Annotated in this window: 78 protein-coding genes and 1 pseudogene (1 of these 79 running past the window's edge); 26 read left to right on the forward strand and 53 right to left on the reverse strand. The window is 69.1% G+C overall.

Annotation, left to right across the window (positions count from 1 at the left end; translation table 11 throughout):
- A partial coding sequence (locus AC07CM_RS37500) for an exonuclease domain-containing protein (protein WP_478880980.1) occupies positions 1–518 on the forward strand: 518 nt, incomplete at its 5' end.
- A gap of 126 nt (positions 519–644) precedes the next feature.
- Here the strand turns inward: AC07CM_RS37500 and AC07CM_RS37505 are convergent.
- Positions 645–1,898 carry a hypothetical protein gene (locus AC07CM_RS37505; protein WP_478880981.1) on the reverse strand — a complete coding sequence of 418 codons (1,254 nt, stop codon included), beginning with the start codon at positions 1,896–1,898 and terminating at the stop codon, positions 645–647.
- Between the two features lie 445 nt (positions 1,899–2,343).
- On the opposite strand from AC07CM_RS37505, the gene AC07CM_RS37510 reads away from it, so the two are divergent.
- The 13 genes from AC07CM_RS37510 to AC07CM_RS37570 all read left to right on the forward strand — a co-directional run bounded on the left by AC07CM_RS37510 (position 2,344) and on the right by AC07CM_RS37570 (position 10,217).
- The gene (locus AC07CM_RS37510) at positions 2,344–2,583 is read left to right on the forward strand and encodes a hypothetical protein (RefSeq protein WP_478880982.1); all 240 of its coding nucleotides are present in this window, start codon (positions 2,344–2,346) and stop codon (positions 2,581–2,583) included.
- A 143-nt stretch (positions 2,584–2,726) separates the two neighbouring features.
- The gene (locus AC07CM_RS37515; RefSeq protein ID WP_478880983.1) at positions 2,727–3,107 is read left to right on the forward strand and encodes a hypothetical protein; all 381 of its coding nucleotides are present in this window, start codon (positions 2,727–2,729) and stop codon (positions 3,105–3,107) included.
- 34 nt (positions 3,108–3,141) lie between these two features.
- The gene (locus AC07CM_RS37520) at positions 3,142–3,381 is read left to right on the forward strand and encodes a hypothetical protein (RefSeq protein WP_478880984.1); all 240 of its coding nucleotides are present in this window, start codon (positions 3,142–3,144) and stop codon (positions 3,379–3,381) included.
- Positions 3,382–3,458: 77 nt separating this feature from the next.
- Positions 3,459–4,724 (forward strand): hypothetical protein, encoded by a 1,266-nt coding sequence (locus tag AC07CM_RS37525; protein WP_478880985.1) that lies wholly within the window; start codon positions 3,459–3,461, stop codon positions 4,722–4,724.
- The gene (locus AC07CM_RS37530; protein WP_478880986.1) at positions 4,724–5,248 is read left to right on the forward strand and encodes a DUF4326 domain-containing protein; all 525 of its coding nucleotides are present in this window, start codon (positions 4,724–4,726) and stop codon (positions 5,246–5,248) included. The genes AC07CM_RS37525 and AC07CM_RS37530 overlap by 1 nt, the downstream gene beginning before the upstream one ends.
- Positions 5,245–5,853 carry a hypothetical protein gene (locus tag AC07CM_RS37535; protein WP_478880987.1) on the forward strand — a complete coding sequence of 203 codons (609 nt, stop codon included), beginning with the start codon at positions 5,245–5,247 and terminating at the stop codon, positions 5,851–5,853. Before AC07CM_RS37530 ends, AC07CM_RS37535 begins: the two co-directional genes overlap by 4 nt.
- Positions 5,850–6,302: an ASCH domain-containing protein gene (locus AC07CM_RS37540; RefSeq protein ID WP_478880988.1), complete on the forward strand. Its 453-nt coding sequence runs from the start codon at positions 5,850–5,852 to the stop codon at positions 6,300–6,302. Before AC07CM_RS37535 ends, AC07CM_RS37540 begins: the two co-directional genes overlap by 4 nt.
- Positions 6,299–6,895, forward strand: a complete 597-nt coding sequence (locus tag AC07CM_RS37545; protein ID WP_478880989.1) for a hypothetical protein — start codon at positions 6,299–6,301, stop codon at positions 6,893–6,895. The genes AC07CM_RS37540 and AC07CM_RS37545 overlap by 4 nt, the downstream gene beginning before the upstream one ends.
- Positions 6,892–7,206 (forward strand): hypothetical protein, encoded by a 315-nt coding sequence (locus AC07CM_RS37550; protein ID WP_478880990.1) that lies wholly within the window; start codon positions 6,892–6,894, stop codon positions 7,204–7,206. The genes AC07CM_RS37545 and AC07CM_RS37550 overlap by 4 nt, the downstream gene beginning before the upstream one ends.
- Complete coding sequence (locus AC07CM_RS37555; RefSeq protein WP_478880991.1) at positions 7,203–7,442, forward strand: hypothetical protein; 240 nt, start codon at positions 7,203–7,205, stop codon at positions 7,440–7,442. Before AC07CM_RS37550 ends, AC07CM_RS37555 begins: the two co-directional genes overlap by 4 nt.
- Entirely contained in the window at positions 7,439–7,822 is a 384-nt protein-coding gene (locus AC07CM_RS37560; RefSeq protein ID WP_478880992.1) for a hypothetical protein, read from the forward strand. Before AC07CM_RS37555 ends, AC07CM_RS37560 begins: the two co-directional genes overlap by 4 nt.
- A gap of 393 nt (positions 7,823–8,215) precedes the next feature.
- Complete coding sequence (locus AC07CM_RS37565) at positions 8,216–9,040, forward strand: MmyB family transcriptional regulator (RefSeq protein WP_478880993.1); 825 nt, start codon at positions 8,216–8,218, stop codon at positions 9,038–9,040.
- A 127-nt stretch (positions 9,041–9,167) separates the two neighbouring features.
- The gene (locus AC07CM_RS37570; RefSeq protein ID WP_478880994.1) at positions 9,168–10,217 is read left to right on the forward strand and encodes a beta-ketoacyl-[acyl-carrier-protein] synthase family protein; all 1,050 of its coding nucleotides are present in this window, start codon (positions 9,168–9,170) and stop codon (positions 10,215–10,217) included.
- A gap of 202 nt (positions 10,218–10,419) precedes the next feature.
- Here the strand turns inward: AC07CM_RS37570 and AC07CM_RS37575 are convergent, their stop codons facing one another.
- The 41 genes and pseudogenes from AC07CM_RS37575 to AC07CM_RS37775 form a co-directional block, all read right to left on the reverse strand.
- A complete protein-coding gene (locus AC07CM_RS37575) occupies positions 10,420–10,782 on the reverse strand; it encodes a hypothetical protein (protein ID WP_478880995.1) in 363 nt (120 codons plus the stop codon).
- 4 nt (positions 10,783–10,786) lie between these two features.
- Positions 10,787–11,119, reverse strand: coding sequence for a GNAT family N-acetyltransferase (locus AC07CM_RS37580; protein WP_478880996.1), 333 nt, complete (start codon positions 11,117–11,119; stop codon positions 10,787–10,789).
- Between the two features lie 84 nt (positions 11,120–11,203).
- Entirely contained in the window at positions 11,204–11,539 is a 336-nt protein-coding gene (locus tag AC07CM_RS37585) for a DUF6233 domain-containing protein (RefSeq protein ID WP_478880997.1), read from the reverse strand.
- Between the two features lie 99 nt (positions 11,540–11,638).
- Complete coding sequence (locus tag AC07CM_RS37590) at positions 11,639–12,223, reverse strand: nuclease-related domain-containing protein (protein WP_478880998.1); 585 nt, start codon at positions 12,221–12,223, stop codon at positions 11,639–11,641.
- A gap of 59 nt (positions 12,224–12,282) precedes the next feature.
- Positions 12,283–12,642 (reverse strand): hypothetical protein, encoded by a 360-nt coding sequence (locus AC07CM_RS37595; RefSeq protein WP_478880999.1) that lies wholly within the window; start codon positions 12,640–12,642, stop codon positions 12,283–12,285.
- Positions 12,639–12,905 carry a hypothetical protein gene (locus AC07CM_RS37600; RefSeq protein ID WP_478881000.1) on the reverse strand — a complete coding sequence of 89 codons (267 nt, stop codon included), beginning with the start codon at positions 12,903–12,905 and terminating at the stop codon, positions 12,639–12,641. The genes AC07CM_RS37595 and AC07CM_RS37600 overlap by 4 nt, the downstream gene beginning before the upstream one ends.
- Positions 12,906–13,008: 103 nt before the next feature.
- Positions 13,009–13,569: a GIY-YIG nuclease family protein gene (locus AC07CM_RS37605; RefSeq protein ID WP_478881001.1), complete on the reverse strand. Its 561-nt coding sequence runs from the start codon at positions 13,567–13,569 to the stop codon at positions 13,009–13,011.
- Positions 13,570–13,589: 20 nt separating this feature from the next.
- Positions 13,590–14,018, reverse strand: coding sequence for a response regulator transcription factor (locus AC07CM_RS37610; protein ID WP_478881002.1), 429 nt, complete (start codon positions 14,016–14,018; stop codon positions 13,590–13,592).
- Positions 13,928–14,500: a DUF1643 domain-containing protein gene (locus AC07CM_RS37615; RefSeq protein WP_478881003.1), complete on the reverse strand. Its 573-nt coding sequence runs from the start codon at positions 14,498–14,500 to the stop codon at positions 13,928–13,930. The genes AC07CM_RS37610 and AC07CM_RS37615 overlap by 91 nt, the downstream gene beginning before the upstream one ends.
- Positions 14,497–15,054 (reverse strand): hypothetical protein, encoded by a 558-nt coding sequence (locus tag AC07CM_RS37620; RefSeq protein ID WP_478881004.1) that lies wholly within the window; start codon positions 15,052–15,054, stop codon positions 14,497–14,499. The genes AC07CM_RS37615 and AC07CM_RS37620 overlap by 4 nt, the downstream gene beginning before the upstream one ends.
- 31 nt (positions 15,055–15,085) lie before the next feature.
- A complete protein-coding gene (locus AC07CM_RS37625; protein WP_478881005.1) occupies positions 15,086–15,565 on the reverse strand; it encodes a hypothetical protein in 480 nt (159 codons plus the stop codon).
- A 114-nt stretch (positions 15,566–15,679) separates the two neighbouring features.
- Positions 15,680–16,270 (reverse strand): DUF6197 family protein, encoded by a 591-nt coding sequence (locus AC07CM_RS37630; RefSeq protein WP_478881006.1) that lies wholly within the window; start codon positions 16,268–16,270, stop codon positions 15,680–15,682.
- 240 nt (positions 16,271–16,510) lie between these two features.
- Complete coding sequence (locus AC07CM_RS37635; RefSeq protein WP_478881007.1) at positions 16,511–16,669, reverse strand: hypothetical protein; 159 nt, start codon at positions 16,667–16,669, stop codon at positions 16,511–16,513.
- 34 nt (positions 16,670–16,703) lie between these two features.
- A complete protein-coding gene (locus AC07CM_RS37640) occupies positions 16,704–16,892 on the reverse strand; it encodes a hypothetical protein (RefSeq protein ID WP_478881008.1) in 189 nt (62 codons plus the stop codon).
- Positions 16,893–17,041: 149 nt separating this feature from the next.
- Positions 17,042–17,608, reverse strand: coding sequence for a hypothetical protein (locus AC07CM_RS37645; protein WP_478881009.1), 567 nt, complete (start codon positions 17,606–17,608; stop codon positions 17,042–17,044).
- Positions 17,609–17,781: 173 nt separating this feature from the next.
- A pseudogene (locus AC07CM_RS37650) lies at positions 17,782–18,078 on the reverse strand (WhiB family transcriptional regulator); the annotation flags it as partial.
- On the reverse strand, positions 18,075–18,680 hold the full coding sequence (locus tag AC07CM_RS37655; RefSeq protein WP_478881010.1) for a hypothetical protein: 606 nt from the start codon (positions 18,678–18,680) through the stop codon (positions 18,075–18,077). The gene AC07CM_RS37655 and the pseudogene AC07CM_RS37650, both read right to left, overlap by 4 nt.
- A gap of 214 nt (positions 18,681–18,894) precedes the next feature.
- Positions 18,895–19,899: a DUF5131 family protein gene (locus AC07CM_RS37660; protein ID WP_478881011.1), complete on the reverse strand. Its 1,005-nt coding sequence runs from the start codon at positions 19,897–19,899 to the stop codon at positions 18,895–18,897.
- On the reverse strand, positions 19,892–20,533 hold the full coding sequence (locus tag AC07CM_RS37665) for a 3'-5' exonuclease (protein WP_478881012.1): 642 nt from the start codon (positions 20,531–20,533) through the stop codon (positions 19,892–19,894). The genes AC07CM_RS37660 and AC07CM_RS37665 overlap by 8 nt, the downstream gene beginning before the upstream one ends.
- Complete coding sequence (locus tag AC07CM_RS37670; RefSeq protein ID WP_478881013.1) at positions 20,530–21,102, reverse strand: hypothetical protein; 573 nt, start codon at positions 21,100–21,102, stop codon at positions 20,530–20,532. Before AC07CM_RS37670 ends, AC07CM_RS37665 begins: the two co-directional genes overlap by 4 nt.
- Before the next feature lie 72 nt (positions 21,103–21,174).
- Entirely contained in the window at positions 21,175–21,621 is a 447-nt protein-coding gene (locus tag AC07CM_RS37675; protein ID WP_478881014.1) for a hypothetical protein, read from the reverse strand.
- Entirely contained in the window at positions 21,618–21,872 is a 255-nt protein-coding gene (locus tag AC07CM_RS37680) for a hypothetical protein (RefSeq protein ID WP_478881015.1), read from the reverse strand. Before AC07CM_RS37680 ends, AC07CM_RS37675 begins: the two co-directional genes overlap by 4 nt.
- 17 nt (positions 21,873–21,889) lie before the next feature.
- A complete protein-coding gene (locus AC07CM_RS37685; protein WP_478881016.1) occupies positions 21,890–22,546 on the reverse strand; it encodes a hypothetical protein in 657 nt (218 codons plus the stop codon).
- An 80-nt stretch (positions 22,547–22,626) separates the two neighbouring features.
- Positions 22,627–23,124, reverse strand: a complete 498-nt coding sequence (locus AC07CM_RS37690) for a hypothetical protein (RefSeq protein WP_478881017.1) — start codon at positions 23,122–23,124, stop codon at positions 22,627–22,629.
- 16 nt (positions 23,125–23,140) lie between these two features.
- Positions 23,141–23,461: a hypothetical protein gene (locus tag AC07CM_RS37695; RefSeq protein WP_478881018.1), complete on the reverse strand. Its 321-nt coding sequence runs from the start codon at positions 23,459–23,461 to the stop codon at positions 23,141–23,143.
- A 169-nt stretch (positions 23,462–23,630) separates the two neighbouring features.
- A complete protein-coding gene (locus AC07CM_RS37700; protein ID WP_478881019.1) occupies positions 23,631–23,852 on the reverse strand; it encodes a hypothetical protein in 222 nt (73 codons plus the stop codon).
- Positions 23,853–23,989: 137 nt separating this feature from the next.
- Entirely contained in the window at positions 23,990–24,544 is a 555-nt protein-coding gene (locus AC07CM_RS37705) for a hypothetical protein (protein WP_478881020.1), read from the reverse strand.
- A gap of 250 nt (positions 24,545–24,794) precedes the next feature.
- Positions 24,795–25,055 carry a hypothetical protein gene (locus AC07CM_RS37710; protein ID WP_478881021.1) on the reverse strand — a complete coding sequence of 87 codons (261 nt, stop codon included), beginning with the start codon at positions 25,053–25,055 and terminating at the stop codon, positions 24,795–24,797.
- Between the two features lie 831 nt (positions 25,056–25,886).
- Complete coding sequence (locus AC07CM_RS37715; protein ID WP_478881022.1) at positions 25,887–27,038, reverse strand: ParB/RepB/Spo0J family partition protein; 1,152 nt, start codon at positions 27,036–27,038, stop codon at positions 25,887–25,889.
- The gene (locus AC07CM_RS37720; RefSeq protein ID WP_478881023.1) at positions 27,038–27,697 is read right to left on the reverse strand and encodes a ParA family protein; all 660 of its coding nucleotides are present in this window, start codon (positions 27,695–27,697) and stop codon (positions 27,038–27,040) included. Before AC07CM_RS37720 ends, AC07CM_RS37715 begins: the two co-directional genes overlap by 1 nt.
- Positions 27,698–27,937: 240 nt before the next feature.
- Positions 27,938–28,075, reverse strand: a complete 138-nt coding sequence (locus AC07CM_RS37725; RefSeq protein ID WP_478881024.1) for a hypothetical protein — start codon at positions 28,073–28,075, stop codon at positions 27,938–27,940.
- Positions 28,075–28,272, reverse strand: a complete 198-nt coding sequence (locus AC07CM_RS37730) for a hypothetical protein (RefSeq protein ID WP_478881025.1) — start codon at positions 28,270–28,272, stop codon at positions 28,075–28,077. Before AC07CM_RS37730 ends, AC07CM_RS37725 begins: the two co-directional genes overlap by 1 nt.
- Positions 28,273–28,338: 66 nt before the next feature.
- Positions 28,339–29,322, reverse strand: coding sequence for a hypothetical protein (locus AC07CM_RS37735; RefSeq protein ID WP_478881026.1), 984 nt, complete (start codon positions 29,320–29,322; stop codon positions 28,339–28,341).
- A 101-nt stretch (positions 29,323–29,423) separates the two neighbouring features.
- Complete coding sequence (locus AC07CM_RS37740) at positions 29,424–30,524, reverse strand: hypothetical protein (protein ID WP_478881027.1); 1,101 nt, start codon at positions 30,522–30,524, stop codon at positions 29,424–29,426.
- A 477-nt stretch (positions 30,525–31,001) separates the two neighbouring features.
- Complete coding sequence (locus tag AC07CM_RS37745; protein ID WP_478881028.1) at positions 31,002–31,655, reverse strand: hypothetical protein; 654 nt, start codon at positions 31,653–31,655, stop codon at positions 31,002–31,004.
- 368 nt (positions 31,656–32,023) lie between these two features.
- Positions 32,024–32,473, reverse strand: a complete 450-nt coding sequence (locus tag AC07CM_RS37750; RefSeq protein ID WP_478881029.1) for a hypothetical protein — start codon at positions 32,471–32,473, stop codon at positions 32,024–32,026.
- Entirely contained in the window at positions 32,470–33,342 is an 873-nt protein-coding gene (locus AC07CM_RS37755; RefSeq protein ID WP_478881030.1) for a hypothetical protein, read from the reverse strand. The genes AC07CM_RS37750 and AC07CM_RS37755 overlap by 4 nt, the downstream gene beginning before the upstream one ends.
- Positions 33,339–33,623, reverse strand: coding sequence for a hypothetical protein (locus AC07CM_RS37760; protein ID WP_478881031.1), 285 nt, complete (start codon positions 33,621–33,623; stop codon positions 33,339–33,341). The genes AC07CM_RS37755 and AC07CM_RS37760 overlap by 4 nt, the downstream gene beginning before the upstream one ends.
- 47 nt (positions 33,624–33,670) lie before the next feature.
- On the reverse strand, positions 33,671–33,922 hold the full coding sequence (locus tag AC07CM_RS37765) for a hypothetical protein (RefSeq protein ID WP_478881032.1): 252 nt from the start codon (positions 33,920–33,922) through the stop codon (positions 33,671–33,673).
- 119 nt (positions 33,923–34,041) lie between these two features.
- Positions 34,042–35,232 (reverse strand): ERF family protein, encoded by a 1,191-nt coding sequence (locus AC07CM_RS37770; RefSeq protein ID WP_478881033.1) that lies wholly within the window; start codon positions 35,230–35,232, stop codon positions 34,042–34,044.
- A 90-nt stretch (positions 35,233–35,322) separates the two neighbouring features.
- On the reverse strand, positions 35,323–36,204 hold the full coding sequence (locus AC07CM_RS37775) for a hypothetical protein (RefSeq protein WP_478881034.1): 882 nt from the start codon (positions 36,202–36,204) through the stop codon (positions 35,323–35,325).
- A gap of 227 nt (positions 36,205–36,431) precedes the next feature.
- Between AC07CM_RS37775 and AC07CM_RS37780 the strand changes: the two genes are divergently transcribed.
- The 10 genes from AC07CM_RS37780 to AC07CM_RS37825 all read left to right on the forward strand — a co-directional run bounded on the left by AC07CM_RS37780 (position 36,432) and on the right by AC07CM_RS37825 (position 41,979).
- The gene (locus tag AC07CM_RS37780) at positions 36,432–36,866 is read left to right on the forward strand and encodes a WYL domain-containing protein (RefSeq protein WP_478881035.1); all 435 of its coding nucleotides are present in this window, start codon (positions 36,432–36,434) and stop codon (positions 36,864–36,866) included.
- An 8-nt stretch (positions 36,867–36,874) separates the two neighbouring features.
- Entirely contained in the window at positions 36,875–37,144 is a 270-nt protein-coding gene (locus tag AC07CM_RS37785; protein ID WP_478881036.1) for a hypothetical protein, read from the forward strand.
- Between the two features lie 7 nt (positions 37,145–37,151).
- Complete coding sequence (locus AC07CM_RS37790; protein WP_478881037.1) at positions 37,152–37,580, forward strand: hypothetical protein; 429 nt, start codon at positions 37,152–37,154, stop codon at positions 37,578–37,580.
- 128 nt (positions 37,581–37,708) lie between these two features.
- On the forward strand, positions 37,709–37,909 hold the full coding sequence (locus AC07CM_RS37795) for a DUF6011 domain-containing protein (RefSeq protein WP_478881038.1): 201 nt from the start codon (positions 37,709–37,711) through the stop codon (positions 37,907–37,909).
- Positions 37,910–37,922: 13 nt separating this feature from the next.
- Positions 37,923–38,726: a hypothetical protein gene (locus tag AC07CM_RS37800; protein WP_478881039.1), complete on the forward strand. Its 804-nt coding sequence runs from the start codon at positions 37,923–37,925 to the stop codon at positions 38,724–38,726.
- 56 nt (positions 38,727–38,782) lie between these two features.
- Entirely contained in the window at positions 38,783–39,568 is a 786-nt protein-coding gene (locus tag AC07CM_RS37805; RefSeq protein ID WP_478881040.1) for a tRNA(His) guanylyltransferase Thg1 family protein, read from the forward strand.
- A gap of 271 nt (positions 39,569–39,839) precedes the next feature.
- Positions 39,840–40,718, forward strand: a complete 879-nt coding sequence (locus AC07CM_RS37810; protein WP_478881041.1) for a hypothetical protein — start codon at positions 39,840–39,842, stop codon at positions 40,716–40,718.
- Positions 40,719–40,768: 50 nt separating this feature from the next.
- The gene (locus tag AC07CM_RS37815) at positions 40,769–41,101 is read left to right on the forward strand and encodes a hypothetical protein (RefSeq protein ID WP_478881042.1); all 333 of its coding nucleotides are present in this window, start codon (positions 40,769–40,771) and stop codon (positions 41,099–41,101) included.
- On the forward strand, positions 41,098–41,376 hold the full coding sequence (locus AC07CM_RS37820) for a hypothetical protein (protein ID WP_478881043.1): 279 nt from the start codon (positions 41,098–41,100) through the stop codon (positions 41,374–41,376). The genes AC07CM_RS37815 and AC07CM_RS37820 overlap by 4 nt, the downstream gene beginning before the upstream one ends.
- A 36-nt stretch (positions 41,377–41,412) precedes the next feature.
- Positions 41,413–41,979 (forward strand): zinc finger domain-containing protein, encoded by a 567-nt coding sequence (locus AC07CM_RS37825; RefSeq protein ID WP_478881044.1) that lies wholly within the window; start codon positions 41,413–41,415, stop codon positions 41,977–41,979.
- A gap of 4 nt (positions 41,980–41,983) precedes the next feature.
- On the opposite strand, the gene AC07CM_RS37830 is transcribed toward AC07CM_RS37825, so the two are convergent.
- Both AC07CM_RS37830 and AC07CM_RS37835 read right to left on the reverse strand, forming a co-directional pair.
- On the reverse strand, positions 41,984–43,045 hold the full coding sequence (locus AC07CM_RS37830) for a site-specific integrase (protein WP_478881045.1): 1,062 nt from the start codon (positions 43,043–43,045) through the stop codon (positions 41,984–41,986).
- The gene (locus AC07CM_RS37835) at positions 43,042–43,251 is read right to left on the reverse strand and encodes a hypothetical protein (protein WP_478881046.1); all 210 of its coding nucleotides are present in this window, start codon (positions 43,249–43,251) and stop codon (positions 43,042–43,044) included. The genes AC07CM_RS37830 and AC07CM_RS37835 overlap by 4 nt, the downstream gene beginning before the upstream one ends.
- 87 nt (positions 43,252–43,338) lie before the next feature.
- Here AC07CM_RS37835 and AC07CM_RS37840 point away from each other — a divergent pair, with 87 nt between their 5' ends.
- Positions 43,339–43,563 (forward strand): hypothetical protein, encoded by a 225-nt coding sequence (locus AC07CM_RS37840; RefSeq protein ID WP_478881047.1) that lies wholly within the window; start codon positions 43,339–43,341, stop codon positions 43,561–43,563.
- 7 nt (positions 43,564–43,570) lie between these two features.
- On the opposite strand, the gene AC07CM_RS37845 is transcribed toward AC07CM_RS37840, so the two are convergent.
- Complete coding sequence (locus tag AC07CM_RS37845) at positions 43,571–43,894, reverse strand: hypothetical protein (RefSeq protein WP_478881048.1); 324 nt, start codon at positions 43,892–43,894, stop codon at positions 43,571–43,573.
- 93 nt (positions 43,895–43,987) lie between these two features.
- Entirely contained in the window at positions 43,988–44,668 is a 681-nt protein-coding gene (locus AC07CM_RS37850) for a DUF4145 domain-containing protein (protein ID WP_478881049.1), read from the reverse strand.
- A 166-nt stretch (positions 44,669–44,834) separates the two neighbouring features.
- Between AC07CM_RS37850 and AC07CM_RS37855 the strand changes: the two genes are divergently transcribed.
- Positions 44,835–45,482 carry a hypothetical protein gene (locus AC07CM_RS37855; RefSeq protein ID WP_478881050.1) on the forward strand — a complete coding sequence of 216 codons (648 nt, stop codon included), beginning with the start codon at positions 44,835–44,837 and terminating at the stop codon, positions 45,480–45,482.
- 3 nt (positions 45,483–45,485) lie between these two features.
- Here AC07CM_RS37855 and AC07CM_RS37860 read toward each other — a convergent pair whose 3' ends face one another.
- The 7 genes from AC07CM_RS37860 to AC07CM_RS37890 form a co-directional block, all read right to left on the reverse strand.
- Positions 45,486–46,208 carry a LamG domain-containing protein gene (locus tag AC07CM_RS37860; RefSeq protein WP_478881051.1) on the reverse strand — a complete coding sequence of 241 codons (723 nt, stop codon included), beginning with the start codon at positions 46,206–46,208 and terminating at the stop codon, positions 45,486–45,488.
- A gap of 14 nt (positions 46,209–46,222) precedes the next feature.
- The gene (locus tag AC07CM_RS37865) at positions 46,223–48,358 is read right to left on the reverse strand and encodes a polysaccharide deacetylase family protein (RefSeq protein WP_478881052.1); all 2,136 of its coding nucleotides are present in this window, start codon (positions 48,356–48,358) and stop codon (positions 46,223–46,225) included.
- 677 nt (positions 48,359–49,035) lie between these two features.
- Positions 49,036–49,380, reverse strand: coding sequence for a hypothetical protein (locus tag AC07CM_RS37870; protein WP_478881053.1), 345 nt, complete (start codon positions 49,378–49,380; stop codon positions 49,036–49,038).
- Positions 49,381–49,420: 40 nt separating this feature from the next.
- Positions 49,421–49,735 carry a hypothetical protein gene (locus AC07CM_RS37875; protein WP_478881054.1) on the reverse strand — a complete coding sequence of 105 codons (315 nt, stop codon included), beginning with the start codon at positions 49,733–49,735 and terminating at the stop codon, positions 49,421–49,423.
- A gap of 14 nt (positions 49,736–49,749) precedes the next feature.
- Entirely contained in the window at positions 49,750–50,106 is a 357-nt protein-coding gene (locus AC07CM_RS37880; RefSeq protein ID WP_478881055.1) for a hypothetical protein, read from the reverse strand.
- On the reverse strand, positions 50,103–50,996 hold the full coding sequence (locus AC07CM_RS37885; RefSeq protein WP_478881056.1) for an endolysin: 894 nt from the start codon (positions 50,994–50,996) through the stop codon (positions 50,103–50,105). Before AC07CM_RS37885 ends, AC07CM_RS37880 begins: the two co-directional genes overlap by 4 nt.
- 3 nt (positions 50,997–50,999) lie before the next feature.
- Positions 51,000–51,044, reverse strand: the end of a protein-coding gene (locus AC07CM_RS37890; RefSeq protein WP_478881057.1) for a hypothetical protein. It continues 846 nt past the right edge of the window; only the last 45 of its 891 coding nucleotides appear in the window; its start codon lies beyond the right edge, outside the window — the gene reads right to left on this strand; the stop codon is at positions 51,000–51,002.

A 51,044-nucleotide genomic window follows, 5' to 3' on the forward strand; every position in this document is an offset into this window, starting at 1 on the left:
ACGTCCTGGTGGATACGCTCCTCGACCCGGGGGAGCCCATTCCCCCTGTGGCGACCGACATCCACGGCATCACCGACACCGACGTGGCCGAGGCGCCCTCGTTCGGGGACACCCTCGCGCAGCTCGAGACGGCCCTGGCCGGCAAGCGGGTCCTGATCTACAACGCGCCGTACGACGTCGCGCGGCTGCGGCACGAGTTGACCCTGCACTACCTCGAACGCTCTGCCCGGCAGGCCGCACGGGATGTGATGGATTCGGGTGTCCTGCCGTCGCTGTTGCGGGAGCGGTCCGTGGCCGAGGCGATGAAGCAGGCGGAGGCGTGGCTGGCCCGGTTCCGCTTCGAGGACGTGATGATCCCCTACAGCAATTGGATCGGGGACTGGTCGGACTACTGGGGCAACTACAGCTGGCAGCCGCTGTACGGAGGCGACCACCGGGCCATCTCGGATTGCCGTGCCGTCGTCGGCCAGCTGCGGGAGATGGCAGGCGACGCAGCCGCGAAGGCAGACGCAGCCTGATCTGCAGTTGCCGACAGCCCCTGCGGGGATAACTGGCTACGAAAGGGCCCGGTACCGACAGGGATGCGGCACCGGGCCCTTCGACAACCGTAGCGCGCAGCCCAAGGGAAGGCGCTGTTGCGGCGGCTACTCCGTGTCGTCCTGCTCCTCTTGGGCGCGCAGCGCGGCCTCGGCGGTCCGCGCCCGCTCCTCGGCGGCACGCTCCCGTTCTGCCGCCGCGCGGAGCTGATCCTTCGCCTCGTCCAGCTCGTTGCGCAGCTCGTCGACCCGGGTCTCCCGCGTCTCCAGCCGGGCGTTCGTCCGGTCGAGCTCGGCCTTCAGCCCGGCCTGGACCGTCTCGGCCGCTTCCTTCGCCGCCTGCACCATGGCCTCGGCGCTTCGCAGGGCCTGACGCCCGTTCTCCTCGGCCTCGGTGGCGCGCGCCTCGGCGGCCCCAGTCTTGCGGTCCGCCTCCTCGACCTTCGCCGCCGCGTCCGCCTGCGCCTCCTCGAGCGCCCGGGTCATCGCCGCGATGTCACGCTCGGCCTTGACCTTCGCTTCCCCCGCAGCGTTCTCCGCCGCCTGGACCTCCTCGGCCGTACGCCGGCGGATCTCGGCGATCTCGTCGGCCGCGCCCTGGCGAGCAGCGTTGACGTGCGTCTCGGCCAGGGCCCGCGCCTCCGCGACCTCGCGCCGAGCCTTGGCGCGCGCCTCCTCCGCCGACGCCTCCGCCGCCTCGGCCCTGGCGTCGGCCTCCGCGGTGATCCGCTCGACCTCGGCCTGGAAGTGGGCGCGGGCTTCCTCAAGCTCCGCCTCCATCTGCTCCGCGGCCTGGTTGGCGGCCGCCGTCTCCTGTTCAGCCGCCGCCTTGGCGTTCTGAGCAGCGATCTTGGCAGTGCGTTCCTGGTCGGCACGCGCGTCGGCCGTCGCGATCCGGGTGTTGGCGTGGCTCTCCACGGCGAGCACCTGGGCCTCGGCCGCCTCCGGGTCCGTGACCGTCTGCAGCAGCGTCACGTAGCGCTCCAGGGACGCGTCGAGCTGGGTGATCTGGCGGACGATGTCCTCGCGGACATTGACCGCGTCGGCCGCGGAGTCGGTGACGGGCTTGTCGGTCTCCGGCTCCTCCATGGCGGCCGCGCCCGCCGCGGTCCTGGCCGCCTTCCGCTTCGCCCGCCATGCGCTGCCGGCGTTGTGGTCCGGGCGGACGCAGTATTCCGGCGCCGGCCCGGGTGCCGACGGATCCTTCTTCGGCTCCCTCACGTCCCCGCACCCCGGGAACTTGCAGGTCACCTGTTCCGCGTTCTCCCCGGCCGGGGCACCGGCGGTGGGCTCGCTCATGAACGTTCGCTCTCCCTGGTCGCTGTGCAGTTCGGCGTCCGAGTTGTACCACAGAGATTCCATCTCATTTCATTGCATCACATCTCATCGCTGTGACGAGTTGAGATGTGATGGGATGGGTTCGGAGTGCACGCCGGGGCAGCGAAGGCCGCATGGAGGCCCGGTCCTGACCGTGGACTGCACGGCGCCCCCGGCCGGGACCGGGCCGGATCAAAAGTGCCAGAGGTGTGGCGCCGGGCGACTGGGGAGGCCAGGGAACAGGCGGCCGGACCGGCGGGACCCTGACGGCATGCCCCGACCGCACGCATGCCGGAACTGCCGACGCCCCCTCCACTGGACTGACGCCACGGGATGGCTCCACGGCGAACTCCCCCAGCACGCCGGGGAGGACATCACCTGCGGGAGGCCGATCCCCTCGTGTACCTACGGGGCCTGCGACCACACCACGACCGGCCCCGATGATGAATGCCCCTGCGCCTGCCACATCCCGGGCGCCGGCCCGCCTCCGATGGACTGCGCCAAGCACAAGGGCCACCGCCGGTTCGTCGGTGGCTGCGAGGACGGGCGCGTAGACCACCTGGTCCATGCCGCGCCTTCGGACTTCTGGAAGTCGTACGGGACGATGCTCCGAAACGGAACCCGGTCCTGGTATCGCATCGACCGCGAGGCGAGCGAGGGAACCGAGGTCGTCTACCGGTTCATCGGCTCCGGCCTCGAGTGTGCTCCGGGAGACCACGCGGACACCTGACTTATAACCTTGCACACATTGCCTAGTCATGCATAAAGCGGGTATGATGCGAGGGTTAAAGTCGCCACGCACGCGCGCAGGGAACACATGCGCCGATCAGCGGCAGGCTGACCCACTACGCCCCAACCGCCGGGAGCCCACCCATGGAACTCAAGCAGCCGCTCTGGCCCGACCCGGCACCCACCCTCACCAGCTGCACCTGTATGCCGCCCACCCGCCGGCCCTGCGGCCACTGCACCCACTGCGACACCTGCCTGGACTGCGGCCACTGCTCCGGAACCGGCTGCAGCTGCTCCTGCCCGACTGACGACACCCTGTTCGATCTCTCGGATCTCACCCCGGCCCAGCGTGAGCCCGTGTACTCAGTTCACTGCTTCTTCAACTGCGGCCACGTCACCCGAGCGGGAGATCCGTACACGTCCGGGGCTGCCATGGAGCAGCACTACACCGAACAGCACAGCGCCGACATTGACCGGGCCCTGGAATTCATCGACGGGAAGGCCCGCACCTCTTGCTGGCCGTGACCGGCACAACCCACCCACCGAACGGAGACCGCACGTGACCGAACGCATCCTCACCTGCCCCAAGTGCCGATACCCGGCAGACGTCGTCGTGGACGGCACCGTGCACGACGTCTGGGGCGCAGCCGTCATCGACGACGAAGGCACCGTCCGCCCCGTCGCCAACAAGGCGGAGGTCTGGGGTGGAGAGCACCTGCGTACCCGCGGCGTGTGCACGAACGACGACTGCCGCCACCAGTGGACGCTCCGCCGCCGCTTCGAGACACCGGGCCTATGACCCGCACACCACGCAAGCAGCCCGGGCGCGCCGATATCGCGCCCGGGCCTGCCCGGACCCTACCCACGGAGCACACCATGACCCAGCCCGACCGCTACCGGAACCGCACCGCCGAGGTCCAAGCCCGGCAGTGGACCGGCGACAACACCGCCGCCCTGCGCGCCCTATGCGGAGCCGACTTCGACACCATCGCCCCCGAAGACCGCGTCGATGACCCCGAGGAGACCGCCGCCGTCCGTGAGTCCGAGCACGGCACCTGGCGCGGCCTGAAGCCCGGCGACTGGGTGGTGAAGCGCGGCACCGAGCTGTTCGAGGTGAGCGCGGCCGACTTCGCCAAGCTGTACGAGCCCGCTCCGGCCGTGCCCCAAGCCAGCCTCGGCTTCCAACTCGCCACCGAGCCAATCCCCGACAACCCCGACTACGACAACACCGGCTGCCAGTGCCCGCCCGGCGACAACCAGTACCTCCTCGAGATCGAAGAAGGACAAGCCGTCCTCGTCCACGCCACCTGCGGCAAGCAGCCCCCGGCCAACTGGGGTGACTGGCACGACCTCGTCTCCATGGGGCCGATCCCCGTCACCGTGGAGTGGGAACGCGAGTGCGACGGCTCTCCCTGGCACGGGCTGACCCCGTGCGACGACGGCTCCTACATCGTGGTCACCGCGACCAGCGTGCCGGAGAACGTCCGTGCGGAGGCCCTGGAACTGTCCCACCAGCACGCCACCGAGACAAACCTGCCCGAGAGCCTGGAGCGCGACCGGGCGCAGCTCCTTGACCCGCAGCCCAAAGGGTTCGGCGTCGTCTGCGACTGCGGACACACCACCCCGCACCTCGAAACCGAGTGCGGCGGCCTGACCGAGCCGTTCATGGAAGGCCGCACCCCGGCAGAACAGGCCATCATCGACGCCCACGAGGGCCACGACCAGGCCGGCGCCCCGACCACCCACCGCGGGCTCCTCGAAGACTGCCCCGCCCCCGAATGCCAGGACCGGGTCATCGAGCAGCAGGACGACGACGAGCCCGAGCTGACCGAAGCCCAGAAGGCCTACAACGTCGCTCACTACAACCTGTTCCAGGAAGCCCTGTACGGCAACTGCAAGCACTGGCCCGCCGATGAACTCCTCACCGACGAGGGCAAGCGGCAGATGCGGGTCTACGCGGACGTCCTGTGCACCGCACAGACCCGGTTCGAAGCGGCCGCCCTGCTGAAAGCCGCCGACTTCTTCCAGGGCGTCATCGACAAGGTCCAGAAGCCCGAGGAGAACGCCCACTACTGGACCGGCGTCCAGCACACCGTCCAAGGCCTCCGAGCCCAGGCCGCCGACCTGCTGAAGGAGCTGTGATGCCGCAGCGAGTCCAGCGCACCCGCCTGCCCGGCCGGCCCGGCATCCCGGAAGGCGCCAAGTACGTCGGTCGCGGCACCCGCTGGGGCAACCCCGCCCGCATCGGCGGCTGGGCCTCCGCAGGCTCCGAGTGGCGCACCGGCGACCGCTGCGGCATCACCAAGGGCTGCCTCACCCAAGAAGAAGCCACCCTCTACTACCGGATGGGACTCCGCCACGGCGGCATAGTCGCCGAAGACCGCAACGGCGTCCGCCACGCCTACCCGCTCCCCAGCTACGAGGACATCCGCAACGAGCTGGCCGGGAAGGACCTCGCCTGCTGGTGCGACCTGCCCAAGCCCGGCGAGCCCGATCACTGTCACGCTGCCCTGCTCCTTCTCGTCGCGAACGACTACGGCGCCCCGGCTGGCGCAGGCATCTGCGACCGCTGCTGGAACTGGGAAGGCGACCCCGACAAGCACACGCGCTGCCCCGACTGCGGCCAGCCGTGGAACCGCCGCACCCCTGAGAGGACCACCCAGTGACCAGCCCGGACGATCCCGCCTGGCGGTGGGAGTTCCGCTGCGAGGACTTCGTCTACGCCCGTCTCGCCGACGCCCAGGCCGTGGCCGAAGACCTGACGCCCGGGCGTGAGCGCGACGAGGTCCTCTCCGACATCGACTCTCTGTACCTGATCGCGTCCCAGCACAACATCTGGGTCGACTTCCGCGGCCAGTCCCACGCGCGCTGCATCACCTGCAGGCCTTCCGACGGCGGCGTCCCCTGCCTCACCATGACTGGACTCGCCCGCTTGTGGCGCGACCACCCCGACTACGTGCCCGGCTGGAACCGGTGCATCGACAGGCCCGAGTCCGGCAGTGGCTTCACGTACCAGGAGTACAAGAAGCGCTCCACCATCTACACCCGCCGCAAGGCCGAGTTCGACGCCTTCTACGAGCGGTTCGACCTGGTCGCGACCGACGGCGGCGAGTACTGGAAGTGCCGGCTGTGCGGCGCCCGCGGTGAAGAGCAGCGCCTGAATCCCTACATCGGGTGGATCGACACCGGCCAGGTCTACAGCGACGGCCCCCGCCAACACCCTGCTTGCACGCCCGCCACCGCCCTCGAGAAGACGGAGACCACCACATGAGGGCTCTGACCGTGAAGCAACCATGGGCGGCCGCCATCGCCCACGGCCCGAAGCGCATTGAGAACCGCAGCAAGCCCATCCCGACAAAGCACGTGGGGACCACGATCCTCATCCACGCCGGCGCCGCCGAGGACGCCGACGCCCTGCCCGCGGACATGGTCCGCCAGTGGGCCCGCCAGTGCCGCGCGATCATCGCCGTGGCCACCCTCGCCGGCTGCCACAAGGACGAAGGCTGCTGCCGCCCCTGGGGGTTCCCCGACACGTGGCACTGGGAGCTGACCAATGTTCAGGCGCTCCCGCTCCCGGTCCGCCCGGTCCGCGGCCAGCTCGGCCTGTGGACCGTCTCCGAGGACGTCATCACCCGCGTGGAGGGGGCCTGCCACGACCTCCCCTACCAGCACGCACGCCGCATCCTGACCGCCCTCGAGGACGAGGAGCCCACCGCATGATCGGGCCCACAACCCGCTACTCCTGCCCACTGCCCAACTGCGGTTGGACACGTGACGTCCCGCCCAACGAGGGACCGATGGGCACCGAGGTAGCGCTGCGGGAACACGCCGACAGCCACAGCGTCCTCGAGTACGCGCGAGCGCTGTCCGACGCCCGCACCGAACGCGACCAGTACCAGGCTGCCTCTCGGTACTTCGCCCAGCGGATCCGGCACACCGCTTACGTCTGGATCACCACGCTGCCCGACACCATCCGCACCGCGGAAGTCGCCGACGCCCTCATGGGTATCGCCTCCTACTTCCCGGACCGGCCGGAGCTCCGCGACGACTTGTGGATGCGGATCGCCGGCGCGTACGAGGCCCGGTTCGAGAACGACGGCCACCCCGAAGACGCCCGGCACGCGGCGGACGAGGCGATGTCGGTCGTACAGCCCGTCATCAACGAACTCCGGGGCGAACGGGACCAGCTTGCGAAGAAGGTGAAGCGGCTGGATGCCATGGCGGCCGCGTGGGCGGAGCGACTGCCCGACACGATCCGCACGGCCACAGCGGTGGAGGCCATTCATCAGGTCACACGGGAAGGCGGCGCATGAACTCCTGGACCGTCGTCGCCACGGGCTTGGCCCTGCTCGCCGCCGGGTACGCCCTCGGCCGCTACCAGCCGGCCCGGAAGGCCTCCGACTGGGCGAACTGGCAGAAGTACGGCAAGCCCACCGGCCTGCGCTACGCCGCGGTGTTCACGATCCTGTCCGCCGAGAACCTCACCTGGCTCTTCCTCCACCCCGTCCAGGGCTGGCACGCCTGGCAGCACCGCAACGATCCGCCGCCGCCCCGCAGTCCGGCACCGCAGTTCGACCCGGACTGGGCCGCCAAGCGGCGCGCTGCGGCCCAGGAGGAGGGGTGAGGTGGCGGGTGTCGCGGCGGGAGATCCTGCGCCGCCTGGAAGCCCTCGAGGCCGCACAACGCCAGCCGACCCCGCCCCCGATGCCCGGCCAGGAGACGATCAGCGTGGCCACCATCGGCAGCCACACCTACGAAGGCCCCGGCCCGTGCAGGACGGAGCGCTTCGGCAGCACCTGCGGGGCGCACCGGTACGAACACCAGCTCGCTGACAACCAAGACCTTGAGGAGACGCGTTGAACAAGTTGTATGGGATCTGGACGCCCGTGAAGGCCGAAGACGGGAACGATCGGTCGTGGATGGAGTGGTGGCCGTCCCAGTCCGCCCTGTTCCGGTCGATGCGGGAACGCCTCTACATGCCGTCGACTCCCGGCGCGCTGACCGTGTCCCGGTGCACGGCCCGGTACGTGTACCGCGGGGAGAAGGACGACGCCCAGTTCTACGGCAGCAAGGCCAGTTCCGGCGTTCTGCTGTACGACGGCCCGGACGCGAAGGAGCCGTGCGAGGTGGTGGAGTTCGGGCCGCGGGGCGGTGTCCGGCGCCGGCCGTACCGGCCGGGGGTGGATGCGGTTACGCCGTCGACTCCGCCGTACATCCGCGAGAAGGTCGGCTGCCCGTAGCCGAGCTGCGGCCAAGCGGCCGGTGCCCCCGGAATGGGGTGGGAGAGCACCGGCCGCAGCCTGGCAGCGGAAGGGGACGATCTGCTGAGAGTGCGTCCGGCCTCTGATGCCGTGCTGCGATACGACACCAGAAACCGGAAGCACGCTCAGCCTTCCGTCCCTAATCCCCTCAGCAGATACCGGCCGGTAATTTCTTTTCCGGCCGGATCCGCCCAGGGGATGGGGTGTATCTATGTGATCACTGGCGATCACACTTGCAGGCCAGTGACCTCACGCCACAGAGCATGCAACACACACCAACTAGATATCTACGGCAGATCCTTTGCAGCAAAGCCGCATGTCATTAATTACGCTGACCCATAGTCAAAATGCATCCCGGGGGATAAAGCACCAATGAACCGCCACGCCCTGAAGAAGCTCCTAGCGGACCGGCGCGCCCAGATAGACCCGGCCTCCCACGGCCTACCCAAGCCCACCGGACCCGGCCGCCGCGCCCGCGGTCTCTCCCAGGCCCAGGTCGACGAGCTCCTCGGCTACACCGACCGCACCTACCACCGTCTGGAGTCCGGCAATTACGACAACCCCCCGGTTGACCTTTTGCGCGATGTCGCCCGCCTCTACAGCATGAACGAGCAGGAGTGGACCACCCTGTGCCGGTACGCGCGCGGTGAGAACCCGCCCTTCCCCCTGTACGACTCCTCCGGCGACGCGGTCCCCTCCGCCTGGCAAGACGCCGTCAACGGTGTCACGCATCCCGCCTACGTCACCGACGCATCCTGGAACGTCCTCGCCCACAACCGGGGCTTCGACGCACTGTTCGACGCCGGCCGCGCCCCCCGCAACACCATGCGGTGGATGCTGCTGGAGGGACGTGCGCAGCTGACGGACTGGGCGACCGCGTGGGCGCCGTTCGTCATGTCGCAGCTGCAGTACGCCCTCGCCGCACGCCCCGACGACCACGTCCTCAGCGGCATCGAGCAGGACGTCCTCGCCGACCGAGTCGCCCGGTCCCTGTACAAGGTCGGCGGCACCACCATCCACCCCGACGGTGACGAACGGCCGATCCGGCACGCCGTCCACGGCCCGGGCTGGGTCACCATATGTGTCGCCCAGCCCCTCACCGCACCCGGGTCCCGGTTCATGATCCTCGTTTTTCGGCCAGGTCGGCGCACGATGACGCAGCGCCCGTCGATGCTGCGGGCCCAGCTACATAACTAACTGCCCTGTCTTTTCCCGGCTTTGGAGGGCGGTGCGGAACGATGGCCGGACGGCACGGAGGAAACAAACAAGCCACTTTGCCGTAGCTTGACCTCGATCAGGTCGCGCTGTTCACAAGGGGGGACCCATGCCCGTCCACATCGCCCAACCCACAACAGTCCTCGCAGCTCACAAGGTGACCACCGCGGCGATATCCGACGACATCGCCGCCCACCACCCCGACCACCCCCGCCTCGGCGCGATCCTCCGCGTCATCGCCAACTGCGGCGTGAACACCCGCTACTTCACGCAGCCTCTGACCGCCGACACCATCTCCGGGCTGGCCAGCATCGGGGAACGCGCCCCACGCGCTTTCAACGACGGACTGGACATGGCCGAGACCGCCGCCCGCCGGACCCTCGAGCGGCACGGCCTCAGCCCGGGCGACGTCACCGGGATCATCACCACCCACGCCACCGGCTGGTCCGTGCCGAATTTGGACGTCCACCTCATCCACCGACTCGGCCTGCGCCCCACCAGCCGCCGGCTCGCCCTCACAAGCGCAGCCTGTGCAGGCGGAGTCCACGCACTCATCCGAGCCGCCGAACAGGCCCTCCTCTGTCCCGGCTCCCGCATCCTGGTCGCAGCCGCCGAAGTCCTCTCCACGGCCTACAACCACCGAGACGACCGAATCGAACACATGATCTACAAGGCCTTGTTCGGTGACAGCGGCGCAGCCACCATCGTCAGCTCAGACCCCCTCGGCCCCGGCCTCACCATCGACAGCCCCGCCGGCCTCTTCGAGTACGTCCTTCCGGGCAGCCTCACCCACTACGCCGGCCGTATCGACGCCGGCGGACTGCACTTCGATTCCACCAAGGCCGCCACCGGCGCCGCCAAGCAGGTCATGCCCGCCGTCCTCGACTGGCTGGACGGCCGCCCCGTCGACACACCGGTCATCCACCCTGGCTCCCGGCCCATCATCGCGGACACCGCGGAAGCCCTCGGCATGGACGAAAAAGACGCCCGGCACAGCCTCGACACCCTCAGCGAGGAAGGCAACCTCGGCGGCGTCTCGGTTCTGAGGGTCCTCGAGCGCACCCACGGCCAGGCACCCGCCGACGGCACCGGGGCACTGATGGTCGCCTACGGTCCCGGCTTCTCCGTCTCCGCCCTCCACGGCACCTGGACCACCTAACGAGGGCGCAGTGTCACACCCGCGTGTCACACTGCCGACAGGCGCTGCAGCGGCCATAGTTGGCGGTGCAGTCGCACACCGCCCGGTGCGGGTGGCCCCGGCCACTCGCCGATCGGCACCGGGCCCCACGCCGGCCTAGCTAGCCGGCGTCCAGCCTTCCGCCCCTGCCGCGAACCCCCGTCGCGGTGGGGGCGGTCGTGCGTCAGCGCTTGCCCAGCCACCTGCGGATGGCCATGCGGTCGACGCCGGCCTGCTGGGCGAATCCGGCCTCGGTGGCGTCCCCGCTATTGATGCGGGTAACGCCGATCTGCCGCAGCGAGACGAGCGCCTTGCGCTCGGCGACGCGGGCGGCGGAGCGCGCTGCGGAAAGTTCAGCGATGAGGTCTTCCGGGGCCTCAGTCATGAGCCGGTAGGCGGCGGTGAGGGCGGCCTCGCGGTCGTCACGGTCGTCCTCATCGGGGTACTGCTCTTCGATCTCATCGGCGGTGCGGAGGAGTTCGCCGACCTGGTCCTTGTTGAGGCCGTGGTCGTTGCCGAGCCAGGCTTCGAGTTCGTACAGCTGCATGGGGTCAGTCCTCCAAGGTGTCGCAGGCGTAGCAGTCGCAGGGGTAGGGGTCGACCGTCTCGCCGCCGACGGCCTCAGCGAAGGCGTTGCCCTCCTGGGTGCGGTGGGCGATGGGGGCATGAAAGACGTCCATCTGGTCGGTGGCGGTCTCGTAGAGTCGGCGGGCGTGGCCCTCGCCGCGGTGGGCTTCGGCGACCCAGATGTTCATGATCTCGCGACGGTCGGTGGAGACGTACAGTTCGGCGATGAGCGTGCCGTCGACGTCGCGGGTCTCCCAGATGTGGTTGCTGCTGGCGTCGCCGTAGTAGTCGCCGGTGCGGCTGGTGATCGTCAGCATGCCGGTCCCCTCCGGGAGCGACCCTCGCTCCATCTGTAGACCAGACTACAGTCAAGCCTGTAGACCTGTCTACACCTGGACGCCCTACGCCCCCAGCCCCGGCTCGGGATTGCACACCCCGCACATCTCCACCGCCAGGCTGTCGTCCTCCAGGGCGAGCAGGACCTCCTGCCGCTCGAGGTAGCCGTGCTCCTTCTTCCAGAGCCCGCACCCGCCGCGGTGCAGCACCGTCCTGCGGTCCCGGGCCGGCTCGAGCTTCCACCGCTGCTCCGCGTACGCGCGGGCGGCGGCAAGCTTGTCCCGCTCCACCTCCGCCTCCACCGTGCGGATCTTCGCCCGGGTCGCATTGAGCTGCCAGTCCAGCCACTCCTCGAGGGCACGAAGCTTGGCGAGACGTTCCACAGGCGGAAGATCGGACATGCGTTCGAGTCTATCGACAGCAAAAAAGAGCCCGCCATCTGGGCCTGAGCCACAGATGGCGGGCAATACCTCCCGGGTGTCCGCCCACCCTACGTCTCACTACAGGTACGGCGGAAGGACCCGGGCCACGTGCCCGGCGAGCGCGGCCGCCCTCGCCGGGTCCACTCCCTCCGGGGCGCCGGCCAGGGTCGGCACCAGCCAGTCCGGGCCCAGCACCCACACCGGCCCGGGCCAGTCGTCCGCGTACGCCTCCAGCTGGCCGCCCGCCACCGGGGAGCCGTGGACCACCAGCAGCGGCCACACGCTCACCCCCGGCAGCCCGAGCGCCCGACCGACCCGGTCGGCGTAGCCGGCGACGGCTTCAACCTGCCGGTGCCGGTCCTCCCGGCCGCAGCACACCCGGCCCCAGATGATCGACGTGGTCCGGGAGCGGTCCCAGCGCTTCGTATCCAGGATGACGAGCGCGGTCCCGCACGGCGGCACCAGGACGTGGTCAAGGTTGGCCCTGCCGGGTCCCGGTAATCGCCGGTCGTGGAAGATGTGCCAGCCCACCGCCTCGAGCGGGCGGAGCATCGCCGCGGTGTACTGCTCCCACTCCGCGCCGAGCGCCGTACGGGCCGCGAGAGCATCCGCATGGCGCGCCGCCGAGTTGAGGCCGAGCGCGGCCAGGAGACGACGCCACAAGCCCCGACGGGCGGCGGCACGCTGCTCCTGACCCCACCGGGCCGCAGACCCACCAGCGGTCACCCCTGGCCGTCCTTCGCCCGGTCCATGGCCTCCACCAGCTCGCCCGCGTACTGGGCGGCGACACCGTGCGGGGAGCAGAAGTCCCGCAACTCCTCGGCGTACTTCCGGGCCGCGGCCACCTCCGCCAGCAGCGGCCGAACGAGCTCGCCTGCCTGCCGGACGACGTCGGCCAGGTCGGCGTGACTGTACGGGTCGTCGTCCTCCATGAACCCTGCATCACACAGGGCCCGGCGGATGCCGTCCAGCTGGTGCTCCTTCGCGCGGCGGGCTTGGAGGGCCAGACGGAGACGCCGCTCGACGTCCAGCGGCTGACACGTGTCCAGCTCAGTCGCTTCGGTCGCTGTTTGGTCGGTCATGTGACGTTCCTCCACGTCTTGGTAGTGGGTCGGGCATGGGCACGGCGGCGAGGTCGTCGGCGCGCATCTCGTATTCGTTGCAGGCCTGCCAGTGCCGCGATCAGCAGCAGCGCGGACGAGCCGGCGAGCAGGTCGACCGCCCAGCGCGGCAGGCCTGGGGTGAGGATGTAGAGCCAGAGCAGGGCGTTGCCGGTGCCGACGGCGGCGCCGACAAGGCTTCCGGTGATCAGTCCGAGGTGCCCGAGCGGGCGGATGCTGCGCATGAGAGCCCTCCCGGGCGTTGATCGGTGCTGCCCGTCGATGGCGGGGTCACGATGAGTAGGCGCCCGCCTGTGGGCAGAGGAGACTTTCGTTACGCTGCGTGCATCAGTCGTAGGACATGCCGACGTCTGTAAAGTCGCGGTAGTGCGGAAACCGCCGACGCAGATCGGCGATGTGGTCGACGATTTCCTGCGCGTACGCGAACAGCTCAGTGCGCGGCTTCCGCAAGTTGGCGAACTGCTCGTGCCGCCGCGCCTCTTGCTCGTAGCCTCCAGGCTCTGCGACTAGAAGCCGAATACGGTCCCCGGTCCGACCGGCCAGCTCCTTGAAACGGCGACTGGCCGTCTGGGTCGTGCCGATCTTGACGAACTCGCTGTCACGCCTCCACGTGATGTAGTAGACGCACCCCATCTCCTCAGCTGTGTCCGGGGCGACAGCACTCTGAGCTGGCGTTAGAGCTTCGCGGCTGCTGATGCACACCGTTGAGGCGTCCCGTGCCTTCTGAAGCCGGAAGATCTCCGCCATGTCGATTGAGGGGCCTGGCTTGGTCCGCCGAGAGAAGTGGCTGTGGAGCGCCTTTCGGTGCTCCTCGCACACAGGGATGTCGGCAACGAACAGCGCCGCCTCTGCCGAGCAAGCTGTTGAAGCACACATGAAGCCGGGCATTGCACCCTTCCTCGAATTGGTCACGATGTCCGTCGCCGGGCGGTTAGGCCAGCAGCCCGGTTCGACTCGTACTGCCAGCGAGGCGCCCGAAGCTCCACCTCGTCCGGGCGGATCAGACCTCGCACAATGGCCATGGCCACCGCGTTCTCACGGTTCTTCGCCCCGAGCCGACGGTAAATCTCCCGCCAGTAGTCGTTCACCGTGTGCGGGGACAAGACCAGCATTTCCGCGATCTCCCGGCTGGAGTAACCGTTCGCAGCCAGGCGGAGGAGCTGAAGGTGCTGGGGATAGAGGTGGAGGCCCGGAGACGGGTCGGGCCCGCCGTGCGACGACGGCGGGCCCACCTGAACTGGTGCGGTCACGCGGCGGCCCCGTACGGCTCGAGGGCCGCGGCGCCGGGCAGGTACAGCGGATGCCGCGGCTGGCCCGTGGACGTCGTCCCCAGGCACTGCAGGGCCACGCCACGGGCCTTCAGCGCGGCCGTGACCTCCGGGCCCCGGTTCCCGGTTACTCCGGCTGCGCCCCAGGCGGCTATGACCGTGCCGGACATGCGCACGGCCTGCCGGATGAAGACGTCGTTGTGCCGGCCTACCGGGTCCGGGTGGTGGAGCAGGGCACGCGGGTCGGTGCTGCGCAACCCGAAAAGGTTCACCACCACCAGACCGCCAGCGCCCAGCTTCCGGGCAAAGCCGTTCTTCCCAGCAAGGCGCCGAATCGTCGCGTCGTCCTCGAGGGAATCAGCCGTCGACGGATTCAGCATCAGAAAGACGACCGGCTTCACCGTCGGGTCCCAGATCCGGGTCAGCAGGTACCGGTACTCGCGGGCGCTGCTGTCGAAGACGGCGGCGGCGATGCCGCCGGCCAGGTCCTGCTTCTGCTCCACGTGCACGGACAGCTCGGTGTCGGTGGGCATCATCGTCAGAACGGTCACCGATACTTCCTCTGCATCTCGAGGGAGTGGTTGATGACCGCCCCGTGCAGCTTGCTGTTGTAGCGCGCGTCCGCCAGGGCGTGATGCTCACCCCCGTCCTGGACCGGCAGCTCCAGGCGCTCCGGAAGGCTGGCGTCCGCGATCAGCGACTCCAGCTCGGTGAACCACCGCGGGATCTGGTCCGGCATCACCGACCAGTCGTTGTCCCACAGGGAGTGCAGGCGGCAGATGTCCTGGCCGCCGTACCAGGCGAAGAGGCGGGTCTCCGTGGCATCCGTGTTGGCGAAGTACGAGGCGATCCCGGACCGGATGGCGATGTCGCTGTGGATGTCCGGGTGCGCGTAGTCCAGGTCGTGGCCTTCGGTCGGCAGGTAGGGCCACACGTTGTCGACCATCCACGGCACCGCGAGTAGTGCATCGACATTCATGCCTCGGTTCACGGCGTAGTAGTCGACGCCTTCGTGGTCGGTGAGGCCGATGGATACCAGGCCACGGGTGGTGGGGTCGGCGGGCAGGAACTCGCAGTCCAGGTAGACGAAGCGGGTCTTCTTCATGCTCGGGTGGTCTCCTTCTTCGTGAGCGTTGTCAGGCCGCGACGGTGGCCAGCGGGCAGGGCTCCAGCGAGTACTCGCCCGGGGCGGATCGCCGGCAGCTGCAAGAGATGTCCTCGCGGATGTGAGAGCAGACCTCGAGGTCTGTTCGCTCCTCGCCGTCGTCGTCGAAGTACTCCTCGCACTCCCGCTCCAGGCACTCCAGGCCGCCAACCCAGACCGGCACCTGCTGGTGCTCGGGCTCCGGAGTCGGTGTGATGCCGCGGGCGGGGCGAACGTGGTCGCGGCCCTCGCAGCGGTCCCACGGCACCATGTCGCCGAGCTCGGCGGAACAGGCCGGGCAGGCGGTCCCGGCGGGCGCGGACAGGCAGAGGATGCCGTCGTCGTAGGGCTGGTGGTTGCACATCCACTGGTCCCAGGCCTCGGTGTACCGCTCGGGGATCGGCTTGTGCGGGCAGTGCTCGGTTTCGGCGTCCCAGTAGAACTGGGCGGGCTTGTGGTCGTGGAGCTGCATCAGGGACTCCTTGGACGGAGGGTCAGGTGCGCCGGTCGGTGAGGGTGCGGATGGTGTGTTGGAGGATGTGCGGGCCGAGCTCGATCAGCGCGAGCGGCCACAGCAGGAACGCGCTCACGCGGCAGCCCTCTCGGGGCGGCCCTGGACGGGTCGGCCGTCGTGGCGGGCGCGGAGTTCGTCGGCGGTGTCGCGGAGCAGCTCGAGGGCCTGCCGCTTGCCGATGCCGGGACGGCTGAGCCAGGCGGTCAGGCTCGGCGCCGGGATCCGGTCGACGAGCAGCTGCTCCAGCTTGCGGACGGCGGGTGTGCCCGCGCAGGTCGGGGAGCCGTGCAGGACGATCGCGAGGGCTCCCGCGATGTCGACTCGGCAGAGCTCGAGCGGCGTACCAGCGGCGTGCTGACGGGTGTCCCACAGGAAGTTCCTGCAGAAGCCGTTGCCCTCGAGGACGTCAGCCGCCTGGTCCAGGACGGGGATCGCCTCCCGCTCCGTCTCCTCCTGCACTTCCTCGGCGAGCCGGCGGGTCTGCGCGGCGTGCATGCGGCGCAGGTCGTCGGCGATCGGTCCGCAGGTCGGGCAGTGCAGGGCGTGGGTGAACGCGGCACGCTCCATCTCGCGGACGCTCACGTCCATAGGCAGGGTCGCCTTCAGGGCGGCGAACTGGGTGCAGGCGGTTGTGAGGGTGTCGGTGGCGATTGCGCGGGCCATGCCGGGCCTTCCGTCAGGCTGAGAGTGGGGCTGCCCCACCCCGCTGGGGGTGCGGGGTGGGGCAGCGAGTGCCGCGCTGGGGGGACGCGGCTCGGACGGTCCCCGCGAGGGGGTGAAGGGGACCGAGGTCAGCGGGAGTTGTACTTCTCGGAACCGTCCGCCACGTGCCCAGTACCTCCGCACGCGGAGCAGGCGGCAACCTTGGCGTCCTTCACGACGGACAGCCAGAACTCGACCTGCTCATCCCCCGCCGTGCAACTTCTCCATGGGCTGGCCGTCGGCGAACACGCCAGTCAGCTCGGTGATTCGGAGCTGGTTGCCCGGGGTCTTGAAGGTGTCGGGCTTGGGCAGGTGGTAGAGCCAGCGGCCGTCGGGGTGCTTGAGGGCGTACACGGTCACGGTGGCATGGCCTTTCGGAATGTATGGGAGTAGGTCAGGCGGCCGGGGCGGTGAGGATCCGGTAGTCGCCGGCGTGGTAGCCGAAGTCGGCCCACTGGGTGGCCTGCTGGGCGGCGAGGGCCTCCAGCTCGGTGCGGGCCTGCGCCTCGTCCTGGGGGGTGACGGTGCGGAGACCGCCGGGGACGGAGTAGCCACTTGGCTCGATCAGGCGCAGGGTCAGCATGGGGTTCCCCCGGGAGGAGTGGACTTGAATAACTCCACTCTAGCGATGAATGCATGACTTAGCAATGCATATGCGGGAAGTGGTGTCGGGCATATGGAAAGGGGCCCGGCCCGAAGGCCAGACCCCTCACCGAACCGGCAGCACCAACGTCACGCCACGTCAGACACGACAACCAGCGGCCGCTGTGGAACCGGCTTGCCCGTCTCCCGGGCCCGCTTCTTGATCCGCTCCCACGACCGCTGAACCGCCGGCACCTCCATCCCGAGCCGCTGCGCCACCAGCTCGTACGACATGCCGCGCCGCAACCCGATCTCGATGGCCAGGCGCCGCTCATCCTGGTTCAACGGCAGCTGCTCGCGCTTCGACGACAGCGCCCGGTTCACCTTGACCACGTCCACACCGGCCAGCTGCCGGCGCAGCGCCGGCGCCAGGTCCCGGATGCTCTTCTCCGTCCTGGTGGTGTGCGACGGCGGGATCCGGTCGCCGTACTCGTCGAACGTCACCCAGGCCAGGGCCTCCTTCAGCGGACGCTCGGGATCGACGACCGCGGCCAGGACGACCGCGAGAGCCTCCAACTCATGCCGGGTCAGGCCCGAAAGCCGGGCCTTGATGTCGTCGGCAGAGCCTTCGTGGACGTCCACGACCAGGCCGGCCGCCTCCGGCATCAGCGCCTCCACCATGTTGCCGCGTTGCTCAGCAGTCAGGTTGCCGCTCATGTGGTCGTCGCTCCCCTCGCGCCCTGGGCCGCCTCCTGGCCGGTGAGCCGCTGACGCACCCGGTTCACGGTCTGCACATTCGTCCCCAACTGCCGGGCGATCGCCACCGCCCCCAGGCCTTGGGCGTCCAACGTCTCGAACTCGGTGAGCCGGTTGCTGAGGATGTCCTCGAACGCCGACTGCACGCGACCGCGGTACTCCCTGCGCCTGCGCCCGTGCAGGCGCCTGCGCTCCTCCTCTGTCAGCCCGCCCCAGACGCCGGCGTCCTGACGAGTCGCCAACGCATATGCAAGGCACGACTCCATCACCGGGCACCTTCGGCACACTGCCTTGGCATCCGCCTCCTGCAGCCTGGCCGCACTGCCGCCTCCCACAGGGAAGAAGAGATCAGCGTCTTGGGTACGGCAGGCGCTTCGCGTTCGCCAGTCACGCGCGGCGGTTGTCGTGCCGGGGCGAGTGGTGGTGCTCATGCGGTGACTCCGGAAGTGGTCGGCCAGACCGCCTTGTCGAGGGCGGCCCGGTGCGTCTTGGGCAGATCGGTGATGCGGTGGCGAAGCCAGTCACGGCCGGCTGCCATCAACGCCACCGCGTCAGCGGCGTTGTCATCGCCTTCGGTCACCCAGTCGGGGAAACGCCGGGTGACAGCGTCGATGACGGCACCCTTGCCCGCCTGCCCCTTGCCCGTGGCGTACAGGGCCCGCTGGTTGGGGGTCATCAGGCCGACGGGGATCTCTCGAAGGCCTAGGTGGTTGTAGATCTGCCACCAGAACCAGCCGCGTTCGTGGGCGCCGCCCCCGCTACGGGAGGGCGCGGGCAGTTCCATGACGGCCAGGTCCGGGGTCCCGACGGCGGTGGTGACCTGCTCGAGGAGGGCCCGCATCTCGGTGAGGCGCTGGGCATGGGGGAGCTGGGTGATGCCGGGGTCCTTGGCGCGGGGCCGCTTGTAGCCGATGACTTCGACCCAGCCGTTACTGGAGGCGATGCCTGTTCCGGTGAGGGAGGGGTCGATGCCTACGACTACGGGTTGGCCGAGTCCAGAGCGGGTGGTCGTCTCGGGGGCGGTGATGCTCACTTGGGGTACTCCTGGACGGGTATGGGGCCGTGGGGGCCGGGGCGGAGGTAGGTGGCGAGTCCGGGGGCGTGGCCGAGGTGGCAGGCCCGGCATTACTTGCAGCGGTAAGTGTTGAAGCGGGGTCCGCCTTGGCCACGTATCTGTCGGGCTCGGCGTCGAGCTGCTCGCCTGCTTGGAAAGCGGGCCTTGCCGTGGCAGGCCCGCAGGTAGGCGTTCATGCCGGGGCGGGGAACTCGTCGTGGGTTCGGCCCTCCAGCTCTCGGCCGGCGTTCTTCTTACCGACGCGGGCGAGTTCGACGCGGTGCCCGAGGTCGTCGACCGGGTCACCGGCGAGGAGCGTGCCCTTACTGGTGCCACCGATGACGAGGTAGCCAGTGGGCGCGTACTCGCCCCACTGTTTGAAGAAGAAGGGGACGTTGGCGGCGGCGCACTGGTCACGGAGGCTGGTGGCCCACTGGGGTGCCATCGGACGGGCCTTGCGCCCGGACTCGCCGCCGACGATGACCCAGTCGATGCCGAGGCTGGTCCGGTCGATGACGCGCCAGGGGACGTGCCGCTCGTCGGTGGAGCAGTCAAGGCAGATGTAGTCGTCCGTGCCGTCGAAGTCCCGCGCGTGGGTCGAGTGGTCTCCCGCGAACAGGTCGACCGGGCCGAGGAGCGGCTCGCAGGACAGGAACCGCACCGCGGCTGGCGTGTCCACCAACGCCGGGATCCGGATATCCGCCCACTGTTGGTTCTCCACGCTCACGCCGAGCCACAGGTTCGGGAGGGGCCACTGCCAGTCATCAGCCGGGAGGCCCTTGCCGAGGGCACGGGTGCGGACCTCGTCCACCCAGGCCTGGTCGCTGAGGAGGCTGCGCATGCGGCCGTGGCGCTTGGTCAGCAGCTGGAAGGTATGCCGGCGGGCGGCCGCCATGACCGCGAAGATGTCGGCGATCCAAGCCTGGTCGATCTCGGCGTGGAAGAGGTCGCTCATGGAGTTCACGAAGACGCGGGTGGCCTTGCGCCACTTGAGGGGGTCGTTGACCTTGTCGGAGCGGATCTGGACATCGAAGCCCTTGGGGAAGGCCGCGTGGCCACGGAACCGTTCGGCGATGGTCTCTGCATAGCAGTTGTCACACCCCGCGCTGATCTTGGAGCAACCCGTAACTGGATTCCAGGTGCGGCCGGCGGTGCCGTCGTCGTTGCGGGTCCATTCGATGGTCGTGGTCTCAGACACGGGGCGTCTCCAGTGACGGCTTGGGAAGGGTGATGGCGTCGTAGACGTCGCGGGCCCAGCGGGCGTCGCCGAGGGCGGTGTGGGCTACGTCCGGACCGGGGGGCTCCACGCCGACGGCCTGGGAGAGGCGACGCGAGGAGTACGGGTGGGTGGGGTAGTCGCCGGGGAAGAGGAAGTCGCCTCCGTAGGCGCCGCTGGCGGCCTGGCCGTAGCGGTAGCCGGCGGCGAGGGTGGCGATGTCGATGGGCCGGTAGTGCCAGGGCAGCTTGCGGCGATGGGCCCACAGCAGCTTGGACAGGAACCCCGCGTCGAAGCCCGGGTGCGACCCGATCAGAACAGCGCCCGAGAGAGCTTCCTGGAGGTCGAACAGCATCTCGGGGAGCTTCAACCGCAGCGGAGGTCCTGACGGGATGATCTCGATGGCGTCCGAGTCGTCCGGTACGGCGAAGCGTTCGTGGTAGCGGCCGATGGCCAGGGCCTCGGGGTCGGCGGTGGTCAGGTCGGGGCGGACTTGCCAGATGTGTTCGGTGTCTTCACCGTCCTCGCGGCGGTGGATGACAGCGATCTCCCAGGCATGGCCAAGCCGCGGGTCCAGATGTGTGGTCTCGGTGTCGACGAAGGCGATCGCGGTCACGGCTGGGGGTGCTCCTTGGGCTGGTCGTTGTCGGCGGTGCGGGCGGCGAGGCCGGCGGCTATCTCCGCCTGGGAGAGGGACTGGGTGTCAGCGATCGCGGACCGGGCGCGGGCGAGGGCGGCCCCGAGGTTGCGGATGGCCGGGTTCGGGGCGGACGGCTCGGGGGCGGTGCGCTGCTCGCACTGGGAGGCGAGAGTGCGGGCCTGCTGCAGTTCGTCGGCGGTGTGGACGGTGAAGGGGTGGGTGTGGCCGTGGGGGCAGCGGATCGCGGCGCGGAAGGCGGACTGCTGGCCGGGGGTGGCGTGTGCGGGGGTGTGGGTGAGGACGGTGCCGTCGGAGAGGCGGGCGACGGGCCCGTCCCATATCCAGGCGTGGACGGGGAGCTTGGCGGTGGCGGAGGCCTGGGCGGCGCGGACGGCTGCCTGCTCGTGGGCGCCCAGGGGGCCGATGCGGACGCGGCTGCGCTTGGGGAGGGGGCGGCGGAGTTTGACGCCCGTGTTGACGGTGTCCTTCTCCGCTGCGGTGTGCTTGGTCAGGGTCTTGGGTGCGCTGTTGGTCTGGGTGGCCATGTCCGGCCTCCGTCCTGTGCTGGGGCTGGTGGTGCTCCGACGGGTGCGAGGGGGGGAGTGGGGGTGGGGTGGCTACGCGGCCGCGGTGGACGGGGGCAGGCTGAGGAGTGCCTGGACGGTCTCCTCGCTGACGCACAGAGCGACCGCGATATCCGTGGTGGACCGGCCCTGTTCGGCGTGCTCTGCGGCCATCCGTGCCCAGGCCTGGACGCGCTTGTCGGTGGGCACGTAGTCGAAGCCGACTCCGTAGACGGTGTCCTGCCGTTCGCGGCGCTGGCCGAAGGCGGGCAGTTCGGGTTCGGGGCGGCCCTCGGTGGCGGCCGGCATCCACTCCGACGGCAGGAGCTGCACGGCGCGGACCGTGGTGGCGGTGACCTTCTGGTCGCACGGGGCGGGGCAGCTCCCGCACAGGATGGCTGCCCGGGTCTGCGCGGCCTGCCGCTGCTCCGCCGGGACGTCGTCGAACAAGGCGTCGTAGACGTCCGTGTTGCCGACGCAGGGCAGCGTGGGCGTGCTCACCGGAGGGCTTCCGTCCGGCCGGAGGCCAGGGACTGCTCGAGCTGGACGCCCTTGACGTAGGCGGCGTAGCCCTGGCCGTAGGCGGCGCTCGGGTGGAGGTCAGCGATCCATGCGGCGCGGATGTTCAGCTCTTCGACGGTGAGGTTGGCGTGGTCGTCGTAGGCGTCGGCGCGGCCGGCGGCGCGGGCGAGGTCGTCGGCGGAGATTCCTCCGGTGGCGGGGGCGGCGGGGGTGATGGTCATGATGCTCATGGCGGGGTCCGTTCTGGTCAGAGGGCTGCTTCGTAGGCGGACACGGCGGCGTCGGTGACGCGGTCCTGGCCGTCGCAGTCGGGGCAGGGCTTGCTGGTGTTCCGGTAGAAGCGGTGTCCCAGGTCGTGGCCCTGCTTGCGGCGCGGGCTGAGGTCCTCGTAGGGGATCTCCTCGCCGTCGACCATCAGTGCTCCGTGGCCTCGGCAGGTGAGGCAGAACCCCCAGGCGTCGGCGTAACCGGGCTTGGGACCCGAGGTCTGGATGGCAAGGGCGTTGGCGGCGCGGAGGATCCGGCCGATGACCTCGTTCACGGTCGGCGGGCGCTTCGGCGCGACCGGGGAGGCGGTGGCGGCCCAGTTGGAGACGTGCTCCAGGTGGTTCGCGACGTACAGGCCGGGAGCGATCTTGTCCTCGCATGGTTCGGAGTCCAGGGCCTGAGAGATGGCCTTGATGGCGTCCATGGCGCGGGCGCTGGATTCGATGAGCCGGATGGAGGCGTCCTCGTCCTCGTAGAACTCGGCGGGCGGGCCGCAGCGTTCGGCGACGATGTAGGCGACGGCGCAGATGTCCATCGGGGCGGCGGGGCCGGGGGCGGCGAACTGCTCGCCGGTGTGGAGGCCGTACCGGGCGATGAAGGAGGCCATGGCCTCGAGGTCCTGGACGGTGCCGTGCATGTGGGTCTCCCCTGGTGGTTGTTCGCCCGCCCGGCCGGGGCCCTTGGTCATCCGCGACCGGGCGGGAGGTCTGTGGTGGGTCAGGCGGCCGTTTTGGTCATGGGGCCGAAGTCGCGGACGACCAGCGCGGCGCACTCGCAGTCGCGGACGATGTTCGGGCCCGTCGCCGGGGTTTCCTCGTCGGCCCGCTTGACGTGCAGGAACTCGACGATGCCGCCGAGGAACTTCCACGTGTCGCCGTGCCGGTCCAGATACTCGCCGCCGTTCACGAACTCCTCGTTGTCGTGGAGTAGTTCGCTGTCGAGTGCGTTGATGTAGATGTCCGTTCCGGTGTCCGGCTCGGCGGTGATGTCCGTCCAAGAGCCGCCGCTGTTCCAGTCGCCGTACGTCCGGGGGTTCGGCCGCCAGAGCCACGCGCCGTCGGCGGGGCGGGGCGTGCCGTGCCAGCCGTAGGCGCGGGGCTTCCCGGTCTTCGGGTCGGTGGTCACCTCGGTGCAGTGGAAGCGGAAACGCTCCCGGCCGCCGGGCCATCCGGCACGTCCGGCGTAGATGTGGCCCGGCTGGAAGAAGGTGGTCATCAGGTTCTCCGGATCGTCAGGCGGTTTCGCGGTGGCGGTCGGCGCAGGTGGGGCACTGGTGGCGGCCGAGGTTGTAGCCGGCGCCGTACTCGATGACGTGGGCGTCCGGGTCCTCGGAGTCGAAGATGACCGGGCAGTAGCAGGAGCAGCCGCACTTGCGGATGTCGCCGGCGGGGAGGCCGGTGAGGAGGGCGATCTGGCCCATGAGGGGCGCGTAGTCGTGGGGGCCGGCGTTGTCGGCCTGGTCCATGACCTGGTCGAACTTGTCCTGGGCGGTGGGGGTGAGGGCGCGGTAGTCGGCTTCAAGGCGTGCGCGGGCATGCGTCATCACGGCCACGGGTGCTCCAGGAATGGCAGAGGTGGTCAATCAGCCCTGGTGGGAGGGCTGTTGCCGTATCGGTGATACCACCATACCCGTGCTATGCATGAGTTGGCAATGCATTCACGGTAGCGGGTATGCGAAAGGCCCCGACCCCCGTGTTGGGGTCGGGGCCTGCGCACCGCGGTCAGATCCTGGAGTCCACCCACTCCGAGTGGAGCTTGATCAGCTCGGTCCAGGACGCGAAGTTGGGCTGGCCGCGCCGGGCCAGCGGCACACCCTTCTGGCGGCACAGCCGCAGGAGGGTCCTCATCGAGATGGGATGCTCGGACTCCGCGAGGAGTACGACCGCGTCGGCGAGCTTGATCTCGTCGGCGGCGCTGTAGGGGCTCATGTGACTGACGGCCATGCGGCCTCCCGGGGTCGGCGGCCGCCATCGTTCGCAGCTCCGGTGGCGCCGAATACGGGTGGACCGTTGCCGGTCCAGAGTTGTGGGGAAAGTGTGAAGTTGTGTCGTGGTGCTAAGTGAGACTCACGTACCCCGGATCAGGTTGCACTCGACTTGCGAAGATTTTTTCGACCCGTCACCTGCGCGTGTGCGAGCCAGGACAGGGTCGGCATGGTGGAGTACCCGTCGCGGTCGAGGCACTCCATGTTGGTGCACTGCACGTGCTTGCCCATGCCCGGTGACCACATCAGCCCGAATGTCCGGCACTTGGGGCAGCGGATCGGTCTGATGACCTTCCGCCAGTCCCCGGCACGGATGGCGTGCTCGAGGTACTGCCGGTACTCAATGATCTCCAGGCGCAGCCGATCGGTCTCATCGGCGTGCTGGGTGTGTTCGCGGGCCCAGTCGTAGACCTCGGCCGCCTCGGCCGGCACGGGCCCGGCGGCAGGGTTGGCGGCCAGGGTGTGGGAGACGACTTCCCGGACGGAGGCCTGTACGTGGTCAAAGGTGCCGAGCTGGAAAGGCGCATTGGAGGTAACAACCGTGCTGTGGCCCTCGATGGGCCCGGTCACGGGGTGCTCGAGGAAGAACTTCTGCAAGTGGCGGAGGCGGGCTGCTGCGCCGTCGGTTTCGCTGGTGTCCGTGGTGCCCATGGGTGTGTCCCCGTCCCCTAGGCGGCCCCCGTGGTCGCGCGGGGCTTCCTCACTCGGTGTGCAGGGGCGCGCGCAGGGGACCGGATGATGTCACTCCGAGTAAACCAGGAGGCCCATCTTGGCACGGGGGAGGCCGGAGTTGAACGTTTCGTGAGAAATGATCAACTCATCGTGGTGGGAGGGGACTTAACCGCTCTATACCAGATGGGAAGAACCCCCGGCATATGCGACAGGTTGGCGTGGGCCGGTGTCAGATGAGCCCGGGTACCTGCTCCAGCCGCCGGAGCGGGTCGAGGAGTTTGGCGAGTTGCTCGGCGTCGATGATGCCGCCCGCGTGGGATCCCTCGAGGAGGCGCGCACAGATCTGGAGCGTGCGGACAAAGGTGTCTGCCGTGTCGTCGTTGGCCAGCGTCTGCCGGATCTCCAGGAACGACTTCTCGATGCTCTCGGCCCACAGCCGCAGGGACTCGTCCGGGGTCCCGCCGCCGTCGGGCAGGGGTGGTGTCGTCATCGCTGTCCCCCGCCCCTTGGCTGTTTGGTGTGCACCGGCCCGGCGGCGCCTGGTCATATCGATTACGGCCCCGACGCCCCGCATGTTCATCGGATGGCGTGTGGGCTCGGCCGGTTCTGCTGCGGACATCTAGGGTCCCCTCTCCTCCGGCAGTGGGAAGGGTACTCAGCGCGCACCGGCTGATCAGGTCCGGTCGCCGTCCCGTGGTGTGGCTGCCAGTCCACACGTTGGGATGCCACTGTGGCACCGATTCGCGTTGGTGGGGGATAGCGGCTGGGTTTTTAACTCCTCTGTGACCGGTTTCAGCCACCCAGCCGACTCGAACGGCTACCTGCGGTAACTTCAGTCGTTTCTGGAAATGAGTCAGCCCCTGTTCCGGCGGGATGGTGTTGCCGACAACATCCGGTGCTGGCGCAGGGGCTGAGAGACCTCACGGCGCCCGGTGGGCGTACCCGTCTCTTGAGACGTGAGTCTAAGTCCAGAAGTCGGCAGCGCCTAGAGCCGGTTCCCCCGGGGGTGCATCGGGGTGGTGGCCGCCGGGGGCCGAGGAGAAGCGTCTGGAGGGCTGCGATCCTCACGGACGCTCCCTGGCAGTCCTCGGCCTCGCGGCCGGCCACCCACCCACGAGTGGAACCCGCCCTTCCACTCCACCAGTGAGATGTATGCGCAGGGAACTAGTGCACGGTCCGATCACTCGAACGGGTGACCACCAAACCCCGGCAACTCAGCGCAAACTGATCATTCGTCAGTTGGCCCGGCACACAGAAAACGGCCCCGCCCTCCCGCGCGTGGCGAGGAGGGCGGGGCCTGCCCGCATCACTCAAATTTGAGTCATGGGGTCCGCTGAGCCTGTTCGTCCAGAACGGACGCGATGGCGGGCCGCAGTCGGCCCGGGTCGCGGTCGTTCGCCTTCTTCAACACCAGCTCCACCAGCTTGAAGAAGTGAGCGTCCGTCATCTTGGCGTCCAGGTGCATGACGATGTACGGGGGATCGTCGTACGGCAGCTTGCGCGGCGGCTCGTCCTCCTCATCAGCCAGGCCCTGGGTACGCGGCTCGGGGATGCTGTCCGCACGCACCACCGGGTCGGGCGGCACGTACGCCTCCGGCTCCGGGTGGCCGGTGTTTACCGCGGTAAACACCCCCGGCTCCGGTAGGGCCGCAACACGGGGCGAGGCCGGCCCCGGTTCGGCAGCAGGCTCCTGCGGGGCCTGGAGGACCTCCGGCGCCGTGGGCCGAGCTGCCGGAGCGGGAGCAGCAGGGGCAGGTGGGTTGGGGGCCTGAGCCCGCAGGCGGGCCCCCGCTTCCTTCTCCAGGCGTCGCCGCTCGAGGTGCTCGTCCCATGCGGCAGCCTGTACCTCGCTCGGCAGGCCAGCGATGTCCCGGGCGATCCGGACGGGCATGTCGCCGGCGCTGACGAGGTCCTGCAACTCGGGGGTGAGGTTGAGGAGCTTGCGCTGTTGGCTCACCCACCCTTTGGTCTTGCCGTAGTAGACGGCGACCTGCTGGGCACCTTCGAGTTCGGTGACCATCGTCTCGATGGCGATGGCCCGCTCGATCGGGTCGAGGTCTTGGCGGTCGTTGTTCTCCGACTGCACCGCGTCCAGGAAGGTGGCCCGGGACTGGGCGACGTCTTCGCGGTGGACGACCTCGAGAACGGGCCGACCAACGAGCCGGGAGGCACGGTAGCGGCGCTCGCCGTTGGCGATGACGTACGAGGCCGCGCCTACGCTGTCGGTCTCGCCGGGCCACAGCTTCAGGTATGCGGCACGGGAGACGACGACCGCGGGCTGCAGCTGCTCCTTCTTCAGCTTCTCCCCGAACTCCCGCAGCTCCTCCTCGCTGCCGAAGTTGCGGCGGGGGTTGAAGCGGGTGCAGTGCAGCTTGTCCAGCGGCACCGACAGCAGGACGGCGTCGCTGCGGCCGGGTACGTCTTCGACCTTCTGGCCGGCGAGTGAAACGAGGCTGGTACGGCGCCCCGCCATCACTTGCCTCCCCCGTAGCCGAGTTCGATGGCGAGCCGGTAGAAGTCCTCCCTGGCTTTGAAGGAGGGTTTGTTCTCTTCGTACTGGGTGACGACGCGGCCTTCGACGGAGGCCCGGGTGTGGACCTTGTACCGCCTTATGGCCGTCTCGAGGCTGGGCCAGCCCTGGGCCTTGATGTAGTCGCGGGTCTCGTCCAGGTCCGCGCGGCCGTCGCGGGGGTCCCAGTTGTTGACGAGGACCTTGTAGGGCAGGCCGGTGGGTTCGATGACCTGGGCGATGGTCCGGGCGGTCGGGTCGAACGCGAGGGGCTCGGGCGGCATCGGCACGATGACGTCGTGCGCGTACTTCAGGGCCTCGAGGAGAAGGTTTTCGTCCTGGAGGCTGCCGGGGGTGTCGATGAAGACGTGCTGGAGACTGCCGGAGCCCTTGAGGACGTCGGCGACGACGGCGCCGAGGTTGAGGGTGACGGTGGTCTTGCCGACGCCGCCCTTCTGGTTGGCGATGACGTGGACCTTGGCGCCGGTGTCCTTGAGGATCGCGAGGTTCTCCGGAGTCTCGTGCTCCTGGGAGAAGTCGAAGGGGAGGTCGGTGATCCTGTTGGCCCACCAGACGGTGGAGGCCTGGGGGTCGATGGACACGACGTATACAGCTGCTTGCATGGGTGCTCCGTATGCTTTCCCGTACGTTCCGGTACTTCGGGCGTGGAGCATCTTTCCAGACGGCGGCCGGGCGGAGGGTGACGCCTCCGGCGATTCGTCCATCGGAGCGGGGCTGCTGGTTTACCGCGGTAAACCAGCGGGCGTCCACCGCGGGCCGGACTGCCGTGCTGGGGCGGGCGGTTTACCGCGGTAAACCGACGCGTCAGTCTGACCAAAAGGTGGTGACCATTTGGTCACCACCTACGCCGGATCCTCATCCTCGTCGGCTAGGTCGTACGGCTCGTCGTTGTCGTACACGGCCTCCACGAACAGCTGGGCGTGCACGTGGGTCAGCGGCGGCTTCGGATACGCCGGCTTCGGCGTCAGGGTGGCGGGCATCAGGGTTTCCTCACGAGGTTGTCGAGCATCTTGCGTTCCACCGCGCCCAGGTAGGCGTCCCGGGCCGCCGCTCCCTCGAGGTGCGGGTGGGCCAGCTGCCAGTCGAACGTGGCGCCCCAGCAGCCTGGCTCCATGACGTGGAAGTCGCCGTGGAGCAGGCACATGGTCGGCGGGGTGGCAGCAGCATTCTGCGGCATCGGTGGTCTCCTTGGTGCGGTGATCGCGTACACGGTGCACCACAACCGCAGCGGCGTTCCCTGCGCTCAGGCGCTGCCCTCGTCGACCGGCGCCGGGCGGTAGCCATAGCGGGCCCGGTCCCTCGAGCACTGGACGGCCGCGGTCGCCGCGAGGATGAGCGGCCAGCCCGGAGTGTCTGGGGTGACGCCCTCTATCACCCAGGAGCTGGAGAAGTACTCGTCACCCTTCCAGTCATGGTTACGGACCGGGATGCCGGCCTCGCTCTCCCATTCGGCCCGCCAGAAGGTGCGGGCACGCCCGCGGGTGCGGCGGGTCTCCCACTGCTCGAGGTGCACGAGAACGTCGTGGCTGTCGCCCTCGGGCATCCGCACGACGGCCGGCACGCGCTCCGTCTCGGACACCTTGTGATTCTTCCGGGGGCCGAGCAGGTAGTGCCGAGGGTCGACGGAGGCGTTGCCGTTCATCCACTTGGGGTCCGTGGCCCGCCACTCGTTCTCCCGGGCCCACACCTTCCACCAGACCTGCCCGTGGTGGAAGTCCACGCTGATGTCCTTCGCCTCGTATCCGGTCGGGTTGAGGCGGCGCTGCACCCATGTCCCAAAGCGCTCGGTGGACAGGTAGAGGGCGCCAACCGGGCCGAGGCCGACGTGTGCGGACAGGACGCTTTCGCTGCCGGCGCTGCCGATCGTGACGCCCAGGCCGAGGGAGTGGGAGCGGCCGACGATGAGTTCGGCGGACAGGTCGCCTTCGGGGCGGTCGGGCCACGGGCCGGGCAGGGCGCCGGTGTACCGGTCGCCGATGTTCCACCGGTCGGCGCCGAGCGGGCCTTGTGGCTGGGGGCGGACGCCGCACCGGTCGCAGCACACCCAGCGGGCCCGGCGCTGATCTTTGGGCCCGTACTTGGAGTCGTATCCGTCCACGACGGGCTTGTGGCCGAGGAGTCGGCACAGGGCCATGAGGCGGGGGACGGCGCTGGCGTAGAAGCTGCGGTGGAGGAGGACGCGGGGGTCGGGGCGGTCCTTGCTGCGGTCGATGGTGAAGGTGTGCACGGTGGCTCCAAGAGGGGCGGGGGTGGTGTGGTTTACCGCGGTAAACCGTCTCGCGGATCCGCCCGGCTGTTCCCTCCGCCCGCTCAAGCGGCGGGCGGAGGTCATGCCCACGCTCCCTGGCGCTCGAGGCGGGCCTGCTGCCCGATGGCGAACTTGCAGATGTCCACGCCGTACAGGTCGATGGCGTCGTCCTGGTCCTCGGCGAGATGGGCAGCGACTTCCTCCCACTGGTCCCAGCCGTACAGGCGGGCCCGTTCCCGGTCCTCGGCGGTCCGCTCCGGCTCCGGCTCGGGGGTGACGGTGCCGAACAGCTTCGCCAGGGAGGCCATGTCCTGGGCGGCGGTGCTGTCCTCCCACGCGATCGCCTGCTCCAGCTCTTCACGCTGCTGGGAGTCAGCGGCAATGCGGGCCCGGATGAACGCGTCCGGGCGGACAGGCTTCCAGCGGACGCCGGCGCACATGCCGTGCAGTTCGTCGGCGATGCGGAAGGCGTCCCAGCTGCGGTCGGTCCACGGGCGCAGCACGTACTCGAGGCGCCGCAGCGGCACCGACTGGGTCCAGTTCACCAGGGCCCGCACCATCCGGACCGTCTTGCCAGCCTTCTGGACGTCGGCGGCGGTCCGGCGGCGCCCGTTGATGTCGCTGCTCTGGTGGGGAATCCGGCTCTTCGCCTGCCTCGCGCGCGAGGTGTAGTTAAAACCCTCCACTACCTGAACCTGACTCTCTTCTCTAACCCAGGTAAGGGAAGGGGTCTCGCGGGCCTCGGAGCTGGAGTTATCCACAGCCGGGTTATCCACAGGCTTCCGGGACTGAGCCGGGATCCGGGCCTGCCCTCGCTGGTCGATGACGATCCGCGCCTGGTACCCGGTGCCGACGATCGTGTGGCCCATGGCGTGGTCGTAGCTGGCGGGGATGACCGCGGCGTACACCGTGGCGGTGGCCGCGTAACCCGCGAGACCCATCAGGCGCCGCGAGTTGGCCCGTGTGCCGTGCTGCACCCAGGCGAGGGCGCCGAGCTCCCGGAGATAGGCGACGTGCTTGGCGAGCGTGGAGCGGGGGATGCCGAGCCGGTCGACCATGTCGGCGAGGCAGTACCGGACGTGCCCCGTGCTGTAGTCCATGCGGTCGGCCAGGTCCTCGGCGACGCGCAACGTGGTGGCGGTCGCGCGGGGGTGCAGGCCGGCTGCGATCAGCCACCCCACCGCGCGACGCCACCGACGCGGGCCGCTCCGACGCGACTTGGTGTGGGACACCTCCTGGCAGTCGCCGCGTACGAGAGCTACCTGCCCCGCACTGTAATCGGTCGCCTGTTCGAATTCGACAGCGGGGGCGTCTATGTCGGGGGTCCGCTGGAGGTGCTCGGTGTCGCCCGCACGGGGGGAGATTCCTCGCGAATCGCCCGCGCCGGGGATGCGAAGCTGACAAGCAGGGGTGCGCTCAGGCACTATGTACCTCGTCTTCGGAAAGGCGAGAGGGCATAGCAAAGCCCCCTCGGTGACCGGGGTGGTTCGGGGAGAACCAGGAAGTTCGCTCACTCGGGTTGGCGCCCGGTGGGCCTTAGCTCGGCATTGGCGTGCTGAGCCGTGGTACGAGGGCCGCAACGGCCCGGACGGTGTTGGCGCACCGAACGGGGAAGCGGCCAGGCGGTCGAGGCGAACGGACCTCCCGCCGGAAACTGGCTAAGTCACTCGATCTCCCTCAATGGGTGGGAACTGTCCCACGCGGATAACGCGCGGGCGGTCGATAGCGGCACGGCGCTCCAACTCCTGCGCCCATGCCTCGTCAGTGGCCCGCCGTGCGATCTCTCGCTCGACGGCCGCTTGCTCGATAGCGTCAGCAGCCTCGTTCCGGCGCCGCTCGGCTGCAGCCTGCAGTTCGAGCATGCGATCGTGCGCCCGGATCAGATGCGGCGGCAGCACGATCTCGGTGTAGTGATGGCGGACGCGTCCCAGCTGCCAGCAGACGGTTCCCCAATGTCCTTCGCGGCGGCCCCGCTGAACGTCGCGGCGCATCTCCTCAAGCGAACCGAGGTTGCACGCATCCTCGTACGCCTGGCCCTCCAGGGCGACGAACCAGGCGTTGCGGGCGCGGCCCTCCTTGGGGCGTTCGGGGAGCAGGGAGCGGAGACGGCTGATCTCGGCCGTCAGGAGCGTACGGAACTCTGCGGCGGCCGGCGCGGCCAGATCCTCGAACTCCTGGTCCTCAGCAAGGGAAAACCAGACTGTGTCGGGCTGGGCGCGCTCGAGCCGCTCGTACTTCGTGCAGGCGGTACGGACGGCGTACTCGGCCTTGGCCTGCCACTCCTCGCGGGAGGGCCAGGCGCGGCCGGTCACGCGATGGAGGGGGTAGTGGGGACAGGGACCGAAACGCTCCACGCCGGTGTGATCTTCACGGCGGAGTCCTGGGTCACACTGTCTGATAGCCCGGAGGTCCGGGTACTCTGAGCCATGTCGGCACCTTCATTCGCTTTGGAACGGTGTGGTGTCGGCAGGTCCCGCGTCCGGCGTCGCAACCGCCGAGACAGCCACCGCGAGTGGCAAGCGGGGCCTTCCAACGTTTTGGGGGCCGCATCTTCTGTCCACCCCGCAACTAGGTGGTCGTCAGACGCAGGCACCAGCCTACTAGTTGACTTGCGCATCTGTCCCGGGTCCTATCGCCTCGTGTCGGATGTCCTACTAGTCACACCGGTCATGACGGAGCGTCAGCGCTCCCGGCCTATCTCCTGGTCCGCCGGATGCCCCGCCACCACCAGGCGCAGCGACCGCTGCACCGACCCCGCCATCGCATGGAAGCCGGCCTCCGCCAGCTGCCCGTGCAAGTCCTGCAGGCGATCCCGGTGCAGCCACGGCGCCGACGCGAACTGAGCCGCCCGCGACACCACCGCCGCAGCCCGATCCCAGATCTCCTGCACCACCGCCGGGTCCTGGTCCGGCCAGATGTCCGCCGGTAGCTTCCGCGGCGAGCCCGCCGTATCCACCAGCGCGGCCGCGAGCAGGCCCGCCCAGAACTCGCCCGAGGACATCGCCTGCCCCGAGCACATGACCCGTCCCGTAAGAACGGCATCCGTCGACGTCACCCTGTACGCGGCCTCCTCGGCAGCGTCGTCGGACGTGGTGGACGTGGCGGGGGTGGTGGCGGGGATCTGGCTCATGCTGCGGCCTCCAAGGCGACATCGGCGGGGAACAACTCACGAACAGGGGCCAGGCCCGCGGCGGCCTCGCCCTCGGCCAGACCCAGCTGGCCCTTCACACACCGGAACTTCGACCGCAACGTCCGGGGACGCACACCACGCCCCCGGCGACGCTGCGCACGCTCCACCGGCCTCACCTCGGCCGGCTTCGACGCCCACGCCAACACCTGGCCCTTCACCATCACCACCAGGTTCTCCGTCGCCGGAGGGATCGCAGGCACCGACCCGTCATCCGGAACCACCTCCACACCCTCCAACAGACCACGCTCCCGAGCCGTCTTCAGGACCGTCATCCGGGACGCGTCCTTCGGCAGCCCCAAATGCCGCACCAGCGCACTGCGCTGCCAGTTCGCCGTGCGGACATCCGGCAGGCCAGCCTCCCGCGCCACCTCCACCGGCTCCCAGCAACGGGCCAGCGCACGCAGCACCGCCTGCTTCTGTTCCGTCTGGAACATGCGATCCGGAGCAGCCTTCATCTCCGGCCGGGAAGCGATCAGCAGCCGATGCCGCTGCAGGGCTGTACGGGCGCCCCAGATCCCCTCCGGCTCCGCGAGCTTCGGGATCCCGTTCACCCACCGCACCGACGACGCATAGGCATCGCACTGCGTCATCACCGCGCAGCCGAAGCACACGTCGATCGCGGCTTCCTGCCGGGCCTCCCGCTCCCTCTGCGGCTCACCGCCATCGCGGTCCGCACCCGACCACGCATCCAACGTCAGATCCAAATCCCCTGCCGCACGGGTGGGATCGTCCTGGTCGGGAGCACAGCCCCGGTAGCGGTACCGGGGATGCTGCTCCCACGCCTTCCTCAGAGCAATCGAATCGGTCACCGGGGTCCTCCCTCCATCGGCGGGATCGTCGGGTCGTGTCGGGCAAGGGCTTCCGAGACCACCAGCCCAGCAGCCGCCACAACGGCGTGCTGAGCCATGGCCTCGGACAGACGACGCAGGAACTTCTCCCGGTCGTGGACAAGTCGGCCAGTCATCAGCCGCGCCGACGCCTGCTCCGTGACGAGCTGGCGGCGCAGCCGGCGGTTCCGGCGAGACAGGTGCAGGGCAGAAACGGCGACCGCCGCGGTGAGTACCGCGGCGGTCGTAGCAGTGCGCGCCACAGCGGCACTCACCTCCAATGGGCGGGGCGAAACGGGGACGGGCAGGGTCAGGGCTGGCGCGGGGACCTACGGCGCGCTTCTTTTTCCATCGCGTCGATGGCTTCCTTGTCGCTCCGGGCCCGGGCGTCATTCGGCTTCGACACCCAGTCGCCCACGACGTCCTGGGCGCGCGAGTACGAGGAGGGACGCCGCTTCTCCCTCCACAGCATCAGCGGGACACCGACGACGGCGACGATCAGAACGGCCGGCACCACCCAACGCTCCGGGTGAGCGGACAGCCAGTGAAGGATTTCAGGCATGACGGAACCTCGATTCGGCACACAGCCGGTTGAAGTGATGGAACGAGTGCCCCAGGAAGGGGACTTCACAGGAGGCAACGCCTCCCGGGAGGCCCGCGCGGCGGCGGGCCTGGAGTGGTTCAGGCGGCCCTCTGCTCTTCGCCGTCCTGGGTCGCCATCTCCTTCAGCGCCTTCAGGCGAATCTCCAGGACGTCCTGGATAGCCAGGTGGTCACCGTCGAACGGGACGACGTCGTTGATGCCCTTCTGCCGGGCCTCCTCCAACGCCATCCGCGTGGTAGCGATGCTGCTCCAGCCGTTGCGGACCCGGCGCATGAACCCCTCGAACTCGGTCTCACTGCCCGACGCGAGATCCGCCGCACGGCGCTCCATGTAGGCGCTCAGCACATCCGGCTGACCCGAGTCCGGAGCCAACACCCCCGAGTTCACAAGGCCCTGCCCATCGGCCAGCGACCGGATGTTCTCCACCGCCTCCCGGGACTGGGCGAGCGCGGCCTGGTTCGCGAAGTCCTGCCCGTCCGGGTGCGGCTGGAATGACTCCGGATCAATCACCACCGTCCCGGCCCCGGTCTCCGCAGCGACCTGGGCGGCCACGGCCGGCGCCTCCGCTGCCTTGCGTGCCTCACGCTCTGCCGCCTCGGCCTTCAGCTGCTTACCGCGGCCCACGATCAGCGCCTCCAGTGTCGTGTCCCCGTCCGGCCCGTACACCGTCTCGCCCAGCAGGCCGTCCTCCTTGGCCTCCGCGTGCAGCGCCAGCAGCGCGTTCGGGTTGTTCCACACGGCCGGCTTCTTCAGACGCTCCATGTACGCGTCCACCGGCGAGCGATGCCCCACCGGGTGATCGCGGTCCCCGTCGTCCAGGGACTTCGAATCGACCGGGATCATGAACGTGTGGATCAGCGCGTACTTCAGCGCGGCGCTCATGGCCTTGTTCGACGCCTTGTCCGCGAAGTCCGACGCCTCACCCATGGTGACCGCGGTGACGTGGTCGCCAGCCGGACCGTAGAAGTGGAACGCCACCCGCATCAGGACCGCGTTCTGACGGCCCCGGTTCTCCGTCTTGAAGTCCAGGACCTCCGGCGTCATGAACACCCCGTGGTCGCGCAGCGGCTGCGCCAGGGCGCCGATGGCGTCGTCCACGCCGCGGAACGCGTAGTTCTGGGACTCGTTCTGGCTGTTCTTGCCCACGTTCCGGACGTCCCGCATCACGCGGGCCATCAGGTCGTAGACGGTCGGCTGGCCCTGGATTTGGGTGTGCTGGGTCTGGCCCTCCGCCGTCGTGCTGGCGGGGGCCTCAATGGCAGCAGCCATGTGAGGTCTCTCCTATGGGGTTATGCAGTGTGATGAGGGGCGGTGGCCGGGCTGGTTGTCGGCGTCCAGGCCGGCCCGCACCCGGACGTACTAGGCGGCGGGTTCACCCAGCCGCTCGAGGAGGATCTGACGGATCACCGTGCCCGGGAACACACGGACACCCGCCTGCTCCGACAACTGCGGAGCCATCTCATGCAGCGCGGCACGCAGCCGGTCATCGACGCGGACCTTCAAAAGGCCCCACTTCCCGCTGTCCCACGTGCCCTTCTTCACCCGGGTCGGACGCGGCAGCTCCCAGGATCCGTCGACCAGCTGACGCAGCCGCTCATCCACCACATCCTCCAGTGAAACGCCGGCGTCCTGGGCGGCCAGGAAGTGCTGCTTGAGCGGCTCCGGGAGGGCGATCGGCATCAGCTGGCCCGTGCCGGTGTCGACACCGAGCTCCTCGCACGCCCACGTGGTGATGATGCCGCCCTCACTGATCTGGCGGCCCTCCTCCTGCGAAAGGCGCGGCAGCTGCTCCCGCAGCTGCTCCCGCAGCTCGGCGTCCACGCTGACATTCAGCACGGTCCGCTTCGACGACGAACCCTTACGCCGGCCCGCCTTCGGCGGCAGCCACTCACCCGCCAGCACCTTCCGGTACGCCTGCTCCGCCAGCGCACGGATCGACACGTCGAACTCCTCGGCGCCTTCCATCAGCGCGGCCTTCAGCTCGGCGTCCATCGAGATCGTCAGCGGGCTGGTCCCGCCGCCCGTGGTCGCCTTCCGAAGCTTCACCCAGGCACCCGGATCCAGGAGGGATTCCACCGCGGCGGCGGCATCCTGCTTCGCCTCGGCGGCGTCCTGCCGGGTCGTCGAGCCGGCCTCGTCACCCGCTGCCGCGTGCTGTTCGGCGGCGGCCAGGTCCTCCTGGGCGGACGCCTTCAGCAGGCGGGCGGCGGTGGTGAGTCGGTCGGCGAGGGAACCTGCCACGGGGCGGGGTCCTTTCTGTGGGCGCCGCCTCGCTCGGTAGCTGGGCGGGCGCGTGGGGGCGTTTGCCACGCCAGTTTCCTCCAATCTGCATGACAACACCATGCCGACAGTGGGCAGGGCGGCCGGGGCGGCGCCCCAACATCCCCAACCATACCCACAAAGGCATTGCTAGGCAATGTATTCATGGTCTAGAGTGGAGTCACACCGCACCGAGGGGGAACACCACGATGAAGCTGACGGCCAAGCAGACCACCACCCAGACCCTCACCGACCTGTACAAGGCCATCGACAAGCAGCACGTGGTGACCATCACCTACACCGACCGCGACGGCGTCACCACGATCCGCACCATCGAGCCGTTCGAGATCAGCACCACCAGCAACGGCGGCATCCGCGTCCACGCCATGTGCCGGCTCGCCCACACCGAAGACCCCACCGACGCCGAGCGCGGCTTCAACATCGCCCGCATCAGCGCCTACACCGTCCACCGGATCGCCTTCGTCCTCACCCGCCCCGAGCCCACCGTCTACGAGCGCCCCGCCCCCGCCCCCACCGACGACGCCACCGCGCTCATCTACTTCGAGCTGGAGCGCGACCCCGACGACGCCGACTACCGCCCCCGCCGCAAGCTCGCCCAGTCCCAGACCGACCTCGCCGCTTAGGAGCCGCGTTGGAAGAGTCACTGTTCGATCGCACGACGCGCGCCATGGGCCGTGTGCCTCTCCGGCATACCGACGACGGCATCCCGGTCTGCGCCGGGTGGCCCCTCAGCGGCGCACTGGCCGAAGCCGCGCTGGCTGTGATCCGTCCGGAACTCGATCGGCTTCGCCGCCGCATCGAGGAACTGGAAGGAAGCCGACCTCAGGTCGTTCTGCCGGCGAAGTTCGTTACCGACGCTATGAACCAGATCCCCGACTCCCTCCCGCCCGACTTCTCCTGAGGACCCCATGGACTTCCGCGACGCCCTCAACATCGTCAACGCCGAACTCACCCCCCGCCCCTGGGACTACACCGACAACGCCGGCACAACGCTCACCGTCATCCCCGCCGGCCTCCGCGAGGACCCGGGTCGCGCCGAGGTGATCGTCCGCATCAAGGCGATCGGCCAGTTCTTCGACGCCGACGCCGGGGTCCCCAGCCGTGACCTCCCCACGATGATCGACGCCCTCACCGAGAACCGGCCGTGGTCCTACGACACGCTGGACGACGTGGGTATCAAGCTGTCCCCGTCTGACAGGGGCGGGATGTGGCTGACGCTATCAGTGGACCTGGAGACGGAAGACGAGCCGCAAATCCACATCCCCGAGACGCAGCGCCTTCCGCTCGCCTCGGCGCTCCGCCGCGCCCTGGACGTCGCCCGCGGCTGGGAAGACTGACCCCGGACACGACGAAGGCCACCACCCCCGCACGGGGTTGGTGGCCTTGGGGACACGTAATGCGTGAGCGCAGCGTAGCTGACGAAGTCGGCAGCAAGCCAGCCCCGGATCAGGATCACACTGAAGTCATGGACAGCACAGGGCAGAAGAGCCTGCTCATCGACCCCGGCGCCCCCGCCCGCGTGTGGTGCAAGGACTGCGGCAGGCCTCTGACCGACAAGATCTCGCGGATGCGCCGGCTAGGCGAGGAATGCGACCCCGAGCCGCGCACCGCAGACGGTAGCCGCCACGAAGTCGACCAAGACGCCATACCAGGCCTGGGCCTGTAGGAGACGAGGCAGCATGTTCATCCGGTACGACCCCGACGAATGGCGTCCCGAACTCCCCGGCGGCGTCAGCAAGCGCAGCATGTACACCGAGAAGCTGACGCCCGGGACGCTCGTGGTGTGGCAGCGCCAGCCCTACCGCGTACTGGAGGTACGCGAGCGGGAGCAGGCGAACTGGTCCGAGAGGTACCAGCAGGCGTGGGTGAAGCACGGCATGCCCGACCCGGACACCTGGTACAGCCGGCCCCGCGTCATCGTCCTGCGCTCCGAGGAGAACCCCGCAGCCAAGCCCATCAGCCTCGAGGGCCCGAACAACTACTACTGGCCCACGCTGCCCGAGCACTACCCGATCTGCCGCCTGTGCAAGGAGATACCGCCCTGCCAGCACGTCCACACCGAGCGCATCATGGCCCGCGCCACGGAGAAGATGGAGAAGGAGATGGCGATCCTTCCCGGGGTCTGCCACGGCTGCCGCGAGCCAATTACGAAGCGGCAGAAGCACTTCACCTTCCCCGGCACCAACCTGATCCGCCCCGACCTCGGCGACGACACGGCCGTCTTCCACACCCGAGGCAACTGCTGGGGTTCCCTGTCCTCCTACGACGAGCGGTGGGCGGCCGCCGAGCCGGGCCGGGCCCGTTTCTTCTACTGCGAGGGGACGCAGACCGAGCACCACGACGGCAGCAGCGAGTGCAGCAGTCCCGACTGCGTGGCCAAGGGCGCACACAAGGACCTGGTACGCCACGCGATGTGGATCCGCCACCACCCGCGCATGAAGGAGGCCCGTGGCTGCTGGTGCCTGGCCTCCCAGCTCTTCTGACACACAGGGAACACGCAGAGCGCGCGCCGGTACGGTGCCCGCATTCGAGAGGAGACATGGTGAGTGACAGCACCGCCCTGGGCGATCGGATGAAGGGGTATGAGGCCGTGCACCGCGCGGTCCTGCCCCGCCGTACGTACACCCTGCTGAGAGTCGACGGGCGCGCCTTCCACTCCTACCTGCGCGGCGCGCAGAGGCCGTTCGATCCGCAGTTCATGGACGACATGGACGCGGTTGCCGCAGCCCTCTGTGAAGAGATCAGCGGGACGGTGTTCGCCTACACCCAGTCCGACGAGATCAGCGTGCTCGTCACCGACTTCTCCAGCATCCAGACCCAGCCCTGGTTCGGAGGAGTCGTTGCCAAGCAGCTGTCCGTATCGGCTTCCCTCGCCACGGCCGTCCTCAACGAACGCAGGCCCGGGAAGCGGGCCCTGTTCGACGCGCGGGTCTTCACGATCAGCGACCCCGTGGAGGTCGCCAACTACTTCCTGTGGCGACAGAGGGACGCGGTCCGTAACAGCATCAGCATGGCCGCCCAATCCCGCTTCTCCCACCGACGGCTGCACGGCGTCTCCACCGGCGGCATGCAGGAGCTGCTGTACGCCGAGGCCGGCATCAACTGGAACGACTACCCCGACGGCTGCAAGCGCGGCCGCGTCACCGTGCGCCGTACCGGCGAACGCCCCGTCGAATACACCGACAAGCGCACGAAGGAGACCGTGCGGACCACCGCCGTCCGGTCCTGGTGGGAGACCACGCCGGCACCGCACTTCACGACCAACCCGGCCGACTGGCTTGCCGAGACGATTCCCGCCCTGCCGACGCTGCGCGTCCCGGCCTGACACGCCGCGAGGGGAGCGGAGGGAACGCGGGCCCGCATCCGGCATAGCGTGCTCTCAGCACGCTGGGACAGGGCCCCCGAGCCCCGCCTAACCCCCCCCTCACCTGGACTTTTACGGAACCTCGGCCCCACCACCCACTAGGAGAGGCCGCGCGCGCAATCCCCCGCACCGTCCCACGCGCAGTACGGAAGACGCCCCCTGGATGGGTGGACTCCGAGGTTCCGTAAAAGTAGATCCACACCTGTGCCGGGGACCGGGCACGATATACGCCATGGACCCACGGACCCTGCTCGAGACCTGGCTCACCCAAGGCACGCTGCGCCCCACCAGCCAGGCCACCTACCGCATCGAAGTCACCTCATGGCTCGACTGGTGCGACGAGACCCGGACCGACCCGTGGGCCTTCGGCCTCGAGCACATCGCCCGCTGGGCCCACGACCGCTACCTCCGCGACGTCCTCGCCGGCCGCCCCTTCGACGGACCCGACGCCCTCGCCTGGCTCGCCGAGCACCACCCCGACGTCGCCAAGAGCCACGACAAACGCGTCACCGCCCTCACCGGCTACTACACCGCCGCCCGCGACGCCGGCATCCTGCGCCAGCTCCCCGAGTTCAACCTCATCCGCTCCGGCGTCGACCGCGACGCCACCCCACCCAAGCGGCTCACCCCCATGGAACGCGCCGTCCTGCTCACCTGCATCGGCATGTGGGGCAAGGACCAGGCCCGCCACTACCTGCGCGACCGCCTCATCGCCTATCTCCTCCTCGAGGGCCTCAGACCCGGGGAGATTGTCCGCCTGGACATGCGCCACCTGTACGACCTCCAGGACGGCGGATTCGACGTCCGCGCCCCCGACGACTTCGAAAACGTCGGCAAGAAGTTCACCCTCGAACCCCTCACCGTCGCCGCACTCAAGGCCTACCTGCCCCACCGGCCCACCCCCGAGGAAGGCGTCCACGAAGTCATCCTCGGCCAGGGCGGCCGCCCCATCGTCTCCCGCTACCCCAACATGCTCGTCCAACAGATGGCCGCCACCCACCCCCTGTTGGCCGACCGGCAGCCCCCCGTCACCGCCGACACCATCGCCCACACCGGCTTCTGGGACACCCCCGGCCAGGACGCAAACCCTTCACCCGGCCCACCCAAGTAACCCGCCAGTACCGCTCCCGGCGACACTCATGACCGGGGAGGATCGCGGATATGACCTGCGAAGACACCCCCACCCGGCTCACCTGGGAAATCCAACTCCACGAACCCTTCAGCCGCGTATGGATCTGCAAAGGCCTGGGCCGCGCCACCACCACCGCAGCCCCCGCCGACATCGCCCGCGCAGTCCTGGCCGGCTACCTCACCGCCACACCTCCCCGCGGCGGGGAAACGTTCCGCGCGCTCGCCCGCCCCGACAACGGCGAGCCCGTCACCGTCACCGCCGACCAGCTCACCGACGACGACTGGACCGCCGATGAGGCCGTACGACAAGCCCTGCCCGTCTACCTCCGTGAGGCGCTGCCCGAAGCTAGGCTCCCCCAATGAGCGATCAGAGCACCCCATCACCGATTCGCCTGGACCTCGGAGGCATCGAGGACTTCTCCACGGCAGTCGCCATGCTTCGCGCCACCGGAGCCCGCCGGCTACGTGAGGGCAGGAACAGCCGGGCCTTCGTCGTCGACCAGGACCTGACGCCTCAGCAGGCTGCTGCTCTGCTGGAGTTCGTCGCCTATGGCCGGGCGGAAGGCTTCCTGAAGGTGACGGTCAACGCTCCCGAGCCCGACCACGACGGCGCGGAAGAGTGGTGGGAGACGGCATAGCCGTCCAACTCAGCGTCAGCCGCTACGCTGCCGCCCGTGACCCAGCGAAGGCGCTACACGGGCGGCGGCGGACGCACCAGCCAGCCCACCATCAAGCAGATGCAGTCGGTGTCCTGCCCCGCGTGCAAGGCCCTCCCCGGTGAGCCGTGCACGCTCCGAGGCGGACACCGGGCCCGCGCAGAGGCATACCAGGCAGGCACCCCCCAAAGCGCACCGGCGCAGCGCGCTCCCGCCGCGAAGGTGACCGTCATCAAGGTAGACGGACGCACCGTGGTCAAGACGGAGAAGCCGAAGAAGACGGTTGAGCAGCGCCGCGCCAACAGCAGGTCCTGCGCCATCTGCCGCAAGCCCCTCGGCAAGAGGCCCACCGCCAAGGCGAAGTCCGGGAAGACCTGCCACGCCTCGTGCCTCAAGCAGGCGCAGCAGGCCGGTACCTCGAGCGCGAAGCCGCCGGCGCCACGGCAGTGGAACACGGCGGCCGCAGAGCGGGCGTTCGCCCGGAACAAGGAAGCCATCGAGTCCGGGCGGACCTTCCGCGGGCACCAGTCGTCAGGGTGGAAGCTAGGCAGCTCCCCGTCCAGCGCCGGTGAGAGCAGCCGGTAGACGGTCAGGTCAGGCCAGCGGCTGCGTTGTCGTCCCACTCATCGGCTGCCCGCATGTACCCGAGCATCTCCCGGCTGTTCGGTGCCCACCCGCCCTGCCGGGAGATGGACACGGCGTCCTTCCCCTTCTTCCGTCCCTCGGTCGCCAGACCGGCCCGCAGGGAATGGCCCGTCCACACGATCGGGACCTGGGCGCGTACCGAGATGCGTTTGATGGCGCGGGTGATGCTGTCCGGGCCCATGCCGCCAGTGACGTTGCCCCAGCGGTTGATGCCGACGAAGGCGGGGGTGGACGGGTCGGCCCACTGCTGTCCGTGCTCGGCGACCAGCTGCTGGCGGTAGGCGGTCCAGGCGCGGACGGGGCAGACCTCCGGGTCCTGCGAGTAGGGGATCTTCGCTTCGCGGACGGAGTAGCGGGTCTTCCCGGTGAGGACGGAGACGACCATGCCCCGCGGGTGCAGGCTGACGTCGGCGGCGAGGAGGCCTGCGGGTTCGGAGGCGCGGGAGGCGAAGTTGAAGCCGGTGAGGATCAGCGCCTTGTCGCGGAGGCCGGTCAGGGTGGGCGGGCAGGCACGGACGATGAGGTGGAGTCCGTCGACGTCAGCGGCAACTGCCTTACCGCGGCCGCGTCGTTCACCGTCCTTGAGGAGCTTGACGGTGAGGCCTTCGATGGCGGCACGGGCCTCGGCGACGGCGTCCTTGCTGACGGTCTGACCGCGGTCACGGAGACCGACGGTGGTGGCGGCCAGGTGGGTCTTGGCGGCTGCCGGGGCGTAGCCCTTTCCGTCCTTCCGGCCTTCGCGGAGCATCCAGGTGGCGTAGGCGACGAGGGCGCCTCGGGATCCCTCGAGGAGGGGGAAGGTCTGGGTGTCACAGAACCGCTCCCACACACGCCAGGACTTGGCGTAGGTGTCGGTGGTGTTCTCCGGGGTGACGGCTTCGGCAACCGCGTCGGCCAGGTGCTCGGCCTGGGCGAGGCGTTGGGCGGCGTCGATGCCGTGTCGGTCGGCCCACCGTTGCACGAGGGCGGCTCGCTCGGGCTGGGCGGCGGGTAGGTGCTTGCTCACGGCTGCTGGCCCTCGCGGTAGTTCGGTGCCGCGAGCTGGTCAATGTCGCTCTTCCAGTCCGTACCCCCGCAGCGGGGGCACAGCGGCACGATCAGCAGCAGCGTGCACTCCTCGGCGCTGAACAGACGTTGCGCGCCGCAGGTGCCGCACCAATGACGATGAGTCGGGCGCGGGTCGCCGCACCTGTCTCCTGGTCGTCCAGTCATCAGCGCCACTCCCCTATGTGATCGGATAACGGAAGGTTATCCGACGCCACACCAGGTGATCCCTCAGCCACGGCGGATACTGAACGGATGACCGACACCCCTGAGCGCAAGCCGAACCTCACCCGCTCTGCCCCGGTAGGGTCCGTCGACCTTCGAGCCTTCGACGACGACGGAACCCCGTACGAGATCCAAGCCTGTCTCGACTGCTACCCCTGGTACGCGGAAGTGGCCCTGGCAGAGGGGGAGATACTCGTCCGCGAGTGGCACGCCGTCGACTGCCCGACTTTCCAGCGGCTCATCGCCGACGACTGAGGCGAACTCAGGACCAGCTGTGCGCGCCGACGTGGCCGGTGGGCAGCATGCAGAACTCGGAGTCGTCAGGCTTGTTGACGGGGCAGTCCGGCTCATGCGTCCACTCTTGGGAGCCAGTCTCCCAGCGCAGCCACCAGTTCTTGGTGCCGCCCTCGCCGCGGTCCTCCGTCTGCGCCAAGGCCCAGTGCGGGCCGGTGTGCCCGTCCTGCAGCTCGCACAGCAGGTGGGCGTTTACGTCGTGGGCCGCATCCGGCAGTTCGTTGAGGCGCTGCACCTCGTCGACAGCCAGCTCCACACCCTGGGTCCTGCACTCGTACATCGATACCCCCACCCGATCATGAGACGCATGTGAGCTTATCGGGAACCAGGCGCGCCCGAACTAACGGATGCGTTCGATGTGTTCGATTCTTCTCCCAGATCGATCCTAAGCTCCGGCCTTCTCCGGGGCGTTCCGCTGTTCTCGCTCCAGACGGCTCTTCCTGAGCGCCATCATGCGGGCTGGCTGCTGGTAGACCTCTTCAAGGATCTCATCCATCAGCGCGACGATCGCTTCGGCGTCGTTCGGGGGCATGGGTTCGGCGGCCAGGTCGCCATGGGCTATCTCATTGCCACCCTCTCTGATCTCGTGCGCCAACTCCCTGGTGAGGTCCTTGATCAGATTCTGGCTGTGCATCTCGTCGATCTTCGCAGCGAGCGGCCCTTTAGTGATGCCCTTGTCCTTGGCCGTGGCTTCCACGACGGCTCGGGCCAGGGCCACAGCCCCGCGATATGCCTGAATCGAGATGCAGGCGTGTGCCTCGGTCGCGGTCGCGGCTATCTGGTCTGGCACATCCGGGAACTTCGGGCGGTTTACGCTGCTGGGCGTCCAGACCACGTGAGCAGCCTGTAGGGCGTTGTTGAGCCCGGCCTGGCTGGTGGCCGATCCTGCTACAAAGAGGTGCGCCTGGCCAATGGACAGTTCGCCGCAGTCTTCGTTGTCGCAGCGGAAGGGTGCAGTGTATGGGGCGTGTCCGGAGTTGGTGAGGTCGCCAGGCAACCGAACGACCTGGCCAATCAACGTCATGTGGGTGAGGCGGCCACACCAGCCGCAAACCGTGCTTGCCATGGGGAAGACGATACGCAGGGGAACGATCACTCTGCACCGAGTTCTACCGGGATCGGGAGCCGCGCTTCATTGTCCATGTCACGGGCTGATCACTCCCCGCGCACGGGTCCTTCGCACCGGCCTACGGTGATGTGTTCGCGCTACACCAACCTGGGGGGACCAGATCATGCGCACCCGCACCACCATGCCCACCGCGGCCACCGTCCTACTACTCGCCGCCCTTACCGCCTGCTCCGGCTCCGGGAGCACCAGCGGCCAGGCTGCCTCTGACGAGAAGCCGGCGGCGGCGAAGAGCCACAGCCCGAAGCCCAAGGCCAAGCCGTCCGTCGACTGCTCCGATCAGAGCCTGGACCAGGCCACGTGGATGGCCAACTGCTCGGACAAGGCCGGCGGGAAGACGACGGGGCTGAAGTTCGGCGACACCTACACCTGGCCCGACGGGCTCAAGGTCACCGTGGTCGAAGCGAAGGTGTTCACGGACTACGACAAGGAGCTGATGGAGACGCCGACCCCGGGCAGCACGGACTTCCGGATCAAGCTGAAGCTGACCAACACGGGTAAGACGGCCGCCGACATCGGCAAGCTGTCCACGATCGTGGAGGGCGCCACCAACGGCGGCGAGGCCTCGGGCACGTCGTTCGAGCGCGGCTCGGAGCCCCTCGAGGGCCGTCTCGCTCCCGGCCTGTCGGTGACCAAGACCGACGATGGTGAGCTGGAGTCGAAGTACGGGCGGAAGATCGTCGTGACGGTTCAGCGTGCCAGCGACGATCTGTCCTTCGACTTCCCCGAGTTCAACGGAGCCATCACCGGCTGACGGTCAGGTGGCGGCCGCGGCGTAGTGCGCTGCGATCTGTTCACCGGTGAGCTCACGCCCGTACAGGGCCACCTTGGCGATGCCGCCCTGGAAGAAGGAAGCGCCGGAGCCGCCGATCCGCAGCGGAGCGGTGCCAGGCCTCGGCAGGATGCCGTAGCCGGCCAGGGCGTCCTGGTCGCGGAGCTGCCCGTCCCGGTACACCTTGGTGTAGCCGGTCGGGCAGCCCCCAGCCGGCGCCGTGTTGATGACCAGCACGTAGTGGATCCACTGCCCGACCGTGAGCCGGTCCTGGAAGTAGGAGCCGGCGCCGAGGCCCCCGGAGAGGTTGAAGGCGTAGCCGCTGACCCGGTTGTCGCGGCCCTCGCTGTTGCCACGGGAGTAGATCCGGCAGGCCCACTCGCACTGGTTCTGCTTGCTGTACTCCTGCTTCTGCAGCCAGTGGACGTAGCCGGACCCCTCGGCCTTGGGGAAGACGACGGTGTCAGGGCGCAGCCACGCCTCAACAGTGAGCACGCCGGTCGCTGCGACGGAGAACGCCAGATCGGACGGGATCTCGAGGTACCCGGTTCTGCCGTCGAACTGGGTTGCCTGGCTTCCGTCCAGCCAGGACGTGGCCTCGAGCTTCCCGTGCGCCTGCGCCTGGTAGCCGCCGACCAGGGAGGTGAGACCGCCGGCGAGAGGCCAGTACGCGACCGGCCGGTCCTCGAGGATCATCGTGTCGTACACGCGGTCAGCCCTTCTCAGCCGTAGTACTTGAGGACGTCGCCGACGGGCACGACTGGGATACCCGCGCTCTTGATCTTGGAGCAGATGGCCGTGAAGTCGGCCAGGGTGCAGTCGCTGGTGGAGGCCGGGGCGGTCGTCACGATCCGGTGGAAGGTCAGGATCATCCAGCCGCTGTTCGCGGCGAGCTGGTCAATCCGGCCCGTGCCGGCGGTGGTCAGGCTGCTCGGGGCCTGGCCGCCGGAGAACGTGGAGATACCGGAGATCGCGCGGAGCCGGTACGGCTCGGCCGGGGGGAACGACTCCAGCGTCCGGCTGTAGGTCGTACGCCCGTAGACGAAGTAATCGTCAACGACGTCCTGCGTGGGCACGCCATCGGTGGTCTTGCCCTGCACACCGAGCGGGTACGCACAACCGCTGTCCCCCCGGAACCCGTTGGCGAGGAGCCAGTCCTTCTGCCGCTGCAAGTCGTCGCGCAGCTGAGCCGCCGTCATGCCCGTGTACGTCAGGGCGTGGTCCGCGTCGCGATAGGCATGCGCCCCGATCTCCCAGCCGTACTGGTTCTGCATCATGCGCAGCTCAGCGAGCGTGAGACGGCTGCCGGCGTTGGGCTCCACCACCGACTGCGGGTTGGCGAGGACATCGGTGATGACGTAGCAGGACCCGGGCCAGCCGTAGCCGTCCATGACCGCCTTGCCGAGCTGAAGGGATTCCCAGCAGTCGTCGAAGCAGATGCTGATGACCTTGCCGCCAAGAGCGCTGAGGGCCGTGCTGGAGTCGGGGATGAGCTCGAAGGACTGGCAGTGGACGGTGATCCCGGTGGTGCCGTCGTCGGAGAACTGAATACGGGCGTCAGTGAGCGCGGACCGGCTCGGCGTGCCGCTGGTCGTGGCGTCGGCCCAGGGCAGCGTGATCGTGACCCACTCGCCGGACGTGATGAAGTTGACGGAGGCGGTAGTGCCTTGGACGATCCACTTGTAGTAGGACGCCAGGCTTCCGCTGCCCAGGTAGACGTTGAACCCCGTCAGATGGCTGATGTCATCGACCTTGACGCGCAGCCGGACAACCTTGCCTGTGGCGTCGAACGAAGCCATTCCCAGCTTGCTGAAACTCACCAGGGCGCCCGTGCCCGCGGTGACGACCTTGGCGGCCTGACTGCCCGAGATGTAATCCGAGCTGTCGTTCGCGGTCAGGGTGCCGCCGGAGCCCACCGTCCAGCCATGGCCGCTCTGGAAAGGCGACAGCACCAGGGACGACTGCACGTAGCGGGGCATCCGCAGCGTCGGCGAGTACACGCTGGCCGGGAGCTGCGAGGCCAGCACCAGACCGGAGGCGTCCAGCGACGCGACCCCGGACGGAGCCCCTACCGCGGCAGAAGCCACCGCACCGATCGCAGCCGGTGTAACCGGATCCGATCCGCCCGCGGCGTGACTGGCCGCGTGCAGGGTCGGTGTGCGCGCGTTCGTCGTGGTCGGGTCCGTCGACTTCAGCGCAACGGTGTCGCCTGCACCAGCGTCTCCCAGCGGAGGCTGCGGACCCTGCGGGCCGGTGTCGCCCTTGACTCCCTGCGGGCCGGGAACAGTGGAGTCCGCACCCGCCGGACCGGGAACACCCTGGATGCCCTGCGCGCCCTGGGCGCCGACGAGGGAGGCCAGGAACTCGGCCTGAGTGCCGGTGTTCCCGGCTGCCAGCCACGCCTGATACGCCGACTGCCCAGCAACCCCAGCCGGGCCTGCGGCGCCTGGTGCGCCCTGCGGCCCGGGCACGGCCACATAGGTCGGGGTAGCCGGGTCCAGCTGCTGCAACTCGTCCAGGTCCGCCTCATCCGGGGCTCCGGCCAGACTGAAGAGAAAGGAGCGGGGCTGCCCGTCGACGGTGACGATGGCCTGCCACAGCCAGCCGGGCGGATTCATGCCCGAGCCGCTGTTGTCCAGCAGCTCCACCCCCAACGTGGTGCCGTCGCTGTCGACGAGGCGCCCCTGGGAGTCGAAGCCATAGGTGCCGCTGCCGCTGAAGGTGACCGAGGTGCCGTCGATGACGATCGCCGGCGCATTCGGGGACAGGCGGACCGAGCCCGTGGCGGGCTTGCCGCCGGCCGGGCTGAGGACCGTCAGGTGCACCCGCTTCGTGGGCAGGCCGTCGGGAAAGGGCATGGGGTGTCAGTTCTCCTAGCCGTGGTGGCTGAGCAGTCCGAGAGCAGCAGGGTCGTGAGAGGAGGCGCTGGGCTCTGGTGAGGCGGACGGTGAGGCGGACGGTGTGGGGCTCGCCGTGGACGTCTGGGTGCACTGGTAGCGGGGCTTGGCCGGGTCGAAGCCGTCGACCGGGGTGCACTGATACTGGTTGCCGTCCTGGTCGGTGTACGTCCACTCCGACGGAGGCGAACCGTTCCTCCCGTCGCTGCCGTCCTTGCCAGGGCTGCCGGTGGCGTCCTCGCCAGGAGGACCCGACGGGCCCGGGATCGTCGAGTCCGCCCCAGGAACCCCAGACGGGCCCGGCGGACCGGACGGGCCAGGGCTGGGCGTCAGAGTGGGGGCGTCCTTCCCGGGCGCACCCGACGCACCGGAGGGCCCGGGCGGGCCGACCAGCCCCGTCGCACCACGCGACCCAGCAGGGCCCGCCACCGGAGTACCGCCCATCTGCCTGACCTGAGCGGCAAGCAGGTCCCCGCGGTGACGCTGGGCGTCCAGCTCACGCGACATCGTCAGGAACAGAGTCACGAAGGTGGCCAGCGTCGCAGCCGCTAAGACAATCGCCGCAGCAGCGATCAGATTGCCCCGCCGCCGCCGCTTACGCGTCTCCACCCGGCCGCCAGGCCTCGGGTCAGCCACAGCTACTTCCCTCCTGCCATGAAAAGGATCACCGGTATGACCAGCCCAAGCAGCGAGATCACCGAGCCGATCAGCCACCGCCGGGTCTGAGTGATCTCCGCTGCATCGCTCTGACGCTGTGCCTGGATAGCCGCCACGTCCTGCGCCTCTTTCGCAGCGAGCTGGTCCAGGGCCTTACCGAGGTCGGCGATGTCCTTCGTCATGGCGGCTTTCTCAGCTGTGTAGACGTCAATGTTGACCAGCCGGTCCAGCCGCGCATTGAGCGCCGCCATGTCGTCGCGGACATCGCCCCGCAGAAGCTGGATGAGCCGGCCCAGCTCTCCCAAGGTCACCGGCTCATCGCTCACGGGTTACTCCGGGTGGGGGGTGTAAGTGGGGGGACAACGGTCAGGCGCCGGGAGCCCTGACCAGGCTGTCCTGCGCCTTGGCGGAGATCCCGGTGGGCTTCAGCAGACCGAAGTGCGCGAGCACGGCCGTACCGAAGGAGACGAGGGAGAGGACAGCGGCGGTCTGCACGCTGTACCCGGCGCCATGGGGGCTGGCGTATTCGACGAGGAAGCCGTTCAGGGTGGCCAGGGCCAGCAGCAGGACAGCCTTGAGGCCGGCGTGCGTGACCTTCGTGGTGACGAGGCCGACGAGGACCGGGAGGACGACGGAGATGAGCAGGCCGATCCAGTAGGCCTGATCGAGGTGCGCGTTCATAACGGGGGTGCCTTTCAGACGGGTTGGGCGAGGGAGCGGCAGCCGATGACGGTGCCGTCGGAAGTGGTGACGTCGTCGTGGGTGACGAGGAGGTCCGTGCGGCGCGGGTGCAGGGCGAGAGCGACCTCGAGAGGCACGATCAGGAACGCGCCGTCCCGGGCGGCGGGCAGGTTGTTGGCGTGCCCGTACTCGATGAGCTCCGTCGCTACGTCGTCCTGCGTGGTGGCGACCAGCGGCAGCGGAGCCAGGGCAGCGGCCTGGGGGGCCGGGTCGAGCGTCTGAAGCAGCCCCAGGTCCAGATCGTCGACGCCGTCCGGGCGGTCCGCCTGGTAGATGCGGACCACCCGGGGGGTGAGGTTGGCGAGGCTCACGCGGTGACCTCGAAGCCGTGCTTGGCGCCGAGCTTGGTCAGAGACGTGCGGCCGGGGATGCCGTCGGCGGCCGACCCGCTGTAGCCGAGACGCTTCTGCCACGCCGTGTACGCGGCCACGGTCTTCGTCCCGAAGGACCCGTCGACGTACGAGGAGGCCAGGAGCTTCTCGGCTGCGAGCGCCCGTTCCACCAGCAGCACTTCGGCCTTGTAGGTGGTGTGACCGTCAGCGGCCGGCGGGTCCTTCCGGGCCGCGGCCACGACGTGCGCCAGCGACACCTTCGTCTTCGGTGACGACGGCGTGGGCGCCGGGGCCGTCGGGAACGCCGGCCACGACAGCGGGTCCTGGTGGTCGTTCTCCGGGACTGCCTTGTGCGGATACCAGCCGCTCTTCGTCTCCCACGTGCGCTCGTCGCGGGTACAGTCCTCCGGCCGGCCGTTGGGCCACGCGTCGGCCACGCCCCAGGACTTCACCCAGGCGTGCAGCTCGTCCCAGCCCTTGCACGGGGTGTCGGACAGCTTGGCGTACGTCTTGCCGCCAACCCTGCAGTAGGGGAAGAAGAGGGCCTCGATCTGGATGACGACGGAACCCGCGCGGTTGGTCCTCGTCCCGCCAGCCACGTCGACGAGGGACTTCGACCGCGAGTTCGCCGGTACAAACTGAACGAACCGCCCTGTGAACGGATCCCACAAGACATGCGGGGCCACGCCCTTGCCGCCACTAGAGAAGTAGGACCGCAGGTTCTCGTACGGCACCAGGTCGGCGGGCTTGGCCGCGCTCGCGTTGCGGTCCCAGGTGACGTGCGCCACAGCCTTGGCGGGGCCGCCGTCGGTCGGGGCGTGGTCGCCGATGTCCAGGCGCTGGGCGCTGGGCAGCCAGAGGTATCCCATGGGTCAGAGTCCCTTCACGGTGAGCCAGGAGCGGGCAGCGGCGGCGAA

This window comes from Streptomyces sp. NPDC044061, assembly GCF_056434305.1.

Excerpts from the sequence above, each read along its gene's own strand:
- AC07CM_RS37595 (WP_478880999.1), bottom strand. The coding sequence starts at position 12,642 with ATGACCGACCAAACAGCGACCGAAGCGACTGAGCTGGACACGTGTCAG.
- AC07CM_RS37685 (WP_478881016.1), bottom strand. The coding sequence starts at position 22,546 with ATGCACGGCACCGTCCAGGACCTCGAGGCCATGGCCTCCTTCATCGCC.
- AC07CM_RS37875 (WP_478881054.1), bottom strand. The coding sequence starts at position 49,735 with ATGAACGCGCACCTCGATCAGGCCTACTGGATCGGCCTGCTCATCTCC.
- AC07CM_RS37605 (WP_478881001.1), bottom strand. The coding sequence starts at position 13,569 with ATGCCCGGCTTCATGTGTGCTTCAACAGCTTGCTCGGCAGAGGCGGCG.
- AC07CM_RS37865 (WP_478881052.1), bottom strand. The coding sequence starts at position 48,358 with ATGCCCTTTCCCGACGGCCTGCCCACGAAGCGGGTGCACCTGACGGTC.
- AC07CM_RS37840 (WP_478881047.1), top strand. The coding sequence starts at position 43,339 with ATGACCGACACCCCTGAGCGCAAGCCGAACCTCACCCGCTCTGCCCCG.
- AC07CM_RS37550 (WP_478880990.1), top strand. The coding sequence starts at position 6,892 with ATGAACTCCTGGACCGTCGTCGCCACGGGCTTGGCCCTGCTCGCCGCC.
- AC07CM_RS37580 (WP_478880996.1), bottom strand. The coding sequence starts at position 11,119 with ATGCTGACGATCACCAGCCGCACCGGCGACTACTACGGCGACGCCAGC.
- AC07CM_RS37510 (WP_478880982.1), top strand. The coding sequence starts at position 2,344 with ATGGACTGCGCCAAGCACAAGGGCCACCGCCGGTTCGTCGGTGGCTGC.
- AC07CM_RS37645 (WP_478881009.1), bottom strand. The coding sequence starts at position 17,608 with ATGAGCGGCAACCTGACTGCTGAGCAACGCGGCAACATGGTGGAGGCG.
- AC07CM_RS37570 (WP_478880994.1), top strand. The coding sequence starts at position 9,168 with ATGCCCGTCCACATCGCCCAACCCACAACAGTCCTCGCAGCTCACAAG.
- AC07CM_RS37725 (WP_478881024.1), bottom strand. The coding sequence starts at position 28,075 with ATGCCCGCCACCCTGACGCCGAAGCCGGCGTATCCGAAGCCGCCGCTG.
- AC07CM_RS37585 (WP_478880997.1), bottom strand. The coding sequence starts at position 11,539 with ATGTCCGATCTTCCGCCTGTGGAACGTCTCGCCAAGCTTCGTGCCCTC.
- AC07CM_RS37565 (WP_478880993.1), top strand. The coding sequence starts at position 8,216 with ATGAACCGCCACGCCCTGAAGAAGCTCCTAGCGGACCGGCGCGCCCAG.
- AC07CM_RS37710 (WP_478881021.1), bottom strand. The coding sequence starts at position 25,055 with ATGACGACACCACCCCTGCCCGACGGCGGCGGGACCCCGGACGAGTCC.
- AC07CM_RS37540 (WP_478880988.1), top strand. The coding sequence starts at position 5,850 with ATGAGGGCTCTGACCGTGAAGCAACCATGGGCGGCCGCCATCGCCCAC.
- AC07CM_RS37505 (WP_478880981.1), bottom strand. The coding sequence starts at position 1,898 with ATGGAATCTCTGTGGTACAACTCGGACGCCGAACTGCACAGCGACCAG.
- AC07CM_RS37670 (WP_478881013.1), bottom strand. The coding sequence starts at position 21,102 with ATGGCCACCCAGACCAACAGCGCACCCAAGACCCTGACCAAGCACACC.
- AC07CM_RS37640 (WP_478881008.1), bottom strand. The coding sequence starts at position 16,892 with ATGCTGACCCTGCGCCTGATCGAGCCAAGTGGCTACTCCGTCCCCGGC.
- AC07CM_RS37750 (WP_478881029.1), bottom strand. The coding sequence starts at position 32,473 with ATGAGCCAGATCCCCGCCACCACCCCCGCCACGTCCACCACGTCCGAC.
- AC07CM_RS37795 (WP_478881038.1), top strand. The coding sequence starts at position 37,709 with ATGGACAGCACAGGGCAGAAGAGCCTGCTCATCGACCCCGGCGCCCCC.
- AC07CM_RS37855 (WP_478881050.1), top strand. The coding sequence starts at position 44,835 with ATGCGCACCCGCACCACCATGCCCACCGCGGCCACCGTCCTACTACTC.
- AC07CM_RS37530 (WP_478880986.1), top strand. The coding sequence starts at position 4,724 with ATGCCGCAGCGAGTCCAGCGCACCCGCCTGCCCGGCCGGCCCGGCATC.
- AC07CM_RS37525 (WP_478880985.1), top strand. The coding sequence starts at position 3,459 with ATGACCCAGCCCGACCGCTACCGGAACCGCACCGCCGAGGTCCAAGCC.
- AC07CM_RS37765 (WP_478881032.1), bottom strand. The coding sequence starts at position 33,922 with ATGCCTGAAATCCTTCACTGGCTGTCCGCTCACCCGGAGCGTTGGGTG.
- AC07CM_RS37620 (WP_478881004.1), bottom strand. The coding sequence starts at position 15,054 with ATGAAGAAGACCCGCTTCGTCTACCTGGACTGCGAGTTCCTGCCCGCC.
- AC07CM_RS37515 (WP_478880983.1), top strand. The coding sequence starts at position 2,727 with ATGGAACTCAAGCAGCCGCTCTGGCCCGACCCGGCACCCACCCTCACC.
- AC07CM_RS37805 (WP_478881040.1), top strand. The coding sequence starts at position 38,783 with ATGGTGAGTGACAGCACCGCCCTGGGCGATCGGATGAAGGGGTATGAG.
- AC07CM_RS37885 (WP_478881056.1), bottom strand. The coding sequence starts at position 50,996 with ATGGGATACCTCTGGCTGCCCAGCGCCCAGCGCCTGGACATCGGCGAC.
- AC07CM_RS37690 (WP_478881017.1), bottom strand. The coding sequence starts at position 23,124 with ATGACCACCTTCTTCCAGCCGGGCCACATCTACGCCGGACGTGCCGGA.
- AC07CM_RS37630 (WP_478881006.1), bottom strand. The coding sequence starts at position 16,270 with ATGGCCCGCGCAATCGCCACCGACACCCTCACAACCGCCTGCACCCAG.
- AC07CM_RS37800 (WP_478881039.1), top strand. The coding sequence starts at position 37,923 with ATGTTCATCCGGTACGACCCCGACGAATGGCGTCCCGAACTCCCCGGC.
- AC07CM_RS37680 (WP_478881015.1), bottom strand. The coding sequence starts at position 21,872 with ATGAGCATCATGACCATCACCCCCGCCGCCCCCGCCACCGGAGGAATC.
- AC07CM_RS37780 (WP_478881035.1), top strand. The coding sequence starts at position 36,432 with ATGAAGCTGACGGCCAAGCAGACCACCACCCAGACCCTCACCGACCTG.
- AC07CM_RS37815 (WP_478881042.1), top strand. The coding sequence starts at position 40,769 with ATGACCTGCGAAGACACCCCCACCCGGCTCACCTGGGAAATCCAACTC.
- AC07CM_RS37835 (WP_478881046.1), bottom strand. The coding sequence starts at position 43,251 with ATGACTGGACGACCAGGAGACAGGTGCGGCGACCCGCGCCCGACTCAT.
- AC07CM_RS37790 (WP_478881037.1), top strand. The coding sequence starts at position 37,152 with ATGGACTTCCGCGACGCCCTCAACATCGTCAACGCCGAACTCACCCCC.
- AC07CM_RS37625 (WP_478881005.1), bottom strand. The coding sequence starts at position 15,565 with ATGCAGCTCCACGACCACAAGCCCGCCCAGTTCTACTGGGACGCCGAA.
- AC07CM_RS37810 (WP_478881041.1), top strand. The coding sequence starts at position 39,840 with ATGGACCCACGGACCCTGCTCGAGACCTGGCTCACCCAAGGCACGCTG.
- AC07CM_RS37705 (WP_478881020.1), bottom strand. The coding sequence starts at position 24,544 with ATGGGCACCACGGACACCAGCGAAACCGACGGCGCAGCAGCCCGCCTC.
- AC07CM_RS37730 (WP_478881025.1), bottom strand. The coding sequence starts at position 28,272 with ATGCCGCAGAATGCTGCTGCCACCCCGCCGACCATGTGCCTGCTCCAC.
- AC07CM_RS37770 (WP_478881033.1), bottom strand. The coding sequence starts at position 35,232 with ATGGCTGCTGCCATTGAGGCCCCCGCCAGCACGACGGCGGAGGGCCAG.
- AC07CM_RS37850 (WP_478881049.1), bottom strand. The coding sequence starts at position 44,668 with ATGGCAAGCACGGTTTGCGGCTGGTGTGGCCGCCTCACCCACATGACG.
- AC07CM_RS37600 (WP_478881000.1), bottom strand. The coding sequence starts at position 12,905 with ATGCGCAGCATCCGCCCGCTCGGGCACCTCGGACTGATCACCGGAAGC.
- AC07CM_RS37820 (WP_478881043.1), top strand. The coding sequence starts at position 41,098 with ATGAGCGATCAGAGCACCCCATCACCGATTCGCCTGGACCTCGGAGGC.
- AC07CM_RS37575 (WP_478880995.1), bottom strand. The coding sequence starts at position 10,782 with ATGCAGCTGTACGAACTCGAAGCCTGGCTCGGCAACGACCACGGCCTC.
- AC07CM_RS37545 (WP_478880989.1), top strand. The coding sequence starts at position 6,299 with ATGATCGGGCCCACAACCCGCTACTCCTGCCCACTGCCCAACTGCGGT.
- AC07CM_RS37715 (WP_478881022.1), bottom strand. The coding sequence starts at position 27,038 with ATGGCGGGGCGCCGTACCAGCCTCGTTTCACTCGCCGGCCAGAAGGTC.
- AC07CM_RS37720 (WP_478881023.1), bottom strand. The coding sequence starts at position 27,697 with ATGCAAGCAGCTGTATACGTCGTGTCCATCGACCCCCAGGCCTCCACC.
- AC07CM_RS37700 (WP_478881019.1), bottom strand. The coding sequence starts at position 23,852 with ATGGCCGTCAGTCACATGAGCCCCTACAGCGCCGCCGACGAGATCAAG.